Origin of the sequence: Corallococcus aberystwythensis (assembly GCF_003612165.1) — a bacterium.
Taxonomy (GTDB): Bacteria; Myxococcota; Myxococcia; order Myxococcales; family Myxococcaceae; genus Corallococcus; species Corallococcus aberystwythensis.
Genome location: NZ_RAWK01000041.1, coordinates 1 through 44720, shown reverse-complemented (window position 1 = coordinate 44720; position 44720 = coordinate 1). Strand labels below are relative to the sequence as shown.

Here is a 44720-nt window from a genome sequence, read left to right as displayed (position 1 = left end):
GGCGTGACGATGCGCGCGGACAGCCGCTCCTGGTACTCGCGCAGCTTCGCCGTATGGCCCAGGTAGCGGCCTCCGAAGCCCGCCGTGATGCAGAAGTGGAGCATCTCGAAGAGCAGCGGGGGGGAACCCGGCTGATCCAACCGTTGATCCGCCAGCGTGTAGAAGGCCTCGCCGCCGCCGTCCTCGCCGAAGAGGCGGTACTGCAAGAGCGGCCACAGCGGCTGCTCCGCGTCCGCGAGCCGCAGGAGGACGCGCTCGTCCACCAGGTACGTGAAGGGCTTGAGCGCGTCCTGCACCTCTTCCTCGCGGGCGTGGGCGCCCAGGCCCGCACGCAGCCGCTCAATCACCTCCAGGAGCTCGTCGTGGAGCCTGCGCAGGCCGTCGCGGCCCAGGATGCCCGACGCCGCGGCCGAGCCGGGCGCGGATTGCGGCAGCCACCCGTCCAGGACGGACTGGGCCTGCCGGTACTGCGTGAAGACGACCTGCCAGTGCTCGAGCTTCATCGCGCCCCCCTCAGCCCACGTTCACCATGCCGCCCTTGAGTTCCGCCACGCCGTCCGCCTTGAGCGCCAGCTTCGCCTTCGCGGTCACCTTCACCTGCGCCCCCTCCAGCGCGACGTCCTTCTGGCCCTCCGCCTTGATGGACGGCGCCTTCAACGCCACCGCTCCGCTCTTGGCCTCCACCTGGATGTCGTCGCCCTCCACGCTGAACTTCTTCGCCGCCTTCAGCGTCACGGCCTTGTCCGAGGAGATGGTCGCGTCCTTCGCCGCCTTCTGCGTCAGTTCGTCCTTCGTGGTGACCGTGAAGGCCTTGGCGCTCTCCAGCGAGAACGTGTCGTCGCTCTTCCACGACGACGCCTTCGTGGACGTCACCTCGATGGTCTCCGCCTTCAGCACGAAGGACTTGCAGGTCACCGTGACGCTGTCCTGCTTCTGCACGATGGTGCTGGTGGCGCTGTCCCCCTTCACCTCCAGGGTGATGGCCTCGCCGTCCATCTTCACCGTCTGGAGGATCTTCCCGTCCTTGTCCTCCGTGGTGAGGATGAGGCCCTTCTCTTTGTCCATCTCGATGATGCAGATGAGCTTGGGCATGCGCGCCGTTCCCCCGTCGGTCCGACGTCAGGCCCTGCGCCAGTAGAGGAGCACCTGCGCTCCTTCGAGCGCGGGCGTGGCGAAGAACGTGAGCCCGTCCTCGCGCGTCGCGGACTGCCATTCCTCGCTCTGGGGCGTCAGCTGATACCAGTCGATGTCCGCGTCGAAGGCGTGGGGGAACGACGGGTACGCCACGTGCCGGTACGGCACGCCCTTCAGGGCCTGGCGCCGCACCGCCGGTAGCCGCAGGGGGCTGGCCAGCTTCACGCCCTCCATGGAGCGGGGCCGGTCGCGCTCCTGCCGGCGCACCAGCAGGTAGAAGTCGTCCGGCGGCGGCGTCTCCTTGGGCAGCGGGGTGAGCCGGAAGTGGCCGTCCTGGAAGTCGAAGGCCCGGTAGGACAGGGGACTGGCCTGCGGACGGAACCCGCGCGTGAGCAACTCCATCCACCGCGCGAGCCCCGGGCCCGGCGCTTCGTGCTCGTACGCGGGCAGCTCGTCGTCCGGCTCGGACTCCAGGTAGCAGCACGTCTCGAAGTACAACCGCCGCAGCGCCTGCACCAGCGGGTAGGGCGGCGGCTGCAGGCCCTGGCGCATGTCCTCGCGCAGCACCTGGAGGCTTCGCACCTCGCACAGCGCCCGCCGCGCGCTGGCCAGCCGGTCGCCCCGCACCAGGCCTTCGCGCAGCGACGTTCGCAGCTGTCCGCGCGCCTGCTGGAGCAGGCTGTCCAGCTGCTCGAACAGGGGCTCCAGGAACGGGTGGGGCCCCACGCTGAGCAGCGGCGGCAGGTGCGTGGCCGACAGCCGCCAGGGCCCCTCCGCGTTCCGGGTGAAGACAGCCAGCGACAGGCTGCTCACCGTGTCGTCCACCACCGGCTCCAATGACAGGCACAGCCGCCGTCCCGCGCGCACCACCGAGGGGGCTTCCCCGCCCGCGGGCGCGACGTCCTCGCGGGGCTCCAGCTCACCCAGCAGGTGCAGGTACACCGTCACCCGCGTGCGGCCCGTCTCCTCGAGCGACAGCGGCGTCACCTCCGCGTTGCCCGGCACCTCCACCAGGTGCCCCCCCGGCAGCACCGCGGTCAATTCCTCCAGCGCCACCGAGCCCTTGGCGAGCAGCACGTCGTTGAAACGCAGCGCGCTCACGCCCACCACCGGCAGGCCCGCGAACCCCGCGTAGCGCCGGGCCTCCGTGGAGAGGGATTCCTCCTGGGCCCGGAAGTGTTCGGGCAGCAGGGTCTGCCCTTCCTGCCACAGGACTCGCGCGAGGGTGTCTGGGTTCATGGCAGGAGCGGGAGAGGCTTTCGTGTCACGGGGACCGCCCGGGGCAAAGGCTTGCTTGGGCTGGGTGACAATGTTTGGAAAACGCTACTGGCCTGAAGCCAGCGGCGTCAAGGCAGCCCCGATGACCCACCCTGTCTGGTTTCTCGCCCTGGAGGGCATGGAAACACCACGGGTTGGGTCGCTTCTGGCTCCCCGGGTGACCGCAAGCCCATCGTGTCAGGTCATGCGATGGGGGTGTATTGCTTTTGTGTATTCGTATGGTTTATCAATTCCTTCACAAACGGCGGTTCCGTTCTTGGGGGTACTCATGGCCATTACCGACGAAATTCCCAAATCACGCATCACACTGACCTACCGCACGCAGGTGAATGGCACCCGGGCGGACAAGGCGCTTCCGTTCCGGTTGCTGGTGATGGGGGACTTCTCCAAGGGCACCTCCATTGACCGCCAGAAGGACCTGGATCTGCGGGAGATCCGCAACCTGGATGGCAAGAACCTGAACCAGGTCATCCAGAACATGGGCATGACGCTGAACTTCAGCGTGCCCAACCGCGTGGACAAGAAGGATCCGGTGGATGGCTCGGCGCCGGCGCCGCTGCAGGTGAGCCTCAAGCTGGACTCGATGAGGTCCTTCAGCCCGGTGGACGTGGCCCGGCAGGTGCCGAAGATCAACGCGCTGCTCACGCTGCGCAAGCTGCTGCTGGAGCTGCAGGGCAACCTGGACAACCGAAAGGAGTTCCGCCAGCTGGTGCGCCAGCTGGCGCAGAACCCGGAGGCCGTCCAGAAGCTGAAGACGGAGCTGGCTGCCTTCAAGTCGATGAGCCTGCCGAAGCTGGCCGCGACGAACCCGCAGCCGCCCACGACGTGATGCCGGGCGCAAGCCCTTCCCCACGAACTTCCTGAACGAGACCGCCTTCCATGCCCACCACTCCTGCGTCTTCCAGCACCGCGACGACCGCCGTGGCCGACGTGCCGCTGGACCTTCCGCTGTTCCTCAACAGCGTGCGCCTGGGCTCCGTGCCCGCCGCGCGCGACGCCTCCGCCCAGACCGACCTGCTGGTCATCCCCGACGACGCCACCCCCGAGGAGCGCTTCGTCTCCAGCCTGGCGGCCATGGTCCACAACATAGACACGGACGAGGGCCGCTTCGACAAGCAGACGGTGCAGGAGCTGGTCGGCACCATTGACGCGCTGGTGTCGGACCAGCTCAATGCCGTGCTGCACGCGCCGGAGTTCCAGGAGGTGGAGGCGCAGTGGACCGCGCTCAACGACCTGGTGCGCAACACCAACTTCAAGGCCAACATCGAGCTGAGCCTGCTGGACGTCTCCAAGGAGGAGGCCTACAGCGACCTGGAGACGAACGCGGCGGATGTCGCCGGTTCAGAGTTCTTCAAGAAGCTGTACGTTGCTGAATACGACCAATACGGCGGCGCCCCCTACGGCGCGCTGGTGGGCCTGTTCGAGTTCGCCAACACGCCGCAGGACATGCTGTGGCTCAAGACGATGGGGAAGATCGCCGCGGCCAGCCACGCGCCGTTCGTGGCGTCCGTGTCCCCGCGCTTCTTCGGCTGTGACACCATGAAGGAGGTGTCCCAGCTGCGTGACGTGTCCAGCCTGCTGGACTCGCCCAAGTACTCCGCCTGGAACGCGCTGCGGGAGACGGACGAGGCCGCCTACGTGGGCCTCACGCTGCCGCGCTACATCGTCCGGCCGCCCTACAACCCGGAGACCTACCCGGCCCCCGGCATGAACTTCACGGAAGGGGTGAAGGGGGACAAGGAGGAGGAGTACCTCTGGGGCAACGCGTCCATCCTGTTCGCCCGCAACCTGGTGCGCTCGTTCGCGACCTCCGGCTGGTGCCAGCACATCCGCGGCCCCAGGGGCGGCGGCCTGGTGGCGGGCCTGCCCGTGCACCTGACGCACCTGCGCGGCGAGGAGGAGATGAAGCTGCCCGTGGAGATGTCCATCCCGGACTTCCGCGAGCTGGAGCTGGCCAACGCCGGCTTCATCCCGCTCATCCACAAGAAGGGCAGCGCGGAGGCCGTCTTCTTCAGCGTCCAGTCCCTCAAGAAGGCCCATGTGTTCGAGGACCCGAAGGACTCGGAGAACTCGCAGCTGGTGACGAACATGGCCTACACGTACTCCATCAGCCGCATCGCGCACTACGTGAAGGCCATCATGCGCGAGAACATCGGCAGCACCGCCAACGCGGCGTCCATGCAGCAGCAGTTGGACCGGTGGATCTCCCGGTACGTCACCACGCTGGTGAACCCGGATGACCTGACGCTGCGCTACTACCCCTTCAAGGCCTACAGCCTGTCCGTGGCGGAAGTGCCCGGCAAGGTGGGCTGGTACCACTGCAACCTCTCCGTCCTCCCGCACATCCAGTTCGAAGGCATGAACGTGGACCTCCGCGTGGATGCGCGGCTCGGCTGACAAACCCCGCAGCAAAATGGAGGACCGAAACCATGGGTGATGGACCGCTTGGCATTTCGTGTGACTGGCAGCAGACCATCCAGCAGCGCCCCCAGAAGAACATCCCGGTGGGCTACCTGCTGGACATCAAGGGGATGGGCAAGGACGACAGCGCCTTCCCCAAGAGCAGCAGCCTCTTCTACACACCGTTCGACGGCGAGAGCGACTACGACGGTGTGAAGTTGGAGGAGGTGGGCAAGAAGAAGGCCGTGCGCGCGGTGGGCCTCATCACGCAGCTCCAGTGGGAGGGCGGCAAGCTCGACCCCATGGACTTCACGGTGCTCATCTCGCCGGAGAACAAGGGCGACTTCACGGGCATCACCAACACGGAGATCCGTCAGCTCAAGTTCTGGATCTGCGAGTGGGACAGCGCCGCGGGCAAGTGGTTCGAGAAGTGCTATCCGCTCGGTGACGAGGCCAGTGGCCCCGCCAACGAGATGTCCGCCCGGCTGAACCAGAAGGGCAGCGAGGTGATGCTGCACGTGGGTGAGCCGGAGAACGTGGGCGTCACGGACGTCAAGTTCTGCCAGATGACCTTCCAGCTCATCCCGGACAAAGAGCACCTGTGCAACATCCAATACGCACACAACTCCCTGGACAAGGACGTGTACGCCTGGGGCTACGTCGAAGGGAAGAAGTAAGAGGTTGAAGCGGACGGGGAGGGCGGGATGCGCCTTCCCCGTCTCCGCTTTGGGGGCTACGTGTCAGAGCCCCACTTGGTGACGCGGCGCTCCAGGGAGTTGGTGGCGAACTCCAGGGTGGTGCTCTTCTTGGGCGCGGGCACCACCCGGAACTGGAAGCGGTGGAAGCGGATGTCCAGGTCCTCGCCCAGCGTGGCGGGCTGGTTGTCCAGGAAGACCTTGGGGCGGCCTTTTTCCGTGTCCATCAGCGCCTCGGCGGAAGCGGGGCTCTTCAGCTTGGCGGCTTCGAACCAGGTGTCACCCGCTTCATCGAAGTCAATGATGGCCCACGCCAGCTTCAACCGCAGGTTGTCCAGGGGCTTGGCGAAGTGGTTGAGCACGTTCGCGGCCGTGACGCGGCCCACGTACACGGTGAAGTCCAGGGGGCCGGAAGCGCCATTCATGGCCAGCCGTTCAATGAGACCAATGCATTGCGCCTTGGGACCGAAGTCACCCACCGTGGGGGAGAACAGGGTGAGGTCCTTCGCCAGGTTGAGCCCCCCACAGCCATTCCATTCCAGCAGATACCCCAGCGCGCCCCGGAAGCCGGGCCGGAATTGAAACCCGGTCTGCCAATTGCATTCGATTTCAAGCACGTCGGGTTTCGCGATGGCCATGGGTGTCTGTCCTTGTGAATGAAAGACATGTAACATGAAGTGGAAAGACAGACCATGAGAGACCTGAGCCTGTGCCTGCGCCCCGTGGAGGGCGGATCGCTGGAGCGCCTGGAGTCGCACGATCAGCGCTTCCTCACCGTGGCGGACCTGGTGCAGCGGGAGGCCTACGCGGAAGCGGCGGACGCCATCGAGGCCCTGGACGCGGAAGGGGGCTACGAGGTCCGGCTGTCGGCCTACTACCTCTTCGCGGCGCTGCGCGAGGACGGGCTTGTGCGCCTGCCAGAGGTGCTGGAGGTGCTGGTCGCGCTCGCGCGCGGGGCAGCGGAGGAGGCCGCGCAGGGAGAGGGGAAGGACAAGTCCAAGCCCGCGGTGCTGCTCAACAAGGCGCTGACCTGGCTGTTCCAGACGCTGCTGAGCACGCTGAAGTATCACCACGGCAAGAGGGACGCGGGCTGGGAGGCGTGGACGAAGGGCTTCACGGACGGCAAGCGCAAGGACGCCCTGCGCGGCATCCAGGCCCTGCAGGGCGTGCTGGAAGGCGCCGCGTTCCGCAACGGGGCCCAGGGCCTGGCGGGGCTGGGACAGTGGTTGCGGGAGACGACGCAGGAGCGCGCGGCCGCTCCCGCGCCGGCCCCGGAGCCCGCGAAGCCGGCCGCCCCCGCGAAGGGACGCGGCGCGAAGGCCTCCGCGGCGCCGGCGGCCCCGCCGCCCTCGCCGTTCCCCCGCACGACGGGGCCGCTGCAGCTGCGGGGATCCGTGCACCTGCTGGAGCTGTGCGACAAGCTCAAGGCCTTCGAGGTGCTGGTGGAGCGCGGCGACTTCCAGAAGGCCGCGATGGTGAGCGACGACGTGCTCCGGACGCTGGAGGAGTTCGACCCGCGCCGCTACCTGCCGGAGCTGTTCTCGTCGTTCGGCGCGCTGCTCAACCGCCACGTGGGGGACATCCAGGAGCACTGGGAGCGCAAGGACACGATGGAGTGGCGCACGCTGTCGCAGTTCTACCAGGTGGACCTGGGCGCCTTCGTGGGGCCGGGCGAGTGAGGCGGCTCCGGTCATGAACGGCGCCTCGCCGCTGCTGTCCCCGCTGGAGCGGCGCATCCTCGCCCGCGCGAAGGACTTCGACCTGGGGCCACTGCTGCGGCTGCTGGAGACGCAGGGCTATGGCCGGGACCGGGTGCTCTTCGAAAGCAACCCGGAGCCGGTGGCGTCCGCGTCGCTGGTGGAGGCGGTGACGTTCCACCTCTCCCCGGTGCGCCGGGTGGTGGTGACGCTCAACCTGGGCCTCCTGGCCACGCCGGGCCTGTTGCCCAGCTACTTCCTCCAGGTGGCCGAACAGCTGCCGGAGCCGGAGCTGTTCCTCGACTTCATCCGCTTCTTCGACCACCGGCTGCTGTCGGCGCTGGTGGACGCGCTGCACCCCGAACGGGACGCGAGCCTCGTGGGGGACTGGGAACGCACGAAGGGCTTCTACCTGCGCATGGTGGGCGTGGATTCGCAGGCCACGCTCCAGTGGCTGTTCCAGCAGGTGTTCCCGGAGCTGCGCGTGACGTGTGTCCGCCGCGCCTTCCGCACGCGCTTCGCCGGCATGCGGCCCACCTTCGGTCCCACGCCGCTGGATGGCACGGGCATCCTGGGCAACACCTACGCGACGGACATCGGGGGCTTCCAGGTGGAGGTGTTCGCGGACGAGGAGGCGGACATGCGCGGACGGGACTGGCCCGCGCGCGTGCGCCACCGCTTCCACCGGCACGTGCTGCCGCTGCTCGTCCCCGCGCGGATGCAGCTGGAGGTGGTGCTGACGGTGCTCGCGCACGGGCGGACCGTGCGCCTGGGGCCCCGGGGACAGCTGGGGTACGAGCGGCTGCCGGGCGCGGAGGGCAAGCCGCTGCGGCAGCTCATCTTCCTGGGCGACACGTCCGTGCCGGTGGCCGCGCCTCCGCGCGCCGAAGGCGACCGGCAGAGCATGAGCATGGGCACGCCGAAAGCAGCCGGACGCTAGGAGGAGAGGGGACCGTGGGCTTTCTGCACCGGAAGTTCCTGGGGGTGGTGGAGACGCCTCGTGAGGCCGTGCTCCGCAACCTGGGCCACCTGCTCCAGGCCAAGCGGGGCGCGGCCTCCGTGCTGCCCGCCTTCGGGTTGACGGAGACCGGGTTCCGCTCGGACGCGGAGCGTCTGGCGGGCCTGGGCCTGGAGATCCGCGAGACGCTGTCGCGGTACGAGCCGCGCGTGGAGGTGGTGGCCATCGACGAGGCGCCCGCGACGGACGGAGGCGCGCCCGGCCTGGTGGTGCGCCTGCTCATGCGTGACTCCCATGAGCCCATGGACCTGCTCCTGGACCCGGGCTCGCGCCGTCTGCGCGAGCGGCCTCCGGATGAAACCGCAGGGGAGGACGACCCATGAAGTTCACCGAACAGCTGCGGCTGACGCTGGAGCTCAAGGTCGGGGAAGAGGCCTTCCCGCTTCCCGCGGGCAGCATCAAGCACCTGAAGGTGGAGGCGCGCTCCTACGGCTTCGAGGCGCGGGTGGAGTGGTGGGTGCAATGCAAGGAGAGCGGGGACGAGGACACGCTCTTCACCCCCTTCACCGGCACGCAGCCCATCAAGGCGACGCTGACCATCGACCGCCGCTACGGCGCGCAGGCGGAGGGGCGCGAGGGCGCGGAGGCCCTGCCGCTAAAGCTCATCGGGCGGGTGGAGGAGCGCCACGTCCGCGAGCGCTCGCTGGAGAACGTGGCGGAGGCGCCGGTGATGCAGCGGCGCTACCGCATCCGCATGGTGGACCCCGCCGCGATGCTGTGGCGCCGCCACTTCCCCAGCGGCGTGTGGGTGGATGAGACGCTGCAAGCGGTCATCCAGGCGAACACGCCCCAGGGCCTGGACGTGGCCTACGAATGGGAGGCCGCGGGGACGGCGCACGGCCTCCACGCGCTGGGGCTGGGCGCGGATGACGACTCCGGCGCCAGCTTCCTGGACTTCCTGCACTGGGTGCAGGCGCGCATGCACGCGGGCATGTTCCTGGACTACGCGACGGGGAGGTACACGCTCGCGGCCGCGAAGCCCGAAGGCGGCGAGCCGCTGGTGCTCTCCCGCGACGAGGTGATGCAGGTGGACCTGCGCTACCCGGAGCCGCGGCGGGACGCGCTGTCGGTGCTCAACAGCTACGTGGACGCCGGCACGAAGCGCAAGGCGGTGGAGAACGCGGACGCCATCCCAGGCGTCATCACCGAGTGCCTGGTCACCTCCACGCTGGAGGGCACGCTCACGGACCGGGTGACGGTGGAGACGCAGCGCCAGCAGCTGGAGGGCCCGGAGGTGCGGCTGTCCTTCGCGGCCTACCCCCGCGTGTCACTGGTGCTCAACGGGCTCTACACGCTGGGGGGATTCAGCACGCAGGCCGCGACGCACGAGAAGCAGTACCGGCTGCACACGCTGGAGCTGGAGGCCAGTGCCGTGGAGGACGACGCCGCGCACGACCCGGACAGCGACGCCAACGACTACGAGCTGAAGTTGAAGGCCACGCTGGAGGAGGCGGCGGACCCCACCTTCCGGCGCCCGCGCTTCCGGCCGCCGCGCTGGCCCTTCCTCGCGGAGGGGCGGGTGGTCAGCGAGGAGGGCGGGGAGCCGGACCGCACGTATCAGATCCGCCAGGATGACGAGACGTCCGTGGAGTCGTACCGGGTGAAGCTGCACCTGTGGGACAAGGAGGTGCGCGTCCCGTACGAGCCGCACCAGCAGCCCGGGCACTTCTACTTCCCCATGGACAAGGGGACGCGGGTGCTGGTGTCGCTGGGCTACCAGCACGCGCGCATGGACCGCTTCCTGGAGTGGCGCCCCGGCGCGCGGCTCCCCAAGGAGTCGCAGGGCAACCACCTGCTGCTGGGCAAGACGGACAAGAGCGAGACGTCCATCCAGCACCTGTACCAGGACTCGAAGCCCATGCTGCGCATCCAGCGCACCCTGGAGAAGGACACGCAGCTCATCGAAGTCACCGAGGGCCGGATGTTCCTGCGCGTCCAGGAGGGGGAGTAGGCCATGCGGATGGATGAAGCGCTCTACGCGTCGTTCCTGGAGGAGCTCCAGGCGCTGGAGAAGTTCCGCCTGGGCTACACGGCCCTGCACCCTTCCGCGCCGCTGGACGGCGAGGACGCGGACGTGCGGCGGCTCACGGAGGCCATGGCCCTGTTCACCGCGCGCACGCGCCGGGCGGGGCAGCGGGCGTTGGAGCGCAGCACGCTGCGGCTGTTCCAGCAGCACTTTGCCTACCTGCTCAACCCCATCCCCGCCATGGCCATGCTGCGCGCGGAGCCGGACGCGCGCTTCGTGGACGCCGCGGAGCTGCCCCGGGGCACGCCCTTCCTCCTCAACCCCGGCTCGGGCGGCGGCCCCACCGGGCCGCTCTCCCTGCGCACGCTGGCCCCGGTGCGGCTGTTGCCCGTGCGGCTCACCCAGGCGCGGCTGGAGCGCCAGGGCGAGGACGGCGCGCTCTTGCGGCTCGTCTTCGAGGGCGGCTTCCCGCGCAATGACTCGCCGGGCGAGGTGCGGCTGCACATCAACCACCTCAACGACTTCCGGGCGTCCCTGGCGGTGTTCTTCCAGCTCAAGAGCTCCGTGCGCTCCGCCACCGTGTCCTTTGACGAGGGGGCGATGGAGCACGAGGTGAAGCCCTTCGACGCGCACTCGGGGCCGGTGCGCTTCGGAGCGCCCCGGCCGGTGCCCGCGGAAGGCGAGCTGTCCGAGCACCCGCTGCAGCGGCTGCGGCAGCTGCTGCACTTCCCGCAGCAGGAGCTGTTCCTGGAGGCCCGCATCCCGCCGGCCCCCCGCAACTGGCAGGGCTTCACCCTGAGCTTGCGGCTGGCGGGCCGCTGGCCGTCGGAGCTGGTGGTGGGGCCGGACTCGTTCGTGGCGCACGCGGTGCCGGTGGTGAACCTGCAGCGCGCCATGGCGGCGCCCGTGGAGCACGACGGCACGAAGGAGCGGCACGCGGTGCAGCACCCGGATTCGTCCATGGGCTTCCGGCTGAACACGGCCCTGGGCGTGTACCAGCTGGGCCCGAAGGGCATGACCCCCCTGCGCCCCGGCGCCATCTCCGGCGGCGCGGAGACGTACGAACTGGAGCACGAAGGCCAGGGGCTGGGGCGCACGTCGTGGCTGGCGCTGGACATGCCGGACGCGTTCCTGCACCCGGTGCGGCTGGGCGTGGACGGCCTGTGGCACCAGCCGATGCCGCCGCGCTTCGAGGCCCGGGGCTACCGGCCCGTGCTGGCGGACCGCTTCCTGGAGGGCGTGCCCTGGAGCCTGGTGGGCTCGGTGGCGCCCGGCGGGGACAACCCGGTGGAGCACGGGCAGCAGGCGCTGTTGCAGCTGCTGGCGCTGCGCACGCAGCGGTTCCTGGGGCGAGAGGACCTGCTGTTCCTGCTGGAGGTCCTGGGCGTGCGGGCGCAGCGGCACTTCCGGGAGCTCCTGCCGTCCCTCACGGAGGTGGCCGTGAAGTCCAAGCCCTTTGCCCGGAGCGCCGCGGGCTTCAAGTACGTGTACCAGCTGGGCTTCGGGCCCATGGACGCGTCGCTGCTGCCGCTGGTGGACCTGTTGTGCGGCCGGCTGGTGGAGCTGTTCGCCATCTGGAGCGCGGAGGACGTGGTGGAGCTGGAGGTGCGCCTGCCCCAGCGCGAGGCGCCCCTGCGCTACGTGCCCCTGCCGTGAGTCACTTCACCTGCATCGTCGTCTGGCCGGGCACGTTGATCTTCACGATGCCGCCATAGGCGCAGTTGCACATCGACTTGTCGCTGAGCGCCGGCTTGCCTTTGATCAGCACCGTGGGCGAGCCCGGCGCCCAGGGCGCGACGAGCACGGGCATGCACGGCATGGGGGTGAGGGCCCCCATCGCGGCGGCGGTGGCGGCGGCCACGGTGGGGTTGGCCAGGGACTGGCACATGCCGAAGGGCGGCACGTTCATGCCCGGGATGTTGTCCATGATGGTGGCCGCCGGCGCGGTGGCGTTCACCATGTTGGCGGGCAGCACCGACAGCGTCGAGGGCGCCATCCCGAAGCTGCACTGGAGCATGGCTCCGGACACGACCTGGATTCCCATCAGCGTGACTCCACCCGGGCGCGCAGCGCGGTGAGCGCCTGGAACAGGGGGTCCCCTGACTTCAGCTTCAGGGAGCCCGTGAGGTACTGCGCACGGCACCACTCCTCGTCCACCGGTCCGTCCTGCTGGCCGTCCAGGCGCCGCGCGTGGAGCGCGAAGCGTTCAATGCGGTCCGGCAGCGCGTCCGCGCCCAGGGCCTGTTCGATGCGGCGGCGCACGTCCGCGTCGGTGACCTCCACGCCGGGGGGCAGGTCGCCGGTGAAGACGAGCAGCACGCCGCGGTACGCGCCCGCCATGCCGCTCACCGGCACGGCCAGCCCCACCGCGTCCAGCCGGGGGCCGGGGGGCTCGCGCAGCGCGCTGGCGGCCTCCGCGAAGAGGAACACCCGGCCCTCGCGCCGGGGCTCGCGCGCGCCGAAGTGGTGGTACTGGCCGCGCACCCGCGTCAGGACGACGTGCGCGGGCGGCCGTCCAGCGTCGGGCAGCGGGGTGAAGAGCCCCGTGTCTCCCGCCGCGTCCTGCCCGCTGTCGGTGAAGTCACGCAGCGCCCAGGCCCGTCCGGGCGCGGGGGTGAGGTCCGTGTGGACGTCCATGCCCGTGCGCCGGTGCGAGCACAGCACCGCGCCGCCCCACGCCGGGTCCACGCACACGTTGCCGCCGGGCACGCCTGAAAGCCCACAGGCCCTGAGCGCGTCGCGCCAGGCGTGGAAGTCGAAAGGCGCCTGGGGGTCCCTGAACCACAGCCCCACGTTCTTGAGCGGAAGGCGGGCGCGCGCCACCAGGTCGCGCACGGCGGGGGTGAGGCCCAGGGCGCGCACCGGGTGTTCGGTGAGCAGCGCGGGGGACACCTCCAGGTCCGCGGGCTCCACGTGCAGGTACGTCGCGCCGCGCAGGAGCGTGGTGAAGTACAGCGCGGGCAGGTGCTGGAGCGGGTGGAAGCCCGGCGCCGCCAGGTGGTCCCCCGGGGACAGGCCGAAGGTGAGCAGGCCGTCCACCAGCGCGCTCCGCCACGCGTCCCCGGCGGTGAGCGGCACGGGCACGTCGCTGGGGTCCGCCAGCGGTGAGAAGAGCAGGCCCACCGGCTCCGAGGGCTTGTAGGTGTACGACGCGAGCGCGGGCGGCACCTGCGTCTGCAACGGCAGGAGCAGCGACGCGTGCTTGCCCAGCAGCGGCGCCTGGTGCGGCTCGGCGGCGATGTGCTGGGGCGCCAGCGCATCCAGCCTGCGGGCCACGAAGGCGCGGGCCCCGGGGGGCAGGAGGCTCACGCACGCGCCCAGGCCCAGTGCCGCGCACAACGACACCATCAGCTCCGGACCGGGGGGGAGGAGCAGGCACAGCTTCGCGCCCGGCTTCACCCCCAGCCCCGCCCAGGCGGTGGCCCTCCGCGTGGCCTGGTCCTGGAGCTGGCGGTAGGTCAGCGTGCGCCAGCCCTGCGTGCGCGAGTACGTGCGCAGCGCGATGCGGTCCGTGGTGGCGTGGCGGGCCACCAGGTCGTGGAAGAAGTCATGGTGCTGGCCGGTGCGGCTCTTGAAGGGCGTGCTCCGGCCGGTGTGAAGGGGGACGAGCGCGGTGGCGAAGCCGTCCGGATCCTCCCAGCTTCGCGCGAGCCACGCCGGCACGGTGTCCGGAGGCGGCTGGGTGCCGTCGAACGCGGCGAGCACGGTGCGCGGCTCGAAGGTCATGGGGCTGGCGCGGGTTCAGGGGGGAGCAGCTCGCGGGTGGGCACCGGCTCCACGCGCGAATCCGGGACGTACTCCGGCCGCGTCTGGAGCTCCTCCAGCCGCAGCTGGGGCACGGGCTCCGGGAGCACCTCCATCCGGGGAGGAGGCTCCTGCCGGAACGTCACGCCCAGGAGCACACGCGCGATGGGCGTGCCCGGCGTGCGTCCCAGGCCGGGCCCCGCGAGCGCGTGGAGCTCCAGGCCCTCCGACAGCGGGATGCGTCCGCCGCCGAGCACCTCCACCGCGGGCTGGTCCATGTCCGCCGCGAAGGCGGCCTTCACCGCCAGCTCCCCTCGCAGCCCCTGTCCGGCCGTCGTCACCCCGGCGCCCAGGCGCAGCTCCAGGGCCTGGCCGCTGGCGCCCGGCGCGGAGAGCGGGTTGCGCGAGCGCAGGAGCACGCCAGCCTCCAGCGTGGGCTTGAGGAACCCCACCTGTGTGCCCATGGCGGCCAGGGCTCGCACGCGCAGGCCCGCATCCCTGCCCAGCACCGCCGCGCTGCCAATGGGAAGGCCCAGGCCCAGGTCCATGGAGAGGTCCACGGGGTGTTCGTCGCGACGGGACAAGAGCCCCAGGCGCGCCTGCACCTCCGGGGTGCCCAGGCCCTGCGAGGCCAGCGGCGTCAGGCCCAGGGGGCCGGGGTCATCCCCCTGCTGCCACAGCACCACGGGAATCTGCGCACCCACCTCCAGCCACGGCAGCACCCCGTAGCTTCCCGCCAGGACGGAGGACGCGCGGTTGCGCACGGCCTCCAGGCGGCGCTCGCCATTGAGGAGCACGAGCGGCAGCTGCTGGTACTGGCCCACGAGCCCCACGCTCATGCCGCCGGGCACCAGCAGCTCGCCGTTGCGCATCACGGCGGTTCCCCGGCCGGGGTTGATCTCCAGATGTTCCAGTTCGAAGCCGGGCAGGGCGGACTGGGCCCAGGCGGGCAGGGCGCTCAGCAGGACCGCGGCGGCGGCGCCGTGCACTGACAGGAATTTGGGCATGGGCATGATGGCGCTGTGGCCCCTGACGGGACGCGCTCCCCCGGCGGGCATCATACCCAGACAGCGATGCGAAACATAGCCGGGCCCGGTGTCATCCGTGAACAGGGAATGGGTCGGCACGGCCCTGATGCATGGGGTTGCCAACCTGCTCGGTCCTGGCGTGGAAGACTTACACCAACGGCAGCTCCACGATGAACGTCGCACCCTGCCCGGGCTGGCTCTCCGCGCGCAGGGTGCCGTGGTGGGCTTCGACAATCTGTCGGGTGATGAAGAGGCCCAATCCCAGACCTCCGTAATGCCGGGTGGACACCGCGCGGGTGAACTTCTCGAAGATGGCCTGGAGGCTGCCCGGCGAGATGCCGATGCCTTCGTCCCTCACGCTCAACCTCGCCCGGTCCCGGAGCCGCTCCACCCGGAGCGTCACCGGGCGCCCCGGGCCGTACTTGAGCGCGTTGGACAAAAGGCTGCTCACCACCTGGTCCAACCGGTGGCGGTCCCAGCGGCCCACCGCTCCCGGGGCCGCATCGACGATGAGCTGGCAGCCCGCCTTCGACGCCTGCGCCTCGAAGCGCTCCACCGAGTCGCGCACCACGTCCGCCAGGTCCACGTCCTCCAGCCGCAACGGCGCGGAGGGGCCCGTCAGCTGCGTGACCTCCAGGAGGTCGTTGATGAGCGTGGTCATCTTCCGGACCTGCCCGGAGACGGTCTCCGCCGTCCTCACCACGCGCTCCCGCAGCGCCTCCAGCGTCTGGGCTGTCTGCGCGTCCTTCATCAGGGACTGGAGCTTGAGCTGCAACGGCGTCAGCGGCGTCTTCAATTCGTGTGACGCCACCGTCAGGAATTCATCCCGCAGGGACACCGCGTGCTGCAATTGCGCCTGCGTCTTGCGCAGCTCGGTGACGTCCTGGAGCGCCAGGAGGACCTCCTCCGGATGGCCGTGCTGGGCGGGCAGGGGGGCCGCCTCCACCAGCAGGGAGTAATGCCCGGTGGGCGTGTGCCAGATGACCGGCTCCCCGTGCACGGGCGCGCCCTTCGCCGCCCGGACGCCGGGAATCTCCTCCATGGACAGCTCCCGGCCCGCCTCGTCCGTGAAGCGGTGCGCGCCCGTGTAGTTCTCCGCCCGCAGGCCCCCGGGGAATTCACCCCCCGCCATCTGCCGGGAAGCCTGGTTCGCGAAGACGATGCGGCCGGTCCGGGGCTCCACCAGGATGATGGCCACCGGCGTCCGGTCCAGCACCGCCTCCAACCACTGCTGCTGGTTCCTCAGCGACGCGGCCCACTCCTCCAGCTTCTTCCGGGCCTCCACCCGTTCCGTCACGTCGATGGCGAAGGACAACACGGAGTCCACCTGGCCGCTCAGGTCGCGCAAAGGCTGGCAGACGAGGTCGAACCGGCGCGTGGAGTCCACCCCGGTGCCCTGGAAGTCAGCGGTGATCGCGATCTCCTTCTCCGTCACCGGCTCGCCGTGGGTGAAGGCCTCCTCCAGCAGCTTGGCGTAGTGCGTGCCCCTGGGGTCGTCCACGTCCTTGAGGGAGAGGCCCATCAGCTCCGCTCCCTGTGCCAGCTGTGTGTAGCGCGGGTTCACCAGCGTGAAGACCTGGCGTTCGCCGGAGAGGATGGCGATGGACGCCGGGGCGCTCGTCAGCACGGCCCGCAGCTTGGAGCGCTCGTTCTCCGCCCGGGCCTCCGCCTGCTTGCGCTCGGTGATGTCCTCCGCCGTGGCCACCCATTCGCGGATGGTGCCCTTGTCGCCGAACACGGGGACGGCCCGGCCCACCACGTCCCGGTAGCCCCCGTCGTGGAAGCGCAGGCGGAACTCACCTTGATAGGAGGTCTTCGTGCGCAGGGCGTCCACCCAGCCGCGCACCACGCGCTTGCGGTCATCCGGGTGGATGGCGGCAAGCCAGCCCAGCCCCAGGTGCTCCTCGTGTGTCTGGCCGGTGAACTCCAGCCAGCGCGGCGCGGGCTCCACCACCTCGCCGCGGGCGTTGGTGGTCCACACCGGCTGCGCCATGGCCTCCACCAGCGAGCGGTAGCGCTGCTCGCTGGCGCGGAGCGCGTCGTGGGCCCTGCGCTGCTCGGTGACCTCCGCGATGATGACGCCAATGCCCAGCAGCACGCCCGGGCCCGTGCGCACCGGGTAGTAGCTGACGAGGAAGTGGCGCTCCACGCCCGCCTCCTTGGAGGTGGCGCCCACGACCTCCACCGTCTGCGACCCGCCACCCTCCAGGATGCGCTGGTATTGGGGGCGGAGCGTGGGCCACATCTCCGGGACGATCTCCTGCACCTTGCGCCCCAGGTGGGCGGCGCGCGGAATGCCATTCATGGCGGCGAGCGCGTCGTTGACCTGGACGAAGCGCTGCTCCATGTCCACCACGGCGAGCCCCACGGGCGTGCTGGCCACCAGCGTCTCGAGGAGCAGCCGGGAGTGCGCGTCGGTGAAGGCCTCGGAGGCCGCTGGATCGAAGCTAGCGCTGGGACTCTCCACGCGCGCCTCCCATGACCGACCCTTCCCGGCGAGCTTGGAGGCAGGGCCCCGTGACGCCGCCTCCCACCATGGAAGTGGCCTGACCTGGACGGTGTGCATCCCATGCCCATGAGGGCAATCCGCGCCCGCCTGGAAGCGCAGCCGCTGATTGGCTGTGCCCTCAATGACAGACAGCCGGAGGGACGGGCCCTCACTTCCCGCGCGGGCTCCCGGGGCGGTCCTCTTCGCGTGGGCGTGGCTGCCAGGGCCAGCGTCCGTCGATCTCCACCTCCAGCGTGAAGCTGAGGAAGGTCCGGATGAGCACGATGAGGCCCAGGATGACCACCTGCCGCAGCGTGGGGGCCCCCGCGACCGTGCGGATGATGTCCGCCGCGACGAGCAGCTCCAGCCCCAACAGGATGGCCCGTCCCAGGTAGTGGCGCAGCATCCGGTACGCGTTCACCCGCAGCGGGCCCCGCGCGTCCCGGACGGCGAACACCACGGAGACCAGCGCGCCCACCACCATCGCGGCCACGCCCGAGGCTTCGAACAACTGGGCTGCCAGGTCCACGATGTCCTCGAAGCGCATTCGCCCATCCCCCTTCCGGGAAGATGGCTTGCGACACAGCGGACAACCACTCCGTCGCCCCCTCCCCGTGGGAGGAGAGGGCCGTCAGAATTGACACACATTTCGTAAAAGCCAGACATGCGTGCAGTGTTGACGTGCGTCGAGGTCCTGGTTCATTGTCGCCGCCCTCCGTGAATCACATGCGGAGAACAGGCGGTTCTGCGGGGTGCCGGGGGGTGCCGTGACGCAGCAGCTTGAAACCAGACACGGGACTGCCCTGGAGGGTCGTTTCGCGTGATACGCGAGATCCTCAGTGGACTGCTGTGGCAGGGCCGGATGGCCTTGCGCAGCGGCGACGTGCGCGTCTTCGCCGCGCATGGCTACGTGGACGAGGGCTACCGGCCCTCCCGCGTGCCGTTCCTCTCCGTCGTCGGTCCGCTGGGCCTCTTCCCTGAACCCGAGCGCGAGAACGGCCGCACCGGCGTCGCCACCGTCCGCGTTCCGGGCCACGTCATCGGCAGGCCTCGCGCTCCCACGGACAGCGTGCCCCCCAATGGCTCGCTCAAGCTGCGCCTGGATGGCCGCGCCACCGTCACCCTCACGGGCCTTCCCGGTGGCTCATTCGCTTCCACCGCCACGGGCCCCGCGCTCGCCGCCGCCATCCATACGAAGCTGGCGGATGCGCTCACCGGCGGCCTGTTCCAGGAGCCCACGGGCGCTCCCCTCACGGACCCCCTCCTGCTGGAGGCGCTCGCCGCCGTCGCCGCGCGCTGGGACGCGGAGGGCGGCCGGCTCGCGCTCAGCTCCGACCCGGGCATCGCCTCGATGGCGTTCCGCTCCAGCGTGGAGGTGCTGCCCGTCACCGGGAGCATCGCGGGCCCCCTGGGCCTGGAGCCTCCGGAGCGGGCGCAGGAGGGCAGGGCGTTCCTCAGCAAGATCCGCGCGCCCAAGGCCATGGCCATCGACGTGCAGGTGGACCTGTGGGCGGGCTCGCAGGTGGACCTGGCGTCCATCATGGACACGGTCGCGCTCTCCATCCCCACGCGTGGGCAGATGGTCCTGCGCCCGTCGCTCCTGGCGGAGGATGTCCTCGACGGCGCCACGTCGCTCCGCCTCCTGACGCGCGGTGAGCCCACCACGCTCCTGTCCCTGGCGCACCTGGAGGCCAGCGACCAGAACCTGGAGCGCGCACGCGGGGGCCGCGTGGACCTGACGCCCGGCGCGTCCTTCCTTCCTGCCTCCGAGGGACTGCGTCTGTCCGGCACCGGCACGGCCTCCGTCCTCGTCTACCCCACGCCCGCCGTGCCGGATGCCTTCCACGCCGGCAATCCGGCCCCGGAGGGGCTGGCGCTGTCGGTGGGGCTGAAGGTCACGCCCGGAGCGGTGGCCGCGCAGACACTGCCGGTGGCCGTGCTGATGTCGCAGGCCCAGCCCGTGCTGCGGCTGGTGGTCCGCTACGAACAGGTGGGCACCCGGCTCATGGGCGAGGTGGTGGCCACCGCGACGCTGGCCCAGGGAGCTGGCACCCAGGTCGCGGAGACGCGCTGGCGCCTGGCGGCGGAACAGTTGGAGGCCGGGGTGGCGCTGCACGCGCGGCTGGAGGCGGGGGAGGGCGTGGTGTGGCTGTCCGTGGACGGAACGCCGCAGCCGCTCCTGGACCTGGAAGCCACGCCCGCGCCGCCCGTCGCCGCGCCGGGGGCCACCGTCGCCGCCAGCGACATGGTGCTCACGCTGGGGGCCCAGACGGGCACGCCGCTGGACTTCACCGTGGACCACCTGCACCTGGTGGCGGAGCCCGTGGGGCCCCTGGACCCGGCGCTGCGCCGCTCCATCACCGCGGCGCCTCGGCTCAAGCCCGGTGACGTGGTGGTGCTGGGCGCGAGCGAGGACGGCTACCGCGTGGGCAAGCGGCGCTTCCAGGCGCTGGTGCTGGGCGTGGACGGCGACGCGGTGACGCTCAGCAAGCCCGTGGAGGGGGACTGGGCGCGGGGCCGCACGCTCGTGTTCCAGGAGGAGTGCTTCTTCTTCCAGACCCAGCTGCGCCGCCGCGACGACCTCTTGAACCACCTGTACCGCTGCTGCGTGGACTACCGCGTCTCCGCGCTCATGGACGAGCCGAACGCGCGCACCACCGCACGCCTTGTCGAGAAGCCCCTGGTGGACCTCACAGCGCGCGGGGCTTCGCGCGGCGCCAGCGGCCACCCGGGAACTTCCGTCGTCGAAGTCGATACCGCCAGGCGCGGGACCATCTGAAACCAGGAGGATGAACGTGGCTGAGCGACTGCATCCGGGTGTCTATGTCGAAGAGATCAGTGCCGGTGCGCGCCCCATCGAAGGGGTAGGCACGTCCACGGCGGCGTTCGTCGGCCGCACGGCGCGCGGCATCCCGGCCCTGGCGCAGTTCGTCACCGGCTTCGCCGAGTACGAGCGCGCCTTCGGCGGCCACGAGCCCGGGGAGGCAGGGCTCGTCGCGCAGGCGGTGGAGGCCTTCTTCGATTCCGGCGGACGGCGCGCCTACGTCGTGCGCGTGCTGCCCTCCGATGCGTTGGCCGGTGAGTCCGTGCCCCTGGCCTCGCGCGCGGGTGGCGGCCTCAATGCCCTCACGCTCCTGGCACGGGGCGCGGGCGAGTGGTCCGACTACCTGCGCGTCCACGTGAGCGACTCCATCAACTTCCCCAGCGAGGCCTTCCGCGTGGAGGTCACCTGGACGGAGGCCGGCTCCACGCGCCGCCTGGAGACGTTCGAGGACGTGCGCATGGACCCGTCCAGCGAGGACTACGTCGGCGACCGCATCAACGACATCTCCCGCTACCTCCGCGTGCGCGACGAGTTCCAGGTGAAGCTGGCCACGCAGCCGCCCGGATCGGTGCTGGTTCCCGGCGTGCCGCCGAAGCTCAAGGCCGCAGTGCTGTCCGGCACGAAGTACAGCCTCTACGACGGCGCGAAGCTCCAGCTCTCCACCTGGGACGAAGCCCAGCCGGACCTGCCCCGCACGACGCTGGACGTCCTCGTCACCCAGGCCCTGGTGCTCACCGCCGTGCCGGCCGCCACGTTCGCCAACGGCCGCACGCAGCTGGACGCCACCCAGCTCAAGGCCTTCCTCACCCAGGCCGTCACCGCCGCGGGCCTCACCAACACCTTCGTCATCGGCGGCACGGACTCACCGGAGATCTCGCTCAAGGTGGCCACCGGGCCCACGCTCACCATCCCCAAGCCCACCGGCGCGACGTACGACCTGGATCCGGAGGACGCGAAGGTCACTGTCGGGCCACCAGGGGCCACCACGGTGGTGCCCATCCCCATCCTCGCGGCGAATCCCGGTGCGGTGACTCCCGCGGAGCTGAACCAGTCATTGGCCACGGCGCTCGCGGGCAAGGTCGCGTCGGTGGTGACGGACCCGGCGGGCAACACCGTCGTCACGGGCCTGGCCACGGCGGCGGGCACGTCCACGCTGTCGCTCTCCGCCACCGGCTTCACCGGCACCGCCGCCGCGGGTACGCCGGGCCTGGGCGCGGAGACCTTCGACGGGCTCCAGCTGGCCCTCAGCGAAACGCTCCAGCCCACCGTGCCCACCATGCTCCGGCAGCTGGGCTTCGCGCCGCGTGCGCGGGGCTATTCGGATGACTCGCCCGCGAACCCCGCCGTGCGTCCGGCGGTGGTGACGAACGTGCGGCTCTTGGGCGGCGACGACGGCCGCGGCCTGCTGGACACGTCCGACTTCGCGGGCGACGCGACGCTGCGCACCGGCCTGCACGCGCTGGACACGGAGGAGGTCAACATCGTGGCGCTGCCGGGCAAGAACGAGGTCTCGTTCATCGCCGCTGGCATCGCGTACTGCGACAACCGGGGGGACTGCTTCTTCCTCGCGGACGGCCCCGGCGGCGTGGACAAGGACTTCGTCGTCGTGCCGGATGACGCCAAGCAGTTCGTGGAGGCGCTGCCTTCGCGCTCGAAGAACTCGGCCATGTTCTACCCGTGGATCCGCGTGGCGGACTCCGTGGGCGTGGGCCGCAACCCCACGCGGCTGGTGCCACCGTCCGGCCACGTGGCGGGACTCTTCGCGCGCACGGACACCACGCGTGGCGTGTGGAAGGCGCCCGCCGGCATCGAGGCGTCCCTCTCCGACGCGCTGGGGCTCCAGTACCCGGTCATCGACAAGGAGCAGGACCTGCTCAACCCGGTGAGCCTCAACTGCCTGCGCCAGTTCCCCGGCGTGGGGCTGGTGTCGTGGGGCTCGCGCACGCTGTCTCCGGATCCGGAGTGGCGCTACATCCCGGTGCGCCGCACGGCGCTCTTCCTCAAGGAGTCGCTGCGGCGCGGCCTGATGTGGTCCGTGTTCGAGCCCAATGATGAGGAGCTGTGGGGCCGCATCCGCGTCTCCATCGAGTCCTTCATGCTGGGGCTGTTCCGCCAGGGGGCCTTCCAGGGCGCCACGCCCGAGGAGGCCTTCAGCGTCGTCTGCGACCGGAGCACCAACCCGCAGGAGAACGTGGACGCGGGCATCGTCACCGCGCAGGTGTCCTTCGCGCCGCTGAAGCCCGCGGAGTTCGTGGTCATCGAAATCAGCCAGAAGAGCCTGCTGGCGGCCTGATGCCCACGCCCGTCCCCGCCAACGCCCGCAACCCGCTGCGGACCTTCCAGTTCCGGCTCCGGATGAGCACGTCCGCGGCCGGCGATTACGTGGCCGGCGTGCGCTCCGTGTCCGGCCTGTCCGTCAACGTGGGCGCGTATGAAACCTGGGAGGGCGGCAACAACCTGCACCGCTACGCCCAGCCCCACAAGGTGAACTGGGAACCGCTGGTGCTGGAGCAGGGGCTGGCGCTGGACGACACGCTGGAGCGCTGGGCGCGCGCGGTGCTGGAGTTCGCGCGCACGGGCAAGGCGCCCGGCGAGCCGGTGAAGCGCGACCTCTTCATCGACCTGTGGGACGCCTATGCGCACCCCACGACCGTGCCCGCGCCCGGCGGCATGGAGGCGCGCATCCGCAGCTTCCACGTGCACAACGCGTGGGTGAGCAAGTTCCACGCCCTGCCCAAGCTGGACTCGATGGCGGGGGAGGTGGCGCTCCTGTCGCTGGAGCTCACCCACGAGGGCTGGGAGCCGGTGCCCCGGCCCGTCCTGTCCATGCCCCCGGCCACCCCCTGACGTCCCCATTCGAGGAGTGAAGCCATGCCCCGATTCGTCGAATCCACGAAGCGCGACCCGTACCGCAACTTCAACTTCCGCGTGCTCTTCAACAACATCGAGGTCGCCGCGTGCCGGAAGATCTCCGGCATCACCGGCACCGTGGAGGTGGTGAAGTTCCGCTCCGGCAACAGCCCGTCCTCCGTGGATGAGCTGTCCCCGGGCCGCGTGCACTACGAGCCCCTCACGCTGGAGGCGGGGCTCACCCAGGACACGACGTTCCGGGACTGGGCCCTCCAGCTCATCCGCCACGAGGCCACGCCCGGCTTCCGCTCGGCCGAGCCGGACTACCGGCGCACGGTGGAGATCCTGGTCTACGACCTGGACTTCAACCGCGCGGTGAAGAAGTTCGTGCTGCGCAACGCGTGGGTCTCGAAGTTCACCGCGATGTCGGAGCTCGCCGCGGAGGCGAACGAGATCCTCATCGAGAACGTGGAGGTCCAGCACGAGGGCTTCACGCTGGAGGCGGTGATCTGACGTGCTCCTGGAACCCTCCACGCCGGTGCTGCTGCCGCACGGCCTCTTCGATGAGGACGGGCGCTGTCACCGCCAGGGCGAGCTGCGCCCGCTCACCGGCCGCGAGGAATGGGCCCTGGCCCAGGCCGGCGAGCGTCCCGGTCCGCGCGCGGTGAGCGAGCTGCTGGCGGCGTGCCTGGGACGGCTGGGGGACTACCCGCGCGTGGACGCGGAGCTGGCGGCCTGCCTCACGCGGGGGGACCGGCACCACCTGGCGCTGCACCTGCGGGCCCGGATGTACGGGGACCGCGTGACGCTGGTGGCGAGGTGTCCCGCGCCCGGCTGCGAGGCGATGGCGGACGTGGAGGTGCGGCTGTCCGCGCTCTCTCCGGAGCGGGTGGACGATGCGCCGGAGGTGCTCGCCGTGGCGCTGCCGGAAGGGCGGGCCGAGGTCCGCGAGCCGACGGGCGAGGACGACGCGCTGCTCGCGGAGGCGCGGGGCACCCGGGCGGAGCGGGCCGCGCTCCTGTGGTCGCGGCTGGTGGTGGTGGACGGGCAGGCGCTGTCGCCTTCGACATGGCTTTCGCTGCCTTCGCGCTCGCGGCACGCGGTGGCGCTGACGCTGGCGGAGGGCTCATCCGCTCCGGACCTGGGGCTGCTGGCGCGCTGTCCGAAGTGCTCCGCGTGGCTGGAGCTGGAGCTGGATCCGTTCGCGCTGCTGGCGCGCGAGCTGCGGGGCGGCGCGGCGCGGCTGGAGACGGAGGTGCACGTCCTGGCCTACCACTACCACTGGTCGGAGGGGGACATCCTGGCCCTGCCGCGGACACGGCGGTGGCGCTACCTGGAGCTGCTTCGCAACGAGCTGGAAGGCCGTCCGCTGGTGGATGGCTGGAGCTGACGAAGGAGGACGCACGCCATGGCCCCACCCCCGGTGCAAGGACAGGTTGGACTCACCCGCCGCGAGCTGGAGCGTGAGCTCGCGTGGATGCTGCGCAGCGTGCCGGAGAACCCCAAGGAGTTCGTGAAGCTGTTCACCCAGACGGTGGTGACGCTGATGGACAAGAACAATGAAGCCATCGCCCGCAGCCTCGCCCAGCGCGAGACCCCCAGCGCCCGGGGCAACGGATGACGCGCAACCTGGACCCGACGCTGATCGCGTTCGACCAGCAGCTCCAGAAGGGCATGCTGGTGACGCTGCCGCAGTCGGCCGATGACAAGAAGACCGAGCCGTCCGTGCGCGCGCTGCGCTTCCAGTACAACCCGGAGACGGTGACGCGCACGCGCGCGGGCCAGTGGGAGACGAAGCCCGGCAAGACGCCCGAGCAGACCAAGGTCCTCACCGATGGCCAGCGCGGCGGCGGCCTGCACGCCAAGAGCGAGACGATTGCCCTCAAGCTCGTCTTCGACGTGACGGAGGCGCTCTTGCGCGACACGAAGGGGGAGGGCACCCAGGGCGTGCTGCCGGAGCTGGCCATCCTGGAGGGCATGGCGCTGGGCAAGGACCAGACGGGCGAGGAGGAGAAGAAGCCCGCCACGAAGCTCGTGTCGCTCAACCCCACGGAGCTGCTCCTGATGCTGGGGCCGCGCACCTTCCCGGTGGTCATCACCGGGATGACCATTGTCGAGCAGCGATTCGACCCGGCGCTGTACCCGCTGCGCGCGGAGGTGGACCTGCGCATGCGCATCCTGGAGGTGGGGGAGAACGCGGCGAACAACAAGGTGGCCCAGGCGTTCGCCAACCTGCGCGACATGCGGCTGCGCATGGAGGACCTGGCGGCGGTGAAGGGCGCGGACGCGAGCACCCTCATCGCCCAGGCCCTGGCGCCGCAGGTGAAGCTCAACGGGGCGAGCTGAAGAGGCGGCCATGAGCGACCCCTCCTCGCGACACAAGGACCTGCCGACGTACGCGGTGCCGCTGGGCCCGGAGGGCTCCACGGTGTCGCTGTACGTGCCTCGCGTGGCGCCGCGCGCGCCCACGTCGCTCTTGCACAAGGTGGTGGCGGGGGACCGGCTGGATCTGCTCGCGCAGCGCTACTTCAGCGACCCGTTCCAGGCGTGGCGCATCGTGGACGCCAACCCCACCTTCGAGCCCGAGGCGCTGCTGGAGCCGGGCACGGTGCTGTTCATCCCGGAGAAGCCCTGATGGCGGAGCAGCGCGCGGCGTTCCTCCAGCTGTGGATCGACGGGCAGCCCATGACGGACGCCCGCAGCCGGGTGTCACGCCTGGAGGTGGATGAGCGCACCGACGACGCGTCGTCCTTCCACCTGTCCCTGGACATGGCGCCCACGGACTCCGGGGACTGGGACGCGCTGGCGGATGGGCGCTTCGCGCTGCTCAAGCGCGTCACCATCAGCTTCGGGCTGGGTGCTCCGGACAGCGAGGCGCCGGACGTGCAGGAGGTGGTGTTCGACGGCTACATCACCGCGGTGGAGCCGTACTTCGGCCCCTCGCGGGTGCCGGACTCGTCGCTGGAGGTGTACGGGCTGGACGCGTCGTGCCTGATGCACCTGGAGGAGCGCACGCGTTCGTTCAGCGGGCTGTCCGACGCGGGCATCGTGCGGCAGCTCTACGGCGAGTATGGCTTCGCGCTGGACGTGCAGGAGACGGCGCCGGTGCGGGACCCGGACCGGGCGGTGGTGCTCCAGCGTGGCACGGACGCGTCGCTCATCCGGTGGCTCGCGCGGCGCAATGGGTATGAGGCCTTCGTGGAGCGCAAGCAGGGGCCGGTGGGCGCGGGCGCGAACGCGGCGCTGGAGTGCGTGGGCCACTTCCACCTGCCGCGTCCGGACGGCCCGAAGCAGCCGGACCTGTCGCTCATCCCTCGCTCCACGCCATCCGTCATCGAGCTCAAGGCGCGCTGGGAGAGCCACCGGCCCACGGAGCTGCATGGCGAGCACATCGACGAGCGCACGCGGCGGATCCGCTCCGCCACGGTGACGGCGCCGCGCTTTCCTCGCATGGGGCCCACGGGCCGCGCGGACATCCTGAAGGCCCGCATGGCGGCGGTGCTGCCCAAGCGGCCCCAGACGAAGGCGGTGGGCCTGCAGTACGTGGACGTGCCGCACGACGTGCCGGAGGTGGAGAACCTGGCGTGGTCGGACTACCGCGAGGCGGACTGGCTGGCGGAGGCGAACGGCACGGTGCAGGGGTTGCGCTACGCGCGCATCCTCCGTGCGCGCCGTCCGGTGGGGCTCGTGGGCGCGGGCAAGCTGATGGACGGCACCTGGTACGTGCGAGGCGCCCGGCACCGCTGGGTGTGGGCGGAGGCGCTGGCCCGCTACGAGGTGGACGTGGACCTGGCGCGCGATGCGCTCAACGGGGTGGCGTGATGGGGCGCGGCCTGCACTTCCCCTTTCAGCTGGGAGACCTGGGCACGCCGCGCACGGTGGGGCCCACGCAGGTGGTCCGGCAGCAGTTGGAGCAAATGCTCTTCACGCTGCCGGGTGAGCGCGTGAACCGGCCCCGCTTCGGATGCGGCGTGCAGCGGATGGTGTTCGGCGCCGCGAGCCCGGAGTCCGCCGCGGCCGCTGAGTACATCATCCGCCTCAACGTGCAGGAGTTCATGCGCGACCAGGTGCGCCTGGACGCGGTGAAGGTGAGCGCCGAGGACGCGACGCTCTACGTGGACATCCTCTACACGCTGCTGGCGACCGGGGAAGAACACGCGGAGCTGTTCCGCCGGGACCTGGAGGCGCCGCCGTGAGCGTGCGTGTCCTGACCTTGCCGCTGGAGGCGTCGCTCGTGGCGGCACAGGCCGCGTTGCAGGCCGCGCAACCGGGAGAGGTGGAGTGGGTGCTGCCCGTGGGCGAGGGCGTGCTCACCACGGACCGGGTCATCGGCACGCCGGTGCATGCGCTGCGGCTCACGGGGGGGCCGGGTGTGACGCTGCGGCTCGAGGGTGGTTCGCTTGAGGTCACCGGGCTCGTCACGGGGGTGTCGGGCGTGGCGGTGGTGGCGGTGGACGCGGGGTTGATCCTCCTGGGGGCGCGGGTGGAGGTGGCGGACGTCACGGTGCGCGCCACCGCGTCGGGCGATTGCGCGGCGCTGAGTGTGGAGACGCCGGACGGCACGGTGGTGATTGATTCGCTCACGGTGCTGGCTGCTCGGGGCGACGAGGCGACGGGGCTGCGGCTCCTGGCGGCGGAGGCCCGGGTGACGGGCCTGTCCGTGGGGGACGTGGAGGCCACGGTGGGGGAGGCCTTCGGCGTGCGGGCGGTCTGCCGGCGCTCGCAGTGGGCGGACGTGACGGTGCGGGACGTCGTGGGCGTGAGCGCGGGCGTGGGCCTGGAGCTCGCGGGCTTCACGCGTGCGGACGTGTCCGGGCTCTCAGTGTCGAACGTGTCTGGCGGTAGCGCGACCGGTGCTCGGGTGCTGGTGGCGCGGGACGGTGAGGGCCTGTCCGCGGTGGACGTGTCCGCGAGCGATGTGAAGGCGCTGGGGACGGAGTGGAGCGTCGGGCTCCTGGTGGCTTCGACGGGTGCGTTGCAGGTGCGTGGCTTCACCGTGCAGCGGGTGCAGGGCGCGTTCGCGCTGGGCCTGCTCGCGCTGGGGGGACGGGGCATCGAGGCAACCATCGGCCAGGTGGAGGACGTCGCGGGTGGCTCGCGCGCCACGGGCATGCGGGTGTTGGGTGGGCCTTCACTGGAGCCGGTGGCGGTTCGTGACGTGGAGGTGAGCCGTGTGTCGGCGGCGCCTGTCCCGGTGGCGGCTCAGCCGGCCTCTACCTGGTCGGACTGGCTCACCGCCGCGCTGGACGCGCTGTCGGCTTCAGTCGTGGGGCCGCTGACACTGCCTGTGTTCCCTTCGGATGCGGACGTCGTGGGCCTGCATGTGGCCGCGCCATTGGGCGGCCTGGAGCCCGTGCTGGACGTGGGGACGCCAGGGGAGATCGCCGTCGAGGACTGCTCCCTCTTCGTCATCACTGGAACCGCGCTGCAACTGGAGGGTGGGCTGCGCACGGCGCTGGTGCGGCGCACCGAGGCCTGGACGTCGGTGCACGCGGGCTGGCTTCAGGCGGAGCAGCTGCTGCTGGCGCAGCTCACCTGGCACCGGCATGCGCAGGGGCTGCGGCTGGGACCAGGGGAGATTCGCGCGTACGACTCGCTCTTCACGGCGATTGTCGGCGCTCCCTTCGTGCTGGAGACGGACGCGGAGCTGTCCGCTTCGCCCTCGCTGTTCGCGCAGGGCGCGGGCCCTCCGTTCCTGGAAGTGGGGCCCCTGCCGTATCGGACGCCCGGTGCTCCGGAAGTGCCTCCGGTGCTCTTCACCGGGGGCCTGCCTCTTCCGGAGACCGTGGACCTGCGGCTGGTGCCGGATGCGGCCATCTCTCGCGCCGCGGTGCCTGTCCCGGGAGACGGTCCTCGCGACCCGGCGCCGTTCGTGGGGGCGTGGGCCCCGGACGTGGTGCCGGGATGTGACGTGCGGGATCCGCAGCCTCGCGCGTTTCTCGCGGCTCCCGAGCGGCCAATCCCTGGCGCGTTGGTGGACTACCGGGCTCGCGACGCGCAGTCGCTGCTCGCGGTGATGCTGGAGCGGGCCCGCACGGTGATGGCGCCGTGGGAGGACCGGGGGCCCGCGGACTTCACGACCATGTTGCTGGAGGCCGTGGCCGCGCAGCTCGACTCGCTCGCGTACCAGCAGGAGCGCGCCGTGGTGGAGGGCTTCCTGGAGGACGCCCGGCTGCGGCGCTCGGTGGAGGACCACGCGCGCGGCCTGGACTACGTGCCGGACCCGGGGCTCTCCGCCACGGTGATGCTGCGGTTCCGGTTGGATCCGGTGGCGCTCGAGGCGCTGGTGAAGGACCGCCTGGAGGAGCTGCACCTGCCGGTGCTTCCACCCGGCACCACCGCGCTGGAGTTCCTCACCGGAGGCGGCGTGCTGGAGATCCCTTCCGGCACACTGGTGGCGAATGTCTCCACGGACGAGCACTCGCTGGTGTTCGTCACCGAGTCGCCCCTGTCGTACTTCCCCCGGCTGGAGGCCGTGACGCTCGCGGAGTCCGTGCAGCCGGGTGACACCGGCGCCACGCTCGCGGGCCTCTACCCGGAGCTGGAATCCGGCCGGTGGCTCGTCCTCTACCGGGGACGCGGCGAGCGCGGGCACGTGGTGCGCGTGACGTCCGTGGTGCTCGCCACCGATACGACCTTCGTCGGGTGGGATCCGCGCAGGTTCGCGCCAGAGGCGTTCCTGGCACCGTGGGACCCCGCGCCCGGGCCTCGTGCGACGGTGCTGGGCAACGTGGTGCCCGCGCATCATGGGCTGCCGGTGACGCCGCTTCCGGAGGGCTTCGAGTCGGACTCGGCGGAGCCCTTCGCGCGCAGCCTCGCGCAGTGGCGCGCGTTGTTGTCGCCCGTGGTGGACGCAAGTCAGGTGCGCGAGTGGGCCCTGCCATTCCATCCGGTCAGCGTGCTGGCCACCGGGTATCCACTGCCAGGAGAGGTGTCGCGGCGCGGGACGCCCCAGCTCCAGGTGAGCGTGGAGGACGACCCGTGGACGCTCGTGGACGACCTGTCCGTCCAGGGGCCTGGGGACGAGGTGTTCGTGCTGCGCGCGACCCCCACGGGTGGCGCCAGCCTGCGCTGGGGCGATGGCGTCAACGGCGCCGCGCTGCCTCCGCGTGAGACGGCGCTGGGACTGTCGCTGCGGATTGGCCTGGGGACAGTGGCCAACGTGGGGGAGGGCGTGCTCACGCGGCTGCTCCAGGTGCCGTTGGATCCGCAGCGCTCCGCGTCCGCGGGCGAGCTGCTGGCACAGTCGATGGATGACGTGCGCCTGCTGGTGCGCGTGGACAACCCGCTGCCGGCGGTGGGCGGGCGCGATGCGGAGTCGCTCGACTCCATCCGTTACCGCGCGCCGGCGGGAGTGTCCCAGCCGCTGTCCGCCGTCACCGCCGATGACTACGTGCGGATGCTCCAGCAACTGCCGGAGGTGGCCGGGGCGTCCGCGCGCGTCGTGGAGAGGGACCTGCGCACGGTCATCCGCGTCACGGTCCTGCTGCGCGACGAGGACACGCTGGACCGCGACGAGCTGCTGCGCCGGTGGGCCGGGGTGCGGCAGAAGCTGGAGGAGATCCGTCTGCTGGGCGTGGACGTGGAAGCGCTGCCGCCCAGATGGGTGCCACTGGATTTGGACCTGGAGGTGGACGCTTCAGCGCACGCGCAGGCGGATCAGGTACGCGACGCGGTGGTGGGCGCCATCGCGGGGGAGAATGGCCTGTTGGATCCGGACCGCTCCGGCCTGAACGGCGACGTGCAGCTCGCGGACCTGTACCAGGCGGTGTTGCGCGTGCCGGGCGTGACGGCGGTGCGGGTGAAGCGCTTCCGCAGGTTGGAGCCCCACGCGCAGGAGCGGCTGGAGTCGGGCGTCATTCCGATTGGACCGGAGGAGGTGGCCACCGCGCGCGGGGGTTACTGGCCGGGCTCGGAAGGGGTCCTCACCGTGCAGGTCTGCGGAGGGCTGCGATGAGCCGCGTCCCTTCCACGCACCAGTCGCTGACGCATGAGCAGCTCCGCACCCGGCTGGGCGAGTCGGCGCGCATCGTCTTCTCCCGGCTGGACGAAGCGCCCACGTGGAACCCGCTCGCGTACACGGCGCCGTCCTCGGTGGACCTGGGACGTGGGCTGCTCGACAGCGTGGCGCTCGCGCTGCATGTGCTGTGGACGTACCAGCAGGCGTGGGCGGAGGAGGGCTTCCTCGCCACCGCGCGCCTGGAGGACTCCGTCTCCAAGCTGCTCGGGCACATCGGCTACCGGCCGAGCCCGGGCACCGCGGCGGTGGGGCTCCAGCACTTCCGCTGCAAGGCGAACGTGCGCGGCACGCTGCCAGCGGGAACGGCCGTGAATTCGGCGGCGGAAGGGGAAGAGGCCGCCGCCGTCTTTGAAACGCTCGCGCCACTGCGCCTCTTGCCGGAGCTCAACGAGCTTCGCGCGTTCCTGCCTCCTCGGGCCGGTGCGGAGACCGGCACGGAGACGGGGACGGGCACCGGCACCGGCGGAGGGACGGGGACGGGCGGTCCTGGCACCGGCACCGGAGGAACGGGCGGCACGGGTGGAGGCACTGGCGCGCCCTCGGGTGAAGCAGGTGAGCCTGGGGCTCCGGCTCCCACGGGCGGCATCTTCGGGCCCGGCTCGGTGGTCGCGGGGCTCCAGGATCGCATCGAGGTGCAGCGCCACGGTCCGCTGGAAGAACGGCGGGTGGCTCGCGCGAAGCAGGATGCTCGCAAGCTGGCGTCGCTGATGAAGACGCTGGACCTGGGCGGAGATGCCGCGTGCAAGAGCACGTTGGACGCGCTCTGCGAAGAGCTGTGCGAGGCCCAGAAGGTCGTGGCCCAGGCGGTGCCGCCGCCCGGCCGTCCCATCGGCGCGTTGTCCGAGTCGCAGGAGATCCTCGCGCGCCAGCTCCGCAACCTGCAAAAGCGGCAGGCGGAGGCCCTGGCCGCGCTGGAGGAGGCGCTGGCCCCGTGCGTGGACGAGGACCCGACCGTGCACGCCGTCCGGTTGGACAAGATGGTCACGTTCCTGGATGCCTTCGTGAACAGCCTCATCCAGGAGGCACGGGATCAGCTCGTCCTCTTGAAGGGCAGCGAGGCCTTGAACCGGGCCGACATCGCCTTCGGCGCGGAGGCGGGCGTGGCCCGGCCGCTGGGCGTGGCGGGAGCGGCTACGGACTCGGTCTACCTGCTGCCGCTGACGGATGCGTCCGGACTCACTTCGCGGGAGCCTCCGGTGCGTCCGGGGGACTGGCTGGTGCTGGCCGAGGACGTGGAGCGCCTGGGCCCCGGCGGCGCGAAGGGCACGGAGCGGCTCTATCGCGAAGCGCTGCGCGTGCTGCGGGTGCGCACGGAGATTCCGCCCGGCCAGCGAACGCCGATGACGCAGGTGACGTTCCAGCCGCCGCTGTCGCGCTCGTACTCATTGGACCGAGTGGTGCTGCTGGGCAACAACACGCTCGTCAGCGAGGGCTCCACGGTGGAGGAGGTCGCCGTGCCCGCGCTGGATCTGCGCACGGTGCCGTTGCTCCACGGCCCGGTGACGTGGCTGCGCGACCCGAGCCACGCGGGAGGCCGCAGGCCGGAGGTGTCCCTGACAGTGGGGGGACGCGCGTGGCATCCGGTGGATTCGCTCCTGGACGCGGCGCCGGATGAGCTGGCCTTCGCGGTGGAGTCGCTGCCCGCCGGGACCGCGAGGCTGCGCTTCGGTGGTGAGGATCACGGCTCCGCGTTGCCACTGGGCGCGGAGGTGCGGGTCCGCTACCGGGTCGGGCGGGGGACGGGCGGCAACCGGGCCGCGTTGCGGTTGATGGCGATGGCGAGCCCCCACCCCTGCGTGGAGAAGACGCTCAACCCCCTGCCATTGGCCGGTGGGACGGACCCGGAGGTGCCAGCACTGGCGCGCGTACGAGGACCGGCCACGGTGGGCGCGATGGACCGCGCGGTGTCGCTGCCGGACGTGCAAGCCCTGACGTTGGTTTTCGACGGCGTGCACCGCGCGAACGTGTTCCGCGATGCCGTGCGCCGCCGGTCGTTGAAGGTCGTGGTGTCCGGCCCGGAAGGTGCGGCACTGGGTGCATCCGACCTGGAAGCGCTCCACGCGCACCTGGCGGCGAGGGTGGCGCCGGGGGTGGTGCTGACCCTGATCAACCGGCAGCGCGTGGAGGTGCGGCTGCGCGTGCTGCTGCGTGTGGTGAAGGGCGCGGATCCCGTCGCGGTGCTCCAGGAGACGCGCCTGCGACTGGGCGTGGACCGCGATCCGGAGCGCGAGCAGGGCCTGCTGGATCCGGACCGCGTGGAGCTGGGACAGGACCTGCAGTTGTCGGACGTGTACGGCGCGCTGGCGGGCATCGCGGGACTGCGCTCGGTGGTGGTGCAGCGGCTGCACCGTGAAGGCACGCCGCCAGCCCTCTTCGAGCGCATCGCCACCGCGCCCGGCGAACTGCTCGCCTGGGCACCGCCGTCCGGTGAGAGCGATGGGGTCGAGCTCCTCTACGAGGAGGCCCAGGACCTATGAGCCACGCATCGATGCGCTCGACGGGCGACCGCCTCATGCCCTGGGACACGGTCTCATTCTCCCAGGATGAGAGGGTGAGACCCCGGCTGAGGCCCCCCTCTGGCGGCGTCCCCGATGAACTGGTCCGACAGTCGGACCAGTTGGGAAGACCTCGGCCAGGGGTCTCCCCGGACTGGCGAGCGCCCCCAGGCGCTCCCCGTCGGACCCGTCCCGCCACCCACCGTGGCTGGAGGGGGCCTCTGCTCGCCCCGGAGATTGGTAACTGGTCCGACTGTCGGACCGGTTGGAACCGGGTCGGGCGGGGGGCGTACCGCTTGGGTATTCGTGAGGCTGACGCGGGCCGTCACGGCGAGGCCGCGACACGGCTCTTCGTGGAGGTGCGGGCCTCATGAGTCCTCCCTCCCAGCGGCTGATCCAGATCCTCCCGGGCCTCTACGCGGCGCGAGACTCCACGCTCGCGGACCAGCCGTTTCTCAAGTTGCTCGCCGTTCTCGGCATGGAGTTGGACGCGTTCGCCCGCGCGGTGGACCAGCTCTGGGATGACCACTTCGTGGAGCGCGCGGGAGCACAGGCGCTGCCGTTGCTCGCGGAGCTCATGGGCGCCCGGCTGCTCACCGACGACCCTCGCGTGCAGCGTGGCGTGGTGGCTCGTGCGGTGGCGTGGCGCCGGCGGAAGGGCACGCTCGCGTCGCTGGAGGAGGTGCTCTCCGTCACCAGCCTGTGGGACGCGGAGGTGGATGAGTCGTTCCGCTCGCTGCTGGAGACCCAGGACCTCAATGATGTGCTGCCCTGGCGCGGCCGCAGCGCGGTGGTGTGGGATCCCATCGGGCTCGCGGATCCGCTCACCCGCCGCTCGCCCGGCATCGAGCGTCCCCGCGACGGTGTCCCGGAGCGCGGCCCGCTCATTGGCATCGCCCCGGGCGAGACGCTGGACCAGGCCCTGCGCCGGCTGGGGAGCGCGGACGCGGGCCGCCACGCCGCGACGCCTCGCACGCTGGACCTGCTGGGCTGGGCGCGTCCAGACATTGCGCTCATCCGCACCGCGCGCCTGACGCCCGTGGAGCTGGAGGAAGTCACCCCGGCCACCGTGCACACCCTGCCCAACGGCTACCGGGGCTTCCGAGTGGATCCGCTGGACCGCGATGGCCCCCTGGTGTGGCTCAAGCCGCTGGAGCGCGCGGACCTCACGGGAGGCCTCACCGCGCGCCATGAACCCGCGCCTCCGTCCCTCACCACGGGCCGCACGGCGGCGATGCTGCTCACCCCCACCGCGCTGGCCGAGGACGCCGACGCCGCCGAGCGCGCGGACGCCATCACCGTCTCCGTCGACGGCATTCCGCTGGTGGGACCGGAAGCGCTGCCGCTCCTGCGGGGCCCACTGCCCACCGCGCCCGTGGGCCCCGCCCCCACGCTCCGGTTCGCGGACCGGGGACGGCCGTCGCCTGGGGACACGTGGCGGCTCACATTGCTCGCCGCGCGCGAGAACTCGGACACGGTGCTCCTGTCCACGGAGCTGGTCCCGGACGCGCTGAACACCGTCACCGTGACGCCGGACGCGAACCAGCTCCTGAACGGCACCACGGCGGCGCTCCTCGTCGAACGGGTGAGCGGTGAGCCTCGCCTGCGCGATGGGGATGGCACGTGGCGCACGCTCACCGTGGGCCTCCGTCAGGGACCACCCCGCAGCAACGCCGTCCGCGTGGACCTGGCCGGTGCGCCATGGGTCGCGCGCATCGAACAGCACCTCGCGGACGGCAGCCTGCGCCTTGCCCGCTTCGACGCGAGCGCCGACGGTGCGCCCTGGCAGGTGGCGGAGCTGGGCGGCGCGCTGCCTCCGGACGGTCCGGGCATGTCCCTGGCAGCCATCGGAGACGCGCTGTTGCTGGTGGCGCCGGATGGCTCGGGGAAGCTGGGCGTGTGGTCGGTGACGGGCCTGGACACCGCGACGCCGGCAGGAACGCGGCTGGACACCGCGAGCCCGCGGCAGCCCGCAGCGCGCTTGGCCCCCAGCCTGTGCGTGCGCGGCGGCCGGCTCTTCGTCTTCGGCGGTGACCTGGGCGGCGCACCCACCGGAGACCTCTGGTCGCTGCCGGTCGCGGGTGGACCGTGGCGGCCCCATGCGGTGCGCAACCGTCAGGAGCGCAAGGCCGCGACGCTGCTGAGCACGCCTCCAGGACTGGTGCTCCTGGGCGGCGAGGCCGTGACGGGCGAACTGGCCGTGCCGGTGATGATCTGCGACCCGGCCTCCGCGAGCCCTGCCTGGCGTCCCCTGGCCCCACTGCCCATCACGGCGAACCTGCCCGGCACGCTCGTCGCGGCAACGACCGCGGATGGCGTGGAGTCGCTCGTCTGGGCGGACACGACACGTCCCTGCCAGATGACGCTGAAGGCAGGGGAGAGCGCCTGGGTCGTGGGGCCGCTGGAGCCCACTGGCACGAGCCCTCCGGTTCCGGGCGAAGCGCTGTACGCCGACGGACGCGTGCTCCTGGTGGAGCCGGTCCCGCTGCCCGCGTCGGAGGTCGTCTTCTCGTTGGGCGGGCGTGGCTACCTGGCCTTCCTGCCGGAGCTGGCGCTGCTTCCGGATGAGCTCCTGCGCTTCAACGTCGCCAACGACGGCGCGGTGTTCATCGAGCCGCGCGAGGGCCAGCCGCTCCCGCTCGACTCCCGGCCCGGTGGCGCGTACCACTCGCGGGATGCCTCCGTCGCTGGCGGCGCGCGGCGCTACTCGGTGCCCGGGCGGCTGGGGCGCCATCCGTTCAAGCTGCGCCAGCGAAGCCTGGGCCCGTGGACGACGCTCGCTCCGAGCATCGCCTCCGGCATCGTCGCGGTGGATCCGCGCCTGGGCCGCGTCGTGCTCCAGGACGACGCACCCGTGGGCCGCGTCACCGTCTCCGCGCGGATAGGGCGGGGCGCTTCACTGGGCGCGGGATTGCTTCCGCCGGATCGCCGTCCGCCCGCCGCGTGGGCGGAGCCGGACTTCCCGTTCATCGACCCACCGGACCGTCCTGGCGACCGCTCCGGCACTGGCCTTCCCGTCACCGCGTGGATCTCCCCGGAGCGCGCGGGCGGAGTGCTGGCGGCCGGAGGCCAGGAGCGGCCCATCGTCGCGACCGTCGCGGCGGGACTCGCCGCCGGAGCGCCCCCGGTCCTGGGCCTCATCGGTTCGCCGCGTCTGCCGCCAGAGCGCCTGTCCCAGGGCCTGGACAATGGGTTGTCCCTCTTCGCCGCGGACACCGGCGCGGTCCCCTGCATCGGCGCGGATGAGCACGGGCTCTCGCTGGCGCTCTACCCGGGCTTCGGCGGCAGCGCGGCCACGCGCGTATGGCTCGCGGGGCTGTGGCTCGCGGGACGGCTGGAGCTGGTGCTCGCACGAGGGCAGGCGGACCTGCGCTGGTGCAACCTGGGCGCGCCCGGACAGGTGGGCCTGTGGATGCCGGGCGGCGGGCACCAGGACATCAGCGCGCGGCGTTCGCTGCCTCCCGCCGACGTGGAACTACGCCTCTACGGCTGCATGGTCGGCGTCATCGAGCTGCCGCCCTGGGTGCACCTCATCGCCGCGGGCTGCACCTTCGACGCCGGAGACCGTGACGCCGTCGCCATCCGGGCCGCGGGCGCGAGCGTGCGGCTGCGGCACTGCACGGTGCTGGGCGCCACGGAGGCGGGCGTGCTGGAGGCCTCCTCCTGCGCCTTCGCGGGTGAGGTGCGCACGGACCGGCCGGACCTGGGCTGGCTGCGCTACAGCCTCCACGCTCGCGGCGGACAGCCCCCGGTGTCGCACCAGTCACGGGTGCACACCGTGTCCTTCCAGTCGCACCGCCAGACGGACCCGGGCTACCTCGTCCCCGGCGACAACAACGGTCCCGAAGCGCTCCACGCCTCCGAGCGCGGCGGAGTCCCCGGTGCCCACGGCGAGCGCTCCGACCACGAGCGCGAGTTGTACGCGCGCACCGACGACAGCATGCCCATTGGCGTCACGCCCTTCCACGCCGACCGAAGCCAGGACGACCTCATTCGGATGAGCCGACCATGACCGTGAAAGCGTACACCTCCAGGTCCCGCTTCGACGAAGCCCGGCGATTCTCCGGCGTCTACCAGCAGATGGGGCGCATGAGCCTCGACGCCGACTGGAACGAGGAGGTGCGGCTGCGCACCGTGGACGCACGCCGCCGCTCCGCCGACGTCGCCGAGGGCTCGCCCGACGACGGCTTCCGCATCGTCGACACGTACCTCGTGGACCCCATCCGCAACGTGCTCGGCTGGACGGGGCAGGGGCTGCCCGTGGGCGACGAGCGCACCATCCCGCGCGAGCTGCGCCTGGACCGCTACGACGCGGAGACGCTGCCCTTCGTGGTGCGCAGCCGGGGCCACATCGCGCTGCGCCGCACGCTGCCCACGCCGTTGGATCTCACGGCCGTGCCGCGCTCGGACGGCACTGCATTCACCGCCTCCGCGCTCGTCATCGGTCTGCGCTTCGAACGGCCGCCCACCGACGACGAGCTCATCGACCTGCGCGTGGTGGTCGCGGACACGGAAGGCCACGAGACGGTCATCTCCGCCGGCCTGGGCCAGCGTCCCACCGGCTGGAACGACGTGCGCTTCCCTGTCTCCGCGTTCGCCACCGTGGATCCGGCGAAGCTGAGCGCCTGGGGCGTGCTGGGCCTGCCGCCCGTGGCCCGCACGTGGGTGACCGCGCTGCGCGTGGAGGACGCGGCGCTGGGGGCCGATATCATTATAAGGGGCGGTGACGGGACGCTGCCGGGCGCGGGCCGCATGCTGCTCGACGGCGTGCGCGTCTTCCTGGAGCAGGACCTGCGCTACTCCGCGCAGCCGGACCTGCCGGAAGCAACCCCGCTGGCCGTGCTGCCCACGGACGGCACGCGGCACCACTTCTTCTTCCTCGACTGCTGGGAGCAGACCACCACCCAGCTCGACGACGCGTTCCTGGAGGAGCCCGCGCTGGACGGCCAGGACACCACCGTGCGCCTGCGCCTCGTCACCCAGGTGCGTGCACTTCAGGGACTGGCCGCCACCGACGTGGAGATCCTGCCCACTCCCACCAGTGGTGCGCGCCTCACCACCAACATCCCGAAGGGAGCGCTGCCGGACCGCTTCCCGCCGGAGCCGCTGGACCCGTGCCGCGACCGCTGCCTCGCCACGGAGAACGCCTCCACGGGCGAGGGCTACGTGGGCTCCGACAACCTCCACTTCCGCGTGGAGTTCTTCCGGGGCGGCGCGCAGCCGGTGGTGCTCTGGTCACGCGACAACGGCTCCACGGTGCTGCCGCTCACAGCGAACGCGGCGGCGGACGCGATGACGCTCCAGGTCTCCCCCGAGAACGCCGCGAAGCTGCGAGCGGGGGACCTCGTCGTCATCGAGGACCGCGTCACCCGGCTCCAGCCAGAGGGCCCGTCGCTGCCGGTGCTGCGGCGGCTGCGCGGCGTCCAGGCGGACACGGGCAAGCTGGAGCTGGCGGACGCGAGCGCCGTGCTGACCACCGACCCCATCTCGCTGCCAGTGGGAGGCACGCTGGGCCGGGCCTTCACGCCCGCGCAGGGTGCGGTGGTGCGCCGGTGGGACGGCGGCGACCTGCTGGTGCCGAACGTGCGCTACCGCTTCGACGACGGCATCACGCTGGCGTTCGCCAACACGGAAGGCCGCGCGACGGAATACTGGTCCTTCACCGTGCGAGTGCGCGCGGCGGACGGCGCGGCCCGGGGGGAAGTGGAGCAGCTCACGGGCGCGCCCGTGCACGGCCCGGTGCACCACTGCGTGCCACTGGCGCGCGTGACGGGCGGCACGGTGCGCACCTTCCAGGACCTGCGTCCGCGCTATCTGCCGCTCGCCCAGGTGCGCGACCGGCTGGTGGAGCTCTCCGAGCGCGTCATCGGCCCCGGCGTCTTCACGGTGGTGGTGGGCGACGGCGTGCGCAGCTTCGGCGACGTGGACCAGGACCTGCTCGAAGGCATCACCGGCGACGAAGCGCTCCAGGCGGCGGTGGACCGGATGGGAGGGCAGGGCGGCTCCATCTTCGTGCGCTCCGGCCGCTACAAGCTGGAGCACCCGGTGCTCCTGCGCAACCTGTCCTCCGTGCACCTGCTGGGCGACGGCGAGGCCACCGAGCTGCGCACCCAGGGCTCCGGCGGCGCCTTCTTCGTGGACCGCTGCGGCCTCGAAGGCGACGTGCGCATCGAGGACTTCAGGCTGGTGGAGGCCCCCTTCGAGGACGTGGTGATTGGCGGAGGCCTCCAGCCCGTCGTCAAGGCGGTGAAGGCGAGCGTGGCCACCACGGACGGCCGGCGCTTCGTGCCGCTGGTGGAGGTGGACGACGACCGGGTGCTCGAAGAGGACGACGTGAAGCACCCGTCCGCCGAGGCCGACTTCGTGGACGTGGTCGCGGACCGCATCAAGGCCATCGTCCCCGGCCAGGGGCGCGCGGCGGGCTCCGTGGTGGCCACGCTGGTGCAGCTGCGCAAGCTGCAACGCCAGCACCCGGGGCAGCCACTGGAGGACGTGCCGGAGGCGAAGCCGCTGCTCGACGCGCTGGCGACGCTGCCGCACGGCGTGGTGACGCTGGCGGACTCCAGCGGCGTGACGCTGCGCCGCTGCCACATCCAGGCGAACCAGGCCGGGCCCGAGGCAACGGGCGTGCTCGTGACGGGCACCTGCGCGCGCATCGTCATCGACGAGAACCGCGTCGGCGCGGCGACAGGCATCGCGGTGGCGCCTTATGCGCCGTACCTCGCGGAGCGCTTCCTCGCGTCCTTCCCGCGCGCGGGCCTCTTCGTGGACGCGCTGGCCATCACGAACAACCGGCTCCAGCCGCTGGGGGAGGCGACCACGGGCATCCACGTGGCGGACGGGCGCCTGGCGGGAGTGGAGGTGCGCGGCAACCGCGTCCAGGGCTTCCACGTGGGCATCCTCGTGCAGGACCTGGCGGAGGGAGGGCTCGCGGGGCCGGTGGACCGCGTGGTGGTGGCGGAGAATCAAGTCCTGGGCTCGGCGGCCGTGGGCATCCAGGTCGCGGGCGACGGCGTGGACGTCGCGGGCAATGAGATCCGCAACGCCGTGTCGGACGGCCTGTTCCAGGTGGGCATCCAGCTGTCGGGCCGGGCGCTGCGCGTGCGCGACTGCTGGATCTCCCTGCCCGCCGTGCCCGCCGCGTCGGTGCTGGGCGTGGTGGCTGGCATCGTCGTGGGGGACGGGCTGGATGACGGCCAGTCCAACGGCCGGCCCGCCGCGGACGTGGAGGTGGTGGACAACCGCATCGAGGGCGACGGCGAGTCCACGCCGGGCTTCGGCATCCTGCTGGGCGGTCCGCACCCGGTGTTCGACGTGCGCATCCGGGGCAACGTGGTGCGCGCGCTGGGCGACGCGGCGGTGCGCACCTGGGGCACGGGCGGCGCGGTGGGCCGCCTGCGCGTGGAGGACAACCGCTTCGAACAGGTGGCGCTCGCGGACGTGCCGTCGCAGGAGGACAACACGCTGGCGCTGTCCCGCTTGGACCCGGGCCTGGAGGGCACGCTGAGCGCGGACGCGAAGGCGCGGCCCCGGCCGCTGGTGGAGGCGCTGCTCGCCAACGCCACGACCCGCGTGCGAGCCCCCCTGGACGCGGCCCTGCGCTGGCTGGAGCGGCTGACGCTCCGGGGCGCGGTGGTGCTCGCCGGAGTGGACGAGGCGCAGGTGCGAGGCAACCGGCTGCTCCAGGTGGGCCGGACGGAGGTTTACGGCGCGCCCGGGCTCCCGGATGCGGAGGTGCGCGCGGCTGGCATCGCCGTCGTGTCCGGCTCCGGCATCACGGTGGAGGGCAATGAGGTGGAAGGCGTGCACGCGCCGGTGACGAAGACGCAGCCGCCGCCGGTGACGGGGCCGGTGAAGCTGCCGCCCATCACGGTGGTGCTCCAGCAGCTCAGTGTCACGAGCAGCACCGTCCGTCCGGAGCGCGCCGACGTGCACGGCGCCGTGGTGGGCATGTACGCCACCGTGTTGCAGTACTCGGGCGCGAACGAGGACGGACGCCAGAAGATTGGCCGGGGGCTGTACGGTCCGCTGGACACCCTGGCGCTGGAGCTGACGGACCTGGGGACCACGCCCACCAACGTCATCGACGCGCTGGTGCACGACGTGGCGGAGATGCGCGCCGCCCAGGGCTTCAACGACCACACGAAGACGTCGCACGCGGTGCGCTCGTCGCTGGCGCGTGCGTCCAGCTTCACCGCGCCGGACGACGTGTCCCAGGAGGCGTGGGACACCGTGGCGCAGTTCGACCTGGCCACCGTGTCCGGCAAGGACGCGGTGCTGAAGACCGCGGAGCGCATCAAGGGCGCTTTCGACTCGCTGGTACAGGGCCTGCCCACCCAGGTGAGGAAGGTCCTCCTCGCGGCCCTGGGCCGGGTGCAGGGCGCGCCGGACGACCTGACCGCCCTCGTCACCCTGGCCGGAGCCTTGAGCCAGGTGGCGGCACTGCGCGAGGCGCAGGTGCAGCGCGCGCGGCAGCCCGTCATCGGCCAGGCGGTGGGCCCCAAGAAGACCATCATCGGCACGTTCGCCGAGGCCGCGTTGCAGCAGCTCCCGCTCCAGCCGGGCACCCGGGGCGCGAAGGCGAACACGGAAGTGCTCGTGCAGCTGCGCCTGTCCAAGGAGGCCCTGTCGGATCAGCTCAAGGAACTGCACCCCGCGCTGGCCTCACAGGTGGAGGCGGACTACCGCGACGTGGAGCGCACTGGCGGTCAAATCCAGCCGGTGGTGGAGCGCATGCGCGCCACGCTCAAGCAGGTGCTGGACTTCACCACGGGCCAGCTGCCCTCGGTGGAGGTCACGCCGGAGGACGCCGAGCGCGTCGCGGCGCAGGGGCGCACGGCCACCATCGGCCTGTACACCACGAACCTGGACCGGCAGGCGGCGGGCCTCGTCACCGAGTCCGACGACACGGTGGAGAAGCAGCTGCGCGCCTTCGGCACCGCGGTGGGGCAGCTGGGCGAGCTGGTGAGCGGTGACGCGGAGCTGTCCACGCTGTCGCTCCAGGCACATCAGGCGGTGCTCGCCGCCATCGCGCAGCCGCAGAAGCGCATGGAGCAGGTGGCCATCGCCCGGGGGCTCTTGGACCGCATCCGCGTGACGACGCTGGACGTGCTCCCGGTGCTGCCCATGCCTCCTTTGCCCCTGCCGGTGAAGGCGGAGCCGCTGGAGCGCTGGGTGTCCGCCCTGGGCGCCCTGGTGCTGGCGGTGCGAGGCCTTGGGCCAGGACCGGTGCTCACCGGTTCGCTCCAGCTCTACCTCTCCCACTACGAGCGCGTGCTGGACATCGCGGGCGTGCAGGGGAAGTTCCGCACGCTGGCGCTCCAGCGAGTGAGCGCGGCCATCACGGCGCTCAACAGCGGCGACGGCGGCACGCCCGCGCGTCAGGCCCTGCACCTGCTGGTGGACGAGCCCGCCACCACCGCCGCGGAGGCCATCGCCAAATCCAGCGCGGTGACGGCGGAGCTGCACGCCGCCGCGGTGCTCCTGCGCGCCGTGGAGCAGGCCCTGGACCCCGCCGAGGACGACGCGTCACGCGTCGCGCGCCTCCAGGAGTACCTGCGCCAGCGCGCCGACAAGGTCTCCGCCTCGCTCGTCGCCGTCGTCACCGGGATGCAGGAGCTGGACGGCATCCTGGACGTGCTGCGCAAGTCACTGGAGCAGCTGGCGCGCGGTGAGGCCCCGGACCCCGGCGACCTGGTGGACCCCGTCTTCGACACCTTCCCGTTGCCCGCGGACGGCCTCTTCGTGTCCGGCGTGCAGGGCCGCGTGCGGCTGGCGAACAACACCGTGCGAGACACCGTCACCGGCATCACCGCCCTGGGCGCGGCGGGGCACCTGCTGACGGAGGCGCCCACCGACCCGGGCTCGCTGCTGGACGTGGAGGGCAACCGGCTGGAGGCGTGCGCGGTGGCGGGCCTGCGGCTGCGTCCGGACCTGTCCGTGACGGTGGTCTCCGGCAACCACCTCTTCGCGTGCGCGGGGCTGCCCACCGCGGGCGATCCCGGCCTGGGCCAGGCGGTCGCCACCTTCGTCGGTTCCGGCGAGCTGGTGGTGAAGGGCAACGTCTTCCTGGAGAGCGGCAACTCGCTGCCGCAGGCGGTGCTCCACGAGGTGGCCATCGACTGGCGCGGGGAGACGGTGGTGCGCGGCAACACCGTGCGCCACGAGGGCGGCGGAGGAGGCGGCGCGGGCCTCCTCGTCGTCACCGACACGCTGCCCACGGGCCTGGTGGTGAAGCTGTCACGCGTGCCCTTCCTCGCCACGGATCCGGTGCCCAAGCCGGGCTCGGACGGCCGCACCGTCCCCGGCAAGCCCGCGCCGTCCGTCGTGGCCGCGCTCGCCTCGGTGCCGCGCGTGGAGGACCTGGTGCAGATCGGCTCGCTGAAGCAGAAGTTCGCCGCCGGGCCCGTGCTCAACCGCGCGCTCACGGTCACCGCGCCGGACTTCGCGCCCGCACTGAGCGCAAGCGCGGCGGCCTCGCGCTACCTCACGGCGTCCGCGGCGCTGGTGAAGCCCGCGCTGGTGGACTTCCTCGTCAAGCCCATCCCCATCCTCCCGCGCCCCATCGTGAAGGCGAAGCGGGGCGTGCAGGTGGAGGGCAATGACATCACCGCGCGAGGACCCGCGCTGCTGCTGTTGGGCAACGGCGGAGCGGTCATCTCCGCCGCCATCTCCGGCAACGAGCTGCGCAGCGAGGGCGGCGTGGGCGCGGTGTACCTGCGCCGCGCGGACTCCACCGTCTTCAGTGGCAACCGGTGCCAGTGCCTGGACGCGGTGAACGTCGTCGTCCTGCGCGTGGAGCGGGCGCCGGTGACGTTCACCGGCAACGTGGTGCTGGGCGCGGAGACGGTGACGCCGCCGCGGCCGGTGGTGCGTCCCCAGTGGACGATGCCCGCCGACAAGCTGACGCTCCAGATTCCCGTGGGCGGCGGCTCCACCCTGGGCGTGCCCCTGGACCAGGAGCTGCTCCTGGGTGGCCTCCAGCGCCGCCGCGACGTGGCGAGCGACGCCTTCTCCACGCTGCTCGCGGAGATCGCTGTCTCTTATTCACATCTGACGCTGCCGGCGGCCTTATAAGTGTTGA

General features: G+C 71.5%; 31 protein-coding genes. 22 read left to right on the top strand and 9 right to left on the bottom strand.

Annotated elements, in window-relative coordinates:
- From D7W81_RS09105 to tssK, 3 genes are all read right to left on the bottom strand, one after another.
- Nucleotides 1-503, bottom strand: a 503-nt coding sequence (locus D7W81_RS09105; RefSeq protein WP_120554943.1) for a DotU family type IV/VI secretion system protein, incomplete at its 3' end; no start/stop codon positions are given.
- Nucleotides 504-513: 10 nt separating this feature from the next.
- Nucleotides 514-1092 (bottom strand): hypothetical protein, encoded by a 579-nt coding sequence (locus tag D7W81_RS09100; protein ID WP_120554942.1) that lies wholly within the window; start codon nt 1090-1092, stop codon nt 514-516.
- 27 nt (nt 1093-1119) lie between these two features.
- On the bottom strand, nt 1120-2373 hold the full coding sequence (gene tssK / locus D7W81_RS09095) for a type VI secretion system baseplate subunit TssK (protein WP_120554941.1): 1254 nt from the start codon (nt 2371-2373) through the stop codon (nt 1120-1122).
- 307 nt (nt 2374-2680) lie between these two features.
- On the opposite strand from tssK, the gene tssB reads away from it, so the two are divergent.
- From tssB to D7W81_RS09080, 3 genes are read left to right on the top strand one after another with little or no spacing between them, the layout of a single operon-like run.
- A complete protein-coding gene (tssB, locus tag D7W81_RS09090) occupies nt 2681-3241 on the top strand; it encodes a type VI secretion system contractile sheath small subunit (protein WP_120554940.1) in 561 nt (186 codons plus the stop codon).
- Between the two features lie 50 nt (nt 3242-3291).
- A complete protein-coding gene (tssC, locus tag D7W81_RS09085) occupies nt 3292-4809 on the top strand; it encodes a type VI secretion system contractile sheath large subunit (RefSeq protein ID WP_120554939.1) in 1518 nt (505 codons plus the stop codon).
- A gap of 32 nt (nt 4810-4841) precedes the next feature.
- The gene (locus tag D7W81_RS09080) at nt 4842-5489 is read left to right on the top strand and encodes a hypothetical protein (RefSeq protein WP_120554938.1); all 648 of its coding nucleotides are present in this window, start codon (nt 4842-4844) and stop codon (nt 5487-5489) included.
- Nucleotides 5490-5545: 56 nt separating this feature from the next.
- Here D7W81_RS09080 and D7W81_RS09075 read toward each other — a convergent pair whose 3' ends face one another.
- A complete protein-coding gene (locus tag D7W81_RS09075) occupies nt 5546-6145 on the bottom strand; it encodes a hypothetical protein (protein WP_120554937.1) in 600 nt (199 codons plus the stop codon).
- Nucleotides 6146-6199: 54 nt separating this feature from the next.
- Between D7W81_RS09075 and D7W81_RS09070 the strand changes: the two genes are divergently transcribed.
- The 5 genes from D7W81_RS09070 to D7W81_RS09055 are packed head-to-tail and all read left to right on the top strand — an operon-like array spanning nt 6200 to nt 11844.
- Entirely contained in the window at nt 6200-7186 is a 987-nt protein-coding gene (locus tag D7W81_RS09070; RefSeq protein ID WP_120554936.1) for a type VI secretion system protein IglI family protein, read from the top strand.
- Between the two features lie 13 nt (nt 7187-7199).
- Complete coding sequence (locus tag D7W81_RS42280; protein WP_158621502.1) at nt 7200-8144, top strand: type VI secretion system baseplate subunit TssG; 945 nt, start codon at nt 7200-7202, stop codon at nt 8142-8144.
- 14 nt (nt 8145-8158) lie between these two features.
- Nucleotides 8159-8545, top strand: coding sequence for a GPW/gp25 family protein (locus tag D7W81_RS42275; protein ID WP_158621500.1), 387 nt, complete (start codon nt 8159-8161; stop codon nt 8543-8545).
- A complete protein-coding gene (locus tag D7W81_RS09060; RefSeq protein WP_120554935.1) occupies nt 8542-10173 on the top strand; it encodes a hypothetical protein in 1632 nt (543 codons plus the stop codon). The genes D7W81_RS42275 and D7W81_RS09060 overlap by 4 nt, the downstream gene beginning before the upstream one ends.
- A 3-nt stretch (nt 10174-10176) precedes the next feature.
- A complete protein-coding gene (locus D7W81_RS09055) occupies nt 10177-11844 on the top strand; it encodes a type VI secretion system baseplate subunit TssF (RefSeq protein ID WP_120554934.1) in 1668 nt (555 codons plus the stop codon).
- 1 nt (nt 11845) lies between these two features.
- Here D7W81_RS09055 and D7W81_RS09050 read toward each other — a convergent pair whose 3' ends face one another.
- The 5 genes from D7W81_RS09050 to D7W81_RS09030 form a co-directional block, all read right to left on the bottom strand.
- Nucleotides 11846-12232 carry a DUF4280 domain-containing protein gene (locus D7W81_RS09050; RefSeq protein ID WP_120554933.1) on the bottom strand — a complete coding sequence of 129 codons (387 nt, stop codon included), beginning with the start codon at nt 12230-12232 and terminating at the stop codon, nt 11846-11848.
- Nucleotides 12232-13914 (bottom strand): AMP-binding protein, encoded by a 1683-nt coding sequence (locus D7W81_RS09045; RefSeq protein ID WP_120554932.1) that lies wholly within the window; start codon nt 13912-13914, stop codon nt 12232-12234. The genes D7W81_RS09050 and D7W81_RS09045 overlap by 1 nt, the downstream gene beginning before the upstream one ends.
- Entirely contained in the window at nt 13911-14945 is a 1035-nt protein-coding gene (locus tag D7W81_RS44050; RefSeq protein WP_147445397.1) for a hypothetical protein, read from the bottom strand. The genes D7W81_RS09045 and D7W81_RS44050 overlap by 4 nt, the downstream gene beginning before the upstream one ends.
- Before the next feature lie 163 nt (nt 14946-15108).
- Entirely contained in the window at nt 15109-17427 is a 2319-nt protein-coding gene (locus tag D7W81_RS09035) for a PAS domain-containing sensor histidine kinase (RefSeq protein WP_158621498.1), read from the bottom strand.
- 190 nt (nt 17428-17617) lie between these two features.
- Entirely contained in the window at nt 17618-17995 is a 378-nt protein-coding gene (locus D7W81_RS09030; protein WP_120554929.1) for a DUF1622 domain-containing protein, read from the bottom strand.
- A gap of 273 nt (nt 17996-18268) precedes the next feature.
- Between D7W81_RS09030 and D7W81_RS09025 the strand changes: the two genes are divergently transcribed.
- The 14 genes from D7W81_RS09025 (at nt 18269) to D7W81_RS44640 (ending at nt 44713) form a co-directional block, all read left to right on the top strand.
- Nucleotides 18269-20227 (top strand): hypothetical protein, encoded by a 1959-nt coding sequence (locus D7W81_RS09025; RefSeq protein ID WP_120554928.1) that lies wholly within the window; start codon nt 18269-18271, stop codon nt 20225-20227.
- A 16-nt stretch (nt 20228-20243) separates the two neighbouring features.
- Nucleotides 20244-22565 (top strand): phage tail sheath subtilisin-like domain-containing protein, encoded by a 2322-nt coding sequence (locus D7W81_RS09020; protein WP_158621496.1) that lies wholly within the window; start codon nt 20244-20246, stop codon nt 22563-22565.
- The gene (locus D7W81_RS09015; RefSeq protein WP_120554926.1) at nt 22565-23119 is read left to right on the top strand and encodes a phage tail protein; all 555 of its coding nucleotides are present in this window, start codon (nt 22565-22567) and stop codon (nt 23117-23119) included. Before D7W81_RS09020 ends, D7W81_RS09015 begins: the two co-directional genes overlap by 1 nt.
- A gap of 24 nt (nt 23120-23143) precedes the next feature.
- A complete protein-coding gene (locus D7W81_RS09010) occupies nt 23144-23635 on the top strand; it encodes a phage tail protein (RefSeq protein WP_120554925.1) in 492 nt (163 codons plus the stop codon).
- Between the two features lies 1 nt (nt 23636).
- Complete coding sequence (locus D7W81_RS09005; protein ID WP_120554924.1) at nt 23637-24512, top strand: hypothetical protein; 876 nt, start codon at nt 23637-23639, stop codon at nt 24510-24512.
- Between the two features lie 18 nt (nt 24513-24530).
- Nucleotides 24531-24743 (top strand): hypothetical protein, encoded by a 213-nt coding sequence (locus D7W81_RS09000; RefSeq protein ID WP_120554923.1) that lies wholly within the window; start codon nt 24531-24533, stop codon nt 24741-24743.
- Nucleotides 24740-25468, top strand: a complete 729-nt coding sequence (locus D7W81_RS08995; RefSeq protein WP_120554922.1) for a CIS tube protein — start codon at nt 24740-24742, stop codon at nt 25466-25468. Before D7W81_RS09000 ends, D7W81_RS08995 begins: the two co-directional genes overlap by 4 nt.
- 10 nt (nt 25469-25478) lie before the next feature.
- The gene (locus D7W81_RS08990; protein WP_120554921.1) at nt 25479-25757 is read left to right on the top strand and encodes a LysM peptidoglycan-binding domain-containing protein; all 279 of its coding nucleotides are present in this window, start codon (nt 25479-25481) and stop codon (nt 25755-25757) included.
- Complete coding sequence (locus D7W81_RS08985; protein WP_120554920.1) at nt 25757-26944, top strand: phage late control D family protein; 1188 nt, start codon at nt 25757-25759, stop codon at nt 26942-26944. The genes D7W81_RS08990 and D7W81_RS08985 overlap by 1 nt, the downstream gene beginning before the upstream one ends.
- Nucleotides 26944-27318 carry a GPW/gp25 family protein gene (locus D7W81_RS08980; RefSeq protein WP_147445396.1) on the top strand — a complete coding sequence of 125 codons (375 nt, stop codon included), beginning with the start codon at nt 26944-26946 and terminating at the stop codon, nt 27316-27318. The genes D7W81_RS08985 and D7W81_RS08980 overlap by 1 nt, the downstream gene beginning before the upstream one ends.
- On the top strand, nt 27315-31079 hold the full coding sequence (locus tag D7W81_RS08975; RefSeq protein WP_120554918.1) for a baseplate J/gp47 family protein: 3765 nt from the start codon (nt 27315-27317) through the stop codon (nt 31077-31079). Before D7W81_RS08980 ends, D7W81_RS08975 begins: the two co-directional genes overlap by 4 nt.
- Nucleotides 31076-33619 (top strand): baseplate J/gp47 family protein, encoded by a 2544-nt coding sequence (locus tag D7W81_RS08970; RefSeq protein WP_120554917.1) that lies wholly within the window; start codon nt 31076-31078, stop codon nt 33617-33619. Before D7W81_RS08975 ends, D7W81_RS08970 begins: the two co-directional genes overlap by 4 nt.
- A 388-nt stretch (nt 33620-34007) precedes the next feature.
- Nucleotides 34008-37649 carry a phage tail protein gene (locus tag D7W81_RS08965; protein WP_120554916.1) on the top strand — a complete coding sequence of 1214 codons (3642 nt, stop codon included), beginning with the start codon at nt 34008-34010 and terminating at the stop codon, nt 37647-37649.
- Nucleotides 37646-44713: a right-handed parallel beta-helix repeat-containing protein gene (locus tag D7W81_RS44640; protein WP_120554915.1), complete on the top strand. Its 7068-nt coding sequence runs from the start codon at nt 37646-37648 to the stop codon at nt 44711-44713. Before D7W81_RS08965 ends, D7W81_RS44640 begins: the two co-directional genes overlap by 4 nt.
- Nucleotides 44714-44720: the final 7 nt, after the last annotated feature.

What these genes read in the sequence shown, in the direction of transcription:
- D7W81_RS09100 (WP_120554942.1), bottom strand. Translation starts at nt 1,092, where the DNA reads ATGCCCAAGCTCATCTGCATCATCGAGATGGACAAAGAGAAGGGCCTC.
- tssK (WP_120554941.1), bottom strand. Translation starts at nt 2,373, where the DNA reads ATGAACCCAGACACCCTCGCGCGAGTCCTGTGGCAGGAAGGGCAGACC.
- tssB (WP_120554940.1), top strand. Translation starts at nt 2,681, where the DNA reads ATGGCCATTACCGACGAAATTCCCAAATCACGCATCACACTGACCTAC.
- tssC (WP_120554939.1), top strand. Translation starts at nt 3,292, where the DNA reads ATGCCCACCACTCCTGCGTCTTCCAGCACCGCGACGACCGCCGTGGCC.
- D7W81_RS09080 (WP_120554938.1), top strand. Translation starts at nt 4,842, where the DNA reads ATGGGTGATGGACCGCTTGGCATTTCGTGTGACTGGCAGCAGACCATC.
- D7W81_RS09075 (WP_120554937.1), bottom strand. Translation starts at nt 6,145, where the DNA reads ATGGCCATCGCGAAACCCGACGTGCTTGAAATCGAATGCAATTGGCAG.
- D7W81_RS09070 (WP_120554936.1), top strand. Translation starts at nt 6,200, where the DNA reads ATGAGAGACCTGAGCCTGTGCCTGCGCCCCGTGGAGGGCGGATCGCTG.
- D7W81_RS42280 (WP_158621502.1), top strand. Translation starts at nt 7,200, where the DNA reads ATGAACGGCGCCTCGCCGCTGCTGTCCCCGCTGGAGCGGCGCATCCTC.
- D7W81_RS09060 (WP_120554935.1), top strand. Translation starts at nt 8,542, where the DNA reads ATGAAGTTCACCGAACAGCTGCGGCTGACGCTGGAGCTCAAGGTCGGG.
- D7W81_RS09055 (WP_120554934.1), top strand. Translation starts at nt 10,177, where the DNA reads ATGCGGATGGATGAAGCGCTCTACGCGTCGTTCCTGGAGGAGCTCCAG.
- D7W81_RS09050 (WP_120554933.1), bottom strand. Translation starts at nt 12,232, where the DNA reads ATGGGAATCCAGGTCGTGTCCGGAGCCATGCTCCAGTGCAGCTTCGGG.
- D7W81_RS09045 (WP_120554932.1), bottom strand. Translation starts at nt 13,914, where the DNA reads ATGACCTTCGAGCCGCGCACCGTGCTCGCCGCGTTCGACGGCACCCAG.
- D7W81_RS44050 (WP_147445397.1), bottom strand. Translation starts at nt 14,945, where the DNA reads ATGCCCATGCCCAAATTCCTGTCAGTGCACGGCGCCGCCGCCGCGGTC.
- D7W81_RS09030 (WP_120554929.1), bottom strand. Translation starts at nt 17,995, where the DNA reads ATGCGCTTCGAGGACATCGTGGACCTGGCAGCCCAGTTGTTCGAAGCC.
- D7W81_RS09015 (WP_120554926.1), top strand. Translation starts at nt 22,565, where the DNA reads ATGCCCACGCCCGTCCCCGCCAACGCCCGCAACCCGCTGCGGACCTTC.
- D7W81_RS09010 (WP_120554925.1), top strand. Translation starts at nt 23,144, where the DNA reads ATGCCCCGATTCGTCGAATCCACGAAGCGCGACCCGTACCGCAACTTC.
- D7W81_RS09000 (WP_120554923.1), top strand. Translation starts at nt 24,531, where the DNA reads ATGGCCCCACCCCCGGTGCAAGGACAGGTTGGACTCACCCGCCGCGAG.
- D7W81_RS08995 (WP_120554922.1), top strand. Translation starts at nt 24,740, where the DNA reads ATGACGCGCAACCTGGACCCGACGCTGATCGCGTTCGACCAGCAGCTC.
- D7W81_RS08990 (WP_120554921.1), top strand. Translation starts at nt 25,479, where the DNA reads ATGAGCGACCCCTCCTCGCGACACAAGGACCTGCCGACGTACGCGGTG.
- D7W81_RS08985 (WP_120554920.1), top strand. Translation starts at nt 25,757, where the DNA reads ATGGCGGAGCAGCGCGCGGCGTTCCTCCAGCTGTGGATCGACGGGCAG.
- D7W81_RS08980 (WP_147445396.1), top strand. Translation starts at nt 26,944, where the DNA reads ATGGGGCGCGGCCTGCACTTCCCCTTTCAGCTGGGAGACCTGGGCACG.
- D7W81_RS08970 (WP_120554917.1), top strand. Translation starts at nt 31,076, where the DNA reads ATGAGCCGCGTCCCTTCCACGCACCAGTCGCTGACGCATGAGCAGCTC.
- D7W81_RS08965 (WP_120554916.1), top strand. Translation starts at nt 34,008, where the DNA reads ATGAGTCCTCCCTCCCAGCGGCTGATCCAGATCCTCCCGGGCCTCTAC.
- D7W81_RS44640 (WP_120554915.1), top strand. Translation starts at nt 37,646, where the DNA reads ATGACCGTGAAAGCGTACACCTCCAGGTCCCGCTTCGACGAAGCCCGG.